Source organism: Acidovorax sp. PRC11 (assembly GCF_031844105.1).
Taxonomy (GTDB): domain Bacteria; phylum Pseudomonadota; class Gammaproteobacteria; order Burkholderiales; family Burkholderiaceae_C; genus Paracidovorax.
Genome location: NZ_JAUZUQ010000027.1, coordinates 1 through 54,728 on the forward strand (window position 1 = coordinate 1; position 54,728 = coordinate 54,728).

At 68.7% G+C, this 54,728-nt stretch carries 50 protein-coding genes and 1 pseudogene; 21 read left to right on the forward strand and 30 right to left on the reverse strand.

The window, feature by feature from the left end; all coding sequences use genetic code 11:
* The 3 genes and pseudogenes from Q9R47_RS21485 to Q9R47_RS21495 all read right to left on the reverse strand — a co-directional run.
* Window positions 1-108, reverse strand: a pseudogene (locus Q9R47_RS21485) (electron transfer flavoprotein subunit beta/FixA family protein); the annotation flags it as partial.
* 167 nt (window positions 109-275) lie between these two features.
* Window positions 276-1,589: a mechanosensitive ion channel domain-containing protein gene (locus tag Q9R47_RS21490; protein ID WP_311235153.1), complete on the reverse strand. Its 1,314-nt coding sequence runs from the start codon at window positions 1,587-1,589 to the stop codon at window positions 276-278.
* Window positions 1,590-1,665: 76 nt separating this feature from the next.
* Window positions 1,666-2,838: an MFS transporter gene (locus Q9R47_RS21495; protein WP_311235196.1), complete on the reverse strand. Its 1,173-nt coding sequence runs from the start codon at window positions 2,836-2,838 to the stop codon at window positions 1,666-1,668.
* A 209-nt stretch (window positions 2,839-3,047) separates the two neighbouring features.
* Between Q9R47_RS21495 and Q9R47_RS21500 the strand changes: the two genes are divergently transcribed.
* Window positions 3,048-3,497, forward strand: coding sequence for a helix-turn-helix domain-containing protein (locus Q9R47_RS21500; RefSeq protein WP_311235154.1), 450 nt, complete (start codon window positions 3,048-3,050; stop codon window positions 3,495-3,497).
* An 88-nt stretch (window positions 3,498-3,585) separates the two neighbouring features.
* Here the strand turns inward: Q9R47_RS21500 and Q9R47_RS21505 are convergent, their stop codons facing one another.
* Together Q9R47_RS21505 and Q9R47_RS21510 are read right to left on the reverse strand one after the other, a co-directional pair.
* Window positions 3,586-4,425, reverse strand: a complete 840-nt coding sequence (locus Q9R47_RS21505) for an enoyl-CoA hydratase (protein WP_311235155.1) — start codon at window positions 4,423-4,425, stop codon at window positions 3,586-3,588.
* A gap of 41 nt (window positions 4,426-4,466) precedes the next feature.
* On the reverse strand, window positions 4,467-5,423 hold the full coding sequence (locus Q9R47_RS21510) for a histone deacetylase family protein (protein WP_311235156.1): 957 nt from the start codon (window positions 5,421-5,423) through the stop codon (window positions 4,467-4,469).
* 42 nt (window positions 5,424-5,465) lie between these two features.
* Between Q9R47_RS21510 and Q9R47_RS21515 the strand changes: the two genes are divergently transcribed.
* The 4 genes from Q9R47_RS21515 to mltB all read left to right on the forward strand — a co-directional run bounded on the left by Q9R47_RS21515 (window position 5,466) and on the right by mltB (window position 10,971).
* Window positions 5,466-6,386, forward strand: coding sequence for a MoxR family ATPase (locus tag Q9R47_RS21515; protein ID WP_311235157.1), 921 nt, complete (start codon window positions 5,466-5,468; stop codon window positions 6,384-6,386).
* Between the two features lie 226 nt (window positions 6,387-6,612).
* A complete protein-coding gene (locus tag Q9R47_RS21520; protein WP_311235158.1) occupies window positions 6,613-7,638 on the forward strand; it encodes a DUF58 domain-containing protein in 1,026 nt (341 codons plus the stop codon).
* 121 nt (window positions 7,639-7,759) lie between these two features.
* Window positions 7,760-9,814, forward strand: a complete 2,055-nt coding sequence (locus Q9R47_RS21525; protein ID WP_311235159.1) for a DUF3488 and transglutaminase-like domain-containing protein — start codon at window positions 7,760-7,762, stop codon at window positions 9,812-9,814.
* A gap of 68 nt (window positions 9,815-9,882) precedes the next feature.
* On the forward strand, window positions 9,883-10,971 hold the full coding sequence (mltB, locus tag Q9R47_RS21530) for a lytic murein transglycosylase B (protein WP_311235160.1): 1,089 nt from the start codon (window positions 9,883-9,885) through the stop codon (window positions 10,969-10,971).
* A gap of 68 nt (window positions 10,972-11,039) precedes the next feature.
* Here mltB and Q9R47_RS21535 read toward each other — a convergent pair whose 3' ends face one another.
* Window positions 11,040-11,864, reverse strand: coding sequence for a hypothetical protein (locus Q9R47_RS21535; protein WP_311235161.1), 825 nt, complete (start codon window positions 11,862-11,864; stop codon window positions 11,040-11,042).
* A 395-nt stretch (window positions 11,865-12,259) separates the two neighbouring features.
* Between Q9R47_RS21535 and Q9R47_RS21540 the strand changes: the two genes are divergently transcribed.
* Window positions 12,260-13,687, forward strand: a complete 1,428-nt coding sequence (locus tag Q9R47_RS21540; RefSeq protein ID WP_311235162.1) for a glycoside hydrolase family 43 protein — start codon at window positions 12,260-12,262, stop codon at window positions 13,685-13,687.
* A 17-nt stretch (window positions 13,688-13,704) separates the two neighbouring features.
* Here the strand turns inward: Q9R47_RS21540 and Q9R47_RS21545 are convergent, their stop codons facing one another.
* Entirely contained in the window at window positions 13,705-14,985 is a 1,281-nt protein-coding gene (locus Q9R47_RS21545) for a branched-chain amino acid ABC transporter substrate-binding protein (RefSeq protein WP_404977199.1), read from the reverse strand.
* 208 nt (window positions 14,986-15,193) lie between these two features.
* Complete coding sequence (locus Q9R47_RS21550; protein WP_404977200.1) at window positions 15,194-16,060, reverse strand: DUF2242 domain-containing protein; 867 nt, start codon at window positions 16,058-16,060, stop codon at window positions 15,194-15,196.
* A gap of 243 nt (window positions 16,061-16,303) precedes the next feature.
* Between Q9R47_RS21550 and Q9R47_RS21555 the strand changes: the two genes are divergently transcribed.
* The gene (locus Q9R47_RS21555; protein ID WP_311235163.1) at window positions 16,304-16,678 is read left to right on the forward strand and encodes an Hsp20/alpha crystallin family protein; all 375 of its coding nucleotides are present in this window, start codon (window positions 16,304-16,306) and stop codon (window positions 16,676-16,678) included.
* 160 nt (window positions 16,679-16,838) lie between these two features.
* Here Q9R47_RS21555 and tsaD read toward each other — a convergent pair whose 3' ends face one another.
* Both tsaD and Q9R47_RS21565 read right to left on the reverse strand, forming a co-directional pair.
* Window positions 16,839-17,885, reverse strand: coding sequence for a tRNA (adenosine(37)-N6)-threonylcarbamoyltransferase complex transferase subunit TsaD (gene tsaD, locus Q9R47_RS21560; protein ID WP_311235164.1), 1,047 nt, complete (start codon window positions 17,883-17,885; stop codon window positions 16,839-16,841).
* Window positions 17,886-17,971: 86 nt separating this feature from the next.
* On the reverse strand, window positions 17,972-19,195 hold the full coding sequence (locus Q9R47_RS21565; RefSeq protein ID WP_404977196.1) for a branched-chain amino acid ABC transporter substrate-binding protein: 1,224 nt from the start codon (window positions 19,193-19,195) through the stop codon (window positions 17,972-17,974).
* A gap of 154 nt (window positions 19,196-19,349) precedes the next feature.
* Between Q9R47_RS21565 and Q9R47_RS21570 the strand changes: the two genes are divergently transcribed.
* From Q9R47_RS21570 to Q9R47_RS21600, 7 genes are all read left to right on the forward strand, one after another.
* Complete coding sequence (locus Q9R47_RS21570; RefSeq protein ID WP_311235166.1) at window positions 19,350-19,976, forward strand: ANTAR domain-containing protein; 627 nt, start codon at window positions 19,350-19,352, stop codon at window positions 19,974-19,976.
* A gap of 380 nt (window positions 19,977-20,356) precedes the next feature.
* Window positions 20,357-21,601: a CmpA/NrtA family ABC transporter substrate-binding protein gene (locus tag Q9R47_RS21575; protein WP_311235167.1), complete on the forward strand. Its 1,245-nt coding sequence runs from the start codon at window positions 20,357-20,359 to the stop codon at window positions 21,599-21,601.
* Window positions 21,602-21,663: 62 nt separating this feature from the next.
* A complete protein-coding gene (gene ntrB, locus Q9R47_RS21580; RefSeq protein ID WP_311235168.1) occupies window positions 21,664-22,617 on the forward strand; it encodes a nitrate ABC transporter permease in 954 nt (317 codons plus the stop codon).
* Window positions 22,618-22,655: 38 nt separating this feature from the next.
* Window positions 22,656-23,468 (forward strand): ABC transporter ATP-binding protein, encoded by an 813-nt coding sequence (locus tag Q9R47_RS21585; protein WP_311235169.1) that lies wholly within the window; start codon window positions 22,656-22,658, stop codon window positions 23,466-23,468.
* Between the two features lie 244 nt (window positions 23,469-23,712).
* A complete protein-coding gene (locus tag Q9R47_RS21590) occupies window positions 23,713-23,952 on the forward strand; it encodes a hypothetical protein (protein WP_311235170.1) in 240 nt (79 codons plus the stop codon).
* 115 nt (window positions 23,953-24,067) lie between these two features.
* Entirely contained in the window at window positions 24,068-24,418 is a 351-nt protein-coding gene (locus tag Q9R47_RS21595; RefSeq protein WP_311235171.1) for an RNA-binding protein, read from the forward strand.
* Between the two features lie 96 nt (window positions 24,419-24,514).
* On the forward strand, window positions 24,515-24,724 hold the full coding sequence (locus Q9R47_RS21600) for a hypothetical protein (protein ID WP_311235172.1): 210 nt from the start codon (window positions 24,515-24,517) through the stop codon (window positions 24,722-24,724).
* Window positions 24,725-24,745: 21 nt separating this feature from the next.
* Here Q9R47_RS21600 and Q9R47_RS21605 read toward each other — a convergent pair whose 3' ends face one another.
* Window positions 24,746-25,282, reverse strand: coding sequence for a class I SAM-dependent methyltransferase (locus tag Q9R47_RS21605; protein WP_311235173.1), 537 nt, complete (start codon window positions 25,280-25,282; stop codon window positions 24,746-24,748).
* Between the two features lie 258 nt (window positions 25,283-25,540).
* On the opposite strand from Q9R47_RS21605, the gene Q9R47_RS21610 reads away from it, so the two are divergent.
* Entirely contained in the window at window positions 25,541-26,692 is a 1,152-nt protein-coding gene (locus tag Q9R47_RS21610; RefSeq protein ID WP_311235174.1) for a PLP-dependent transferase, read from the forward strand.
* Window positions 26,693-26,733: 41 nt separating this feature from the next.
* Here Q9R47_RS21610 and Q9R47_RS21615 read toward each other — a convergent pair whose 3' ends face one another.
* The 9 genes from Q9R47_RS21615 to Q9R47_RS21655 all read right to left on the reverse strand — a co-directional run bounded on the left by Q9R47_RS21615 (window position 26,734) and on the right by Q9R47_RS21655 (window position 35,211).
* Complete coding sequence (locus Q9R47_RS21615) at window positions 26,734-27,549, reverse strand: EamA family transporter (protein WP_311235175.1); 816 nt, start codon at window positions 27,547-27,549, stop codon at window positions 26,734-26,736.
* A 63-nt stretch (window positions 27,550-27,612) separates the two neighbouring features.
* On the reverse strand, window positions 27,613-28,359 hold the full coding sequence (locus Q9R47_RS21620; protein ID WP_311235176.1) for an SDR family oxidoreductase: 747 nt from the start codon (window positions 28,357-28,359) through the stop codon (window positions 27,613-27,615).
* Entirely contained in the window at window positions 28,356-29,177 is an 822-nt protein-coding gene (locus Q9R47_RS21625) for a gamma-glutamyl-gamma-aminobutyrate hydrolase family protein (protein WP_311235177.1), read from the reverse strand. The genes Q9R47_RS21620 and Q9R47_RS21625 overlap by 4 nt, the downstream gene beginning before the upstream one ends.
* The gene (locus tag Q9R47_RS21630) at window positions 29,174-30,205 is read right to left on the reverse strand and encodes a hypothetical protein (RefSeq protein WP_311235178.1); all 1,032 of its coding nucleotides are present in this window, start codon (window positions 30,203-30,205) and stop codon (window positions 29,174-29,176) included. The genes Q9R47_RS21625 and Q9R47_RS21630 overlap by 4 nt, the downstream gene beginning before the upstream one ends.
* Entirely contained in the window at window positions 30,195-31,196 is a 1,002-nt protein-coding gene (locus Q9R47_RS21635) for a nucleoside-diphosphate kinase (RefSeq protein WP_311235179.1), read from the reverse strand. The genes Q9R47_RS21630 and Q9R47_RS21635 overlap by 11 nt, the downstream gene beginning before the upstream one ends.
* A complete protein-coding gene (locus tag Q9R47_RS21640; protein WP_311235180.1) occupies window positions 31,180-31,941 on the reverse strand; it encodes a guanylate kinase in 762 nt (253 codons plus the stop codon). Before Q9R47_RS21640 ends, Q9R47_RS21635 begins: the two co-directional genes overlap by 17 nt.
* On the reverse strand, window positions 31,934-32,908 hold the full coding sequence (locus tag Q9R47_RS21645; RefSeq protein WP_311235181.1) for a transketolase C-terminal domain-containing protein: 975 nt from the start codon (window positions 32,906-32,908) through the stop codon (window positions 31,934-31,936). Before Q9R47_RS21645 ends, Q9R47_RS21640 begins: the two co-directional genes overlap by 8 nt.
* Window positions 32,905-33,774, reverse strand: coding sequence for a transketolase (locus Q9R47_RS21650; RefSeq protein WP_404977197.1), 870 nt, complete (start codon window positions 33,772-33,774; stop codon window positions 32,905-32,907). Before Q9R47_RS21650 ends, Q9R47_RS21645 begins: the two co-directional genes overlap by 4 nt.
* A 462-nt stretch (window positions 33,775-34,236) precedes the next feature.
* Window positions 34,237-35,211: a LysR family transcriptional regulator gene (locus Q9R47_RS21655; RefSeq protein ID WP_404977198.1), complete on the reverse strand. Its 975-nt coding sequence runs from the start codon at window positions 35,209-35,211 to the stop codon at window positions 34,237-34,239.
* Window positions 35,212-35,313: 102 nt separating this feature from the next.
* Between Q9R47_RS21655 and Q9R47_RS21660 the strand changes: the two genes are divergently transcribed.
* Complete coding sequence (locus tag Q9R47_RS21660; RefSeq protein ID WP_311235183.1) at window positions 35,314-35,466, forward strand: hypothetical protein; 153 nt, start codon at window positions 35,314-35,316, stop codon at window positions 35,464-35,466.
* Between the two features lie 62 nt (window positions 35,467-35,528).
* Window positions 35,529-36,428 carry an MBL fold metallo-hydrolase gene (locus Q9R47_RS21665; RefSeq protein WP_311235184.1) on the forward strand — a complete coding sequence of 300 codons (900 nt, stop codon included), beginning with the start codon at window positions 35,529-35,531 and terminating at the stop codon, window positions 36,426-36,428.
* Between the two features lie 189 nt (window positions 36,429-36,617).
* Here the strand turns inward: Q9R47_RS21665 and xth are convergent, their stop codons facing one another.
* The 7 genes from xth to Q9R47_RS21700 form a co-directional block, all read right to left on the reverse strand.
* Window positions 36,618-37,397, reverse strand: a complete 780-nt coding sequence (gene xth, locus Q9R47_RS21670; RefSeq protein ID WP_311235185.1) for an exodeoxyribonuclease III — start codon at window positions 37,395-37,397, stop codon at window positions 36,618-36,620.
* 114 nt (window positions 37,398-37,511) lie between these two features.
* The gene (locus tag Q9R47_RS21675; RefSeq protein ID WP_013595419.1) at window positions 37,512-37,877 is read right to left on the reverse strand and encodes a response regulator; all 366 of its coding nucleotides are present in this window, start codon (window positions 37,875-37,877) and stop codon (window positions 37,512-37,514) included.
* A gap of 63 nt (window positions 37,878-37,940) precedes the next feature.
* Window positions 37,941-38,927, reverse strand: coding sequence for a chemotaxis protein CheX (locus Q9R47_RS21680; protein WP_311235186.1), 987 nt, complete (start codon window positions 38,925-38,927; stop codon window positions 37,941-37,943).
* Between the two features lie 18 nt (window positions 38,928-38,945).
* Entirely contained in the window at window positions 38,946-39,536 is a 591-nt protein-coding gene (locus Q9R47_RS21685) for a hypothetical protein (RefSeq protein WP_311235187.1), read from the reverse strand.
* Entirely contained in the window at window positions 39,533-40,312 is a 780-nt protein-coding gene (locus tag Q9R47_RS21690; protein WP_311235188.1) for a methyl-accepting chemotaxis protein, read from the reverse strand. The genes Q9R47_RS21685 and Q9R47_RS21690 overlap by 4 nt, the downstream gene beginning before the upstream one ends.
* A 20-nt stretch (window positions 40,313-40,332) precedes the next feature.
* Window positions 40,333-42,669: an ATP-binding protein gene (locus tag Q9R47_RS21695; protein WP_311235189.1), complete on the reverse strand. Its 2,337-nt coding sequence runs from the start codon at window positions 42,667-42,669 to the stop codon at window positions 40,333-40,335.
* 125 nt (window positions 42,670-42,794) lie between these two features.
* Window positions 42,795-43,544: an SDR family oxidoreductase gene (locus Q9R47_RS21700; RefSeq protein ID WP_311235190.1), complete on the reverse strand. Its 750-nt coding sequence runs from the start codon at window positions 43,542-43,544 to the stop codon at window positions 42,795-42,797.
* A gap of 164 nt (window positions 43,545-43,708) precedes the next feature.
* Here Q9R47_RS21700 and Q9R47_RS21705 point away from each other — a divergent pair, with 164 nt between their 5' ends.
* Entirely contained in the window at window positions 43,709-44,608 is a 900-nt protein-coding gene (locus Q9R47_RS21705; RefSeq protein WP_311235191.1) for a LysR family transcriptional regulator, read from the forward strand.
* Between the two features lie 27 nt (window positions 44,609-44,635).
* Here the strand turns inward: Q9R47_RS21705 and treF are convergent, their stop codons facing one another.
* The 3 genes from treF to Q9R47_RS21720 all read right to left on the reverse strand — a co-directional run bounded on the left by treF (window position 44,636) and on the right by Q9R47_RS21720 (window position 48,777).
* Complete coding sequence (gene treF, locus Q9R47_RS21710; protein ID WP_311235200.1) at window positions 44,636-46,417, reverse strand: alpha,alpha-trehalase TreF; 1,782 nt, start codon at window positions 46,415-46,417, stop codon at window positions 44,636-44,638.
* Window positions 46,418-46,590: 173 nt separating this feature from the next.
* Window positions 46,591-47,043: a CBS domain-containing protein gene (locus Q9R47_RS21715; RefSeq protein WP_311235192.1), complete on the reverse strand. Its 453-nt coding sequence runs from the start codon at window positions 47,041-47,043 to the stop codon at window positions 46,591-46,593.
* 81 nt (window positions 47,044-47,124) lie between these two features.
* On the reverse strand, window positions 47,125-48,777 hold the full coding sequence (locus tag Q9R47_RS21720; RefSeq protein WP_311235193.1) for a methyl-accepting chemotaxis protein: 1,653 nt from the start codon (window positions 48,775-48,777) through the stop codon (window positions 47,125-47,127).
* A 471-nt stretch (window positions 48,778-49,248) separates the two neighbouring features.
* On the opposite strand from Q9R47_RS21720, the gene Q9R47_RS21725 reads away from it, so the two are divergent.
* From Q9R47_RS21725 to Q9R47_RS21735, 3 genes are all read left to right on the forward strand, one after another.
* A complete protein-coding gene (locus Q9R47_RS21725; RefSeq protein ID WP_311235194.1) occupies window positions 49,249-50,556 on the forward strand; it encodes an efflux RND transporter periplasmic adaptor subunit in 1,308 nt (435 codons plus the stop codon).
* A 9-nt stretch (window positions 50,557-50,565) separates the two neighbouring features.
* Window positions 50,566-53,718: an efflux RND transporter permease subunit gene (locus Q9R47_RS21730; RefSeq protein WP_311235195.1), complete on the forward strand. Its 3,153-nt coding sequence runs from the start codon at window positions 50,566-50,568 to the stop codon at window positions 53,716-53,718.
* An 80-nt stretch (window positions 53,719-53,798) separates the two neighbouring features.
* The coding region (locus tag Q9R47_RS21735; RefSeq protein WP_311235201.1) for a TolC family protein at window positions 53,799-54,728 on the forward strand (930 nt) is incomplete at its 3' end.

Below are 54,728 nucleotides of genomic sequence, written 5' to 3' on the forward strand. Positions count from 1 at the left end.
ATTCATGCTCATCTTCACGTTCGCGATGTCCACACCCGTGTGGTCCGACTTCACGCGGACCTTCACGTTGTAGTCCACCACGCGCTTGACGGGGACCAAGACCTTCATTGCTGCGGCTCCTAAAACGGGTTGATTGATTGACGTAACGTAAACCGGTCCATTCTATGCGCCGGTCCTGGCCGGAACGGCGGGCTTCAGCCGGGAGAACACGCTGGCTGGCTGCCCTGCACAAAAAAGAACGATCGTGCTTTTTACGGAAGTATAGCGGTGTACGGTCACGCCGTGGGCGGCGGTGCGGACGCTTGTGCGACATGCGCGGCCTGCAGGGGCCCGGCGGGTGGCGGGGCATCGGCCTGCAGACGCACCACCCGCTGCGGGTACGGGATGTCGATGCCCTCGGCGCGCAGGCCGTCCAGGATGGCGATGTTGATCGCCGAGCGCAGATTGACCGTGCCGGCCGAAGGGTCGCTCACCCAGAAGTTGAGGCTGAATTCCAGCCCGTCCGGAGCGAAGTTCATCAGGTAGGCCACCGGCGCCGGATCGGCGAGCACACGCGGCTGGGCGGCGGCGGCGCCGCAGAGGATGGCCTGCACCTGCGACACGTCGCTGTCGTAGCCCACGGTGATGTTGGTGGTGATGTTGAACTTGCGGTCGGCGTCCGAGAGGTTCTCCACGCGCTGCGTGATCAGCGTCTCGTTGGGCACGATGGACTCGCGCCCGTTGCCCGCGCGGATCAGGGTGTAGCGGGTCTTGATGTCGGTGATGCGGCCTTCGAAGCCGTCCACGCGCACGTTGTCGCCGATGCGCAGCGAGCGCTCCAGCAGGATCACGAAACCGCTCACGTAGTTGGAGGCCAGCTTCTGCAGGCCGAAACCCAGCCCCACGCCCACGGCGCCGCCCAGCACCGAGAGCGCCGTCAGGTCCACGCCCACGGCCGAGAGCGCGAACAGCAGGCCGACCAGCAGCAGCCCCGCCCGCGTGGCGTTGGCGGCCACCTTGCGCATGGAGAGGTCCACGATCGTGCGGTCCAGCAGGCGCCGCTCCAGCGTGGACGACAGCCACAGCGCCAGCAGCATCACCACGGTGGCCGAAAGCGATCCTTCGATCAGCGTGAGCGCCGTGACCTGCGACTTGCCGAAATGGATCGCGATGCCGGCCAGCTCGGCGCGCACCGCGGGCAGCAGGCCCACGATCCAGAGCACCGCCACGCCCCAGGCCAGCCAGGAGACGATGCGCTCCACCAGCCGCATGGCGGCCGATTTCGGGAAGGCATTGGCCAGGATGCGCGCGAAGAACCGGATCAGCACCAGCGAGCTGAGCACCGGCACCGCCACGCGCAGCAGGAACACCGGCTGCAGCAGCACCGTCTCGACGCCCACGCGGGCGGCATAGGCCAGGGCCAGCGCCAGCAGCGGGAACATCAGCCCATCGACCGTGCGGCGGCCGAACCACACCGAATCGGGCGGCTGCTGGCGGCCGAGGATGCGGCTCGCAACGTAGGCGAGCGCCAGGCAGGCGGCCAGCACGGCCGCTTCGATCCAGGTGTGGGATGGGCTGAAATCGCGGATCAGCGCGTGGAGGGCATCCATGGTGCGGGAACCTCGGGGCATCGGTGGACGGCAGGGCCGGAGCGCAACGCTGGCCCCGGCGGGAGAGCGGCCAAGCTTACCCCGGCGCAGCGGGCGTGCGTGCGAGCGTGGCCCGCCAGAACAGCAGCGCGGCCAAGCTGACGGACGCTCCCAGCGCACACACGCCCTGCCAGCCGGCTTGCGCGTACACCAGCGTCGAGCCGATCGCACCCAGGCCGCTGCCCGCGGCATAGAACAGCATGTAGGCGGCGATCAGCCTGCCGTGCGCCTGCGGGCGGGTACGCAAGATCAGGCTTTGGTTGGTGACGTGCAGGGCCTGCCCGCCCAGGTCGAGCAGCACGATCCCGACCACCAGCGCCCCAAGCGAACGCTCCATCATCGACAGCGGCCACCACGCGATCAGCAGCGCAACCAGGGCGGCGGCGCTGGCCCGCTCTCCGTGGCCGCGGTCCGCCCAGCGCCCCGCTCGCGCGGCGGCGAGCGCGCCCAGGGCACCGACGAGGCCGAATGCGCCGATGGCGGTGTGCGAGAAGCCGAAAGGCGGCGCGCTCAGGGGCAGCACCAGGGCGCTCCAGAAGATGTTGAAGGCCGCGAACATCAGCAGCGCCAGCATGCCGCGCACCTGCAGCACGCGTTCCTCGCGCAGCAGCGTCCCCATCGAGCCGATAAGGCGCAGGTAGGACGGTGCACCGTCCGATGTGGCGACCGCCGGAAGCCGCCGCCACATCGGCAGCGCGAGGGCCGCCAGCAGCGCGGCGGCGCCCAGGTACACGCCCCGCCAGCCCGCCAGATCGGACACACCACCCGCGAACACCCGCGCCAGCAGCAGGCCGATGAAGATGCCCCCCTGCGCCGCCCCGACCACCCGACCCCGTTCGTGCGGCGCCGCGGCGCTGGCGGCATAGGCGACCAGCCCCTGCGCCATGGCGGTGCCCAGCAGGCCGACCAGCAGCATGCCCGCGAACAGCATGGCGGCCGACTGCGCCAGTCCCACCAGCGCGAGCGCACCCGTCAGCGCCAGCCACTGGGCCGCCATGAGCCGCCGCCGGTCCACGCGGTCGCCGAGCGGCACGAGCAGCACCAGGGCCAGCGCGCAGCCTGCCTGGGTCGCGGTGACCACCGCGCCGATCGCTGCCGCACCGATGCCGAAGTCCCGGGCCAGCGCATCGAGCAGCGGATGCGCGTAGTACACGCCGGCTACTCCGAGCCCGCCCGCCGCGGCGAAAAGGCGCACCACACTGGCCGGCATGGCGGCGGGGCGTGAGGAAGCGGTATCGGCGTGCGTGTGCGCATCGGTGTCCGTGTCGATCAAGGGCTGGGGCATTTCGGCAGGGGGCATCGCGATCCATCCAATCTGGTTTTAAATAAAAACCAGATGGATGCTAGGCCAGGCAGTTTTAAAATGCAACCTGATTGCCTCGACTGTTCTCGCCACCCCCTTCATCACCGGAAGCCGCCATGCCATCCAGCGAAGACCTGTCCGAAAGCCCCTGCCCCGTGGCGCGCAGCGTCGCCGTGGTGGGTGACCGCTGGTGCCTGCTCGTCGTGCGCGACGCGTTCGACGGCATCCGCCGCTTCGGGGATTTCCAGCGCAGCCTCGGGCTGGCCCGCAACATCCTGTCCGACCGGCTGCGCCGGCTGGTGGAGGCCGGCATCCTCGCGCTGCAACCGGCGTCGGACGGCTCGGCCTACCGGGAATACGTGCTGACGCCGCGCGGTGAGAGCCTGTTTCCGCTCGTCGTGGCCCTGCGGCAGTGGGGGGAGCGGCAGCTGTTCCAGCCCGGGGAGCGCCACTCGGTGCTGGTCGACCGGCGTACCGGCAAGCCGGTGCCATTCATGGCGCCGGCCGCGAAGGACGGCACCGTGCTGATTCCGGACGCTACCGAAGTGCGCAAGGTCGGGGAGTGATCCGGGCATCAGCCCGTTGTGCATGCGGCGCCGCTTGCGGGCCGGTAGGCGGGTCGGTCCTCCCCGCTGGCGACGGGCGCGGGCCTTGTCAGCGCGTGGCAGGCGGCGGGGTTTCGGCTGCAGCCTTCCAGGCCGGTGCGCGCTTCTCGGCGAACGCGCGTGCGCCCTCCTGCGCCGCTTCGTCCATCATGTTCACGGCCATGGCCTGCCCGGCGAGCTGGTAGGCCGCCTCCACGCCGAGCTCGCGCTGCTGGTAGAAGAGCGCCTTGCCCACCGCCACCGCGGCGCGGGGCTTGCCGAGGATCGAGCGCACGAGCGATTCCACCGCGTCGTCCAGCGCCTCGGCCGGCACGACGCGGTTCACCAGCCCCTCGGTCAGCGCGGTGCGTGCATCGATGAAGTCGCCGGTGAGCAGCATTTCCATGGCGCGTTTCGCCGGCACGTTGCGCACCAGCGGCACGCTGGGCGTCGAGCAGAACAGGCCGTAGTGGATGCCGCTGGTGGCGAAGCGCGCGCCCTCGGCCGCCACGGCGAGGTCGCACTGCGCGACCAGCTGGCAGCCCGCCGCGGTGGCGATGCCCTGCACGCGCGCGATCACCGGCACGGGCAGGCGCTGGATCGACACCATCATGCGACTGCACTGCGCGAAGAGGCGCCTGTACCAGGCGGCCTCAGGGTGAGCGGCCATGTCCTTCAGGTCGTGGCCCGCGCAGAAGGCCTTGCCCTGGGCGGCCAGCACCACCACGCGGGCCTGCGGGTCCTGCGCGACCGCATCGAGCGCCTGCTGCAGCGCGGCGAGCATGCCGTCGCCGAGCGCATTCAGCCGCGCCGGATCGGCCAGCGTGAGGGTCACGACGCCGCGGGCGTCGCGCGTGGTGTGGAGCACCGGAGCGTCGGCGGCGGACAGGGAAGCGGCAGGTTCGGTCATGGCGGCGAAGAAGCTTGGGCTGTATCGGCGGACAGCCCGCCTCAGAGGTCGGCCAGCACGCGCACGTGGGCTTCCACGCTGCGCGCCAGGGCATCCATCACGTAGCCGCCCTCCAGGCAGGAGACGATGCGGCCCTTGGAATACCGGCGGGCGATGTCCTTGATGCGCTGCGTGATCCAGGCGTAGTCCTGCTCGGTGAGGCCGAGCTGGCCCATGTCGTCGTCGCGGTGGCCGTCGAAGCCGGCCGAGACGAAGATCATCTCGGGCTTGAACGCCTCCAGCCGCGGGATCCAGAGCATCTCGATCAGCTCGCGGATGTCCATGCCGCGCGTGTAGGCGGCCACGGGCACGTTGAGCATGTTGGGCGCCGGATCCTGGTCGCCGCTGAACGGGTAGAACGGGTGCTGGAAGATGCCGACCATCAGCGCACGCGGATCGTTCGCGAGGATGTCCTCGGTGCCGTTGCCGTGGTGCACGTCGAAATCCACCACCGCCACGCGCTGCAGCTTGTAGCGCTGCAGCGCGTATTTGGCCGCGATCGCGACGTTGTTGAAGAAGCAGAAGCCCATGGCCTTGCTGCGCGTGGCATGGTGGCCCGGCGGGCGCACGCAGCAGAAAGCGTTCTCCAGCTCGCCCGCCATGACGGCGTCGGTCGCGGCGAGCGCGGCGCCCGCGGCCCGTAGCGCGGCCGGCCAGGTATGGGTGTTGATGGAGGTGTCGGGGTCGACCTGCGCATGGGCGGGGCCGCCGGCCAGCATCTCCTCCGCGAGCCGGTCGGAGAGGCCGCGCAGCGCGGCCACGTGCAGCCGGTCGTGCGCCAGCTCGACATCGGCGAGCGACGCCTCGGGCGCCTCGAAGCGCTCCAGCGCGTCGGCCACGCCCGTGGCCAGCAGCCGGTCCTCTATCGCGTCCAGCCGCCCCGGGCACTCGGGGTGGCCCGCACCCATCTCGTGCTTCCAGCATTCGCGGTGCGTGAAATAGCCTGTGGAGCCCACCATGAATCCCTTGTCTCTGGTTTTTTTCGGATAACGTCGGGTGCCATGAACACACAGCACAAGATCCGGTCGCTTCTGGATCAGCTTAACACGGTGATCGTCGGCAAAAACGCCCAGGTCCAGGACTGCGTGGCCTGCCTGCTGGCCGGGGGACACCTGCTGATCGAGGACGTGCCGGGCGTGGGCAAGACCACGCTGGCCCATGCGCTCGCGCGCACTTTCGGGCTGCAGTTCTCGCGCGTGCAGTTCACGGCCGACCTGATGCCCAGCGACCTCACGGGCGTCTCGGTCTACGAGCGCGGCCGCGAGTCGTTCGTGTTCCATCCCGGCCCGGTGTTCGCCCAGGTGCTGCTGGCCGACGAGATCAACCGCGCCAGTCCCAAGACGCAGAGCGCGCTGCTGGAGGCCATGGAAGAAAAGCAGGTCACGGTGGAAGGCGAGACGCGCGCCCTGCCCCATCCCTTCTTCGTGATCGCCACCCAGAACCCGCACGACCAGCTCGGCACCTTCGCGCTGCCCGAGAGCCAGCTCGACCGGTTCCTGATGCGGATCTCGATCGGGTATCCGGACCGCGCGGCGGAACGGCTGCTGCTGGCCGGCGGCGACCGCCGCGACATGGTCGACGGCATGCCGGCGCTGCTGTCGCCCGGCGAGCTCGAAGCCCTGCAGCAGCAGGTGCTGGCGGTGCACACGGCCGAGCCGCTGCTCGACTACGTACAGGACCTGATCGCCGCGACGCGCTCGGGGCGCTGGTTCCTGCAGGGCCTGTCGCCGCGCGCAGGCATCGCGCTCATCCGCGCGGCCAAGGCGCAGGCGCTGATCGCCGGCCGCGATTACGTGGCGCCCGACGACGTGCAGGCCGTGCTGCCGCAGACGATCGCGCACCGGCTCGTGCCCGTGGGCGACGCGGGGCGCGGTGCGGCCGAACAGGTGGTGGCGATGGCGGAATCCGTGCCTCTGAAATGAGGGAGCACCCCCCTGAGCGGCTGCGCCGCTTCCCCCCGCTCTCGCCGTGCGTAGCACGGCGGGCAGGGGGACGACGCCAGTGGCCCGGCGAAGCCGGTTCCACGGCGTCTGCTGGCCTGGCCTGCTCCGCGGCCATCGGACGGATTGAGGCCACGCGGCTTCCAGGCGCCGTGCGTGTGGCGTGCGGTGCGGATTGCTCGGCTGGGCCCTTGTGGGAGGCTTCGGCATGACATCCGGCCCGCGCGACGCCCTCTCGCCCGCAGCATCGGCGCGGAAGCCGCTCGCCGTACTGAGCGCGCGGCTGCATAGCTGGTGGCAGGCGCGGCTGCCGCGCACGGACACGGTGCTGCTCACGCAGCGCAATGTCTACATCCTGCCCACGGGCGCGGGGTGGATGCTGGCGCTGACGCTGCTGGTGCTGCTGGTGGCGTCGATCAATTTCCAGCTGAATCTGGGCTATCTGCTGACGTTCCTGCTCGCGGGCAGCGCGGTGGCGGGCATGCACGTGTGCCATGCGACGCTGCGCGGGCTGACGCTGCACCTGCTGCCGCCCGAGCCGCGCTTTCTGGGCCAGAGCGTGGTGTTCGACGTGCAATTGACGAGCGAGCGTGCCGCGCCGCGCCACGGCATCGCGGTGGCGGTGCACGGCGCCGGCCGGGCGACGCGCTGGGCGTGGACGGACGTGCCCGCGCAGGGCACGGCCTCGGTGCAGATCGCCTTCCAGCCCGAGCGTCGCGGGCTGCACGGCGTGCCGCTGCTCACGGCCGAGACGCGCTTCCCGCTGGGCACCTTCCGCGTCTGGACGCTCTGGCGCCCGGCCGCGCAGGTGCTGGTGTATCCCCGTCCCGAGGTGCCTCCGCCGCCGCTGCCTGCCGGCGAGCCGAGCGCGGGCGGCGCGGGCAGCGCGCCCACGCAGGGCATCGGGGAGTTCGACGGCGTGCGCGCCTACCGCCGCGGCGATCCGCTCAAGCTCGTCGTCTGGAAGAAGGCCGCGCGGTCGCTCGCCACCGGCACCGACGACCTGGTGAGCCGCGACGACACCCAGCAGTCGCGCCGGCAGGAGCTGTGGTTCGACCTCGCGCTCACCAGCCTGCAGGACCCGGAGGCGCGCGTGTCGCGCGTCACGGCCTGGGTGCTGCAGGCCGAGCGCCTGGGCCTGGACTACGGCCTGCGCCTGCCCTCCGGCGAGGTCGGCCAGGGCAGCGGCCCGGCGCACGAACGCCGCTGCCTGGAGGCCCTGGCATTGTGCTGAACGACCGCCCCCCTCTCCCGGCCGCATGCGCTCCTTCAGCATCGGCATTGGCATCGGCATCGTTGTCGGCAGCGCCCGTGCCCGCGCGCATGTCCGGCTCCGGCAGCGCAGAAGCAGCAACATGACCGCGCTGCGCCACACCCTCGCCCACCTGCCGCGCGAAACGCGCGACCTGCTGTTCCTGCTCGCCACCGTCGTCTGGGTGGTGCTGCCGCTCGCGCCCTACCTGCCCTGGTGGACCACGCTGCTGGCCGCCGCCGTGCTGGCGTGGCGCGGCACGCTGGCGCTGCGCGGCAGGCCGCAGCCGGGGCGCTGGGTGCTCGGCACGCTGCTGGCCGCATCGGTCGCGCTCACCATCGTGACGCACGGCACGATCGTCGGCCGCGACGCGGGCGTCACGCTGATCGTGATGCTGCTCGCGCTCAAGACCATGGAGATGAACGCGCGGCGCGACGCCATGGTGATCTTCTTCCTGAGCTTCTTCACGATGCTCAGCAACTTCTTCTTCTCGCAATCGCTAGCCACGGCCGCGGCGATGCTGATCGCCCTGCTGGGCCTGCTCACGGCGCTGGTCAACGCCCATCTGCCGGTCGGGCGCCCGCCGCTCACCGTGGCGCTGCGGCTCGCGTGCCGCATGGCGCTCTTGGGCGCGCCGGTCATGCTCGCGCTGTTCCTGCTGTTCCCGCGCATGGCGCCGCTGTGGGGCATGCCCAGCGAGAACCCCGCGGGCCGCAGCGGCCTGTCGGGCCGGATGGAGATCGGCAACGTCGCCTCGCTCGCGCTCGACGACGGCATCGCGCTGCGCGCGCGCTTCGACACGCTGGGCGGGGAGCCGCCGCCACAAAATGCGCTCTACTTCCGCGGGCCGGTGTTCTCCGTGTTCGACGGGCGCGAGTGGTTCGCCTTCGGGCAGAACGGCGCCCCCGCGGCAGCATGGCGCCCGCCGGTGCCCGCATCGCTCGAAGTGCAGGGCGAGCCGCTGCGCTACGAGGTCACGCTGGAAGCGCTGCGCGTGCCCTGGCTGCTCACTCTCGATGCCGCGCCCGACGCGCCCACCCTGCCCCAGGGCCTGCGCGCCGCGATGTCGCCCGAACTCTCGTGGCTCGCCAGCCGCCCGATCAACGAGGTGCTGCGCTACCGTGCCGCCAGCTATCCGCAATTCACCCACGGGCCGATGCAGGACACGCCGCGCCTGCGGCCGTACCGGGAGCTGCCGGAAGGGTTCGACCCGCGCACGCGAGCCTTGGCGCGCGAGATGCTGGCCGACCCGGCCATCGCCGCGGGCGGGCCGGCGGCCTTCGTGCAGGCCGCGCTGGAGCGCCTGCGCACGGGCGGCTACAGCTACACGCTGGAGCCCGGCGTGGTGGCCGAACACACCGCCGACGCCTTCTGGTTCGACCAGAAGGCCGGCTTCTGCGAGCACATCGCGTCCGCCTTCGCGGTGCTGCTGCGCGCGGCCGACGTTCCCGTGCGCATCGTCACCGGCTACCAGGGCGGCGAGCTGAACGGCGTGGACGGCTACTGGACCGTGCGGCAGGCCGATGCACATGCCTGGACCGAGGTGTGGCTTGCGGGCCGCGGCTGGGTGCGCGTGGACCCTACCGGCGCCGTATCGCCGGGCCGCATCGGCAACTTCCAGCGCCTGCTGGCGCCGCGCAGCGCCTTCGGCACCGCCGTGGACACGGTCATCGGCCGCGGCATCGCCGCCCGTGCGCGCGCCGTGTGGGAGGCCGTCAACAACCGCTGGAACCAGTGGGTGCTCAACTACACGCAGAGCCAGCAGCTCGATCTGCTGAAGTCGCTCGGCATCCCGTCCCCCGACGCGATGGACCTGGCACGGGTGCTGGGAGCGCTCGCCGCGCTGGCCGCCCTCGGCGGGGTGGGGTGGAGCCTGTGGGAGCGCCGCCGCCAGGACCCCTGGCTGCGGCTGCTGGACCGCGCGCGCCGCGAGATCGCCCGCGCCGGCCTGCCGCTGCCCGGGCACCTGCCGCCGCGCGCCCTGGCCCGCGCGCTGCAGGAACGCTTCGGCGACGCCGCGGCCGCGCCCGCCGCAGGCTGGCTGCTGCGCATGGAGCAGGCGCGCTACGCACCGCATCCCGCCACGGCCCTGGCGGCGCTGCAGCGCGAACTGCGCGGCCTGCGCTGGCCGGCCGACGCCGCGGGCCACCGCCGCTGAGCCCCGCTGCCGGACGGGTTCTAATGCCAGGGCCCGTGATCCGTTTTTTCTTCGACACCGATTCCCGCATGGCCCTGACCCGCTCCGCCGCCCTCCTCGCCCTTGCCTGCGCAGCCGCCCTCGCCATGGCACCGGCCGCCCTGGCCCAGAAGCCCGCGAAAAAGAAGGAAAAATCCGCCCCGGCCCCCGAAGTGCTCTACGCCGGCCGGCCCGACGCGCTGCGCTTCGCCGACGACCTCGCCGCGCGCCGCGGCCTCGACCGCGAATGGGTGCGGCAGGCGATCGGGCAGGCGCGGTTCCTGCCGCAAGTGCCGCGGCTGATGCTGCCGGCGCCCCAGGGTGCGCCCAAGAACTGGGCCGCCTACCGGGCCCGGTTCGTGGAGCCCGTGCGCATCCGCGCGGGCGTGCGCTTCTGGAACGAGCACGCGGCCACGCTGGCGCGGGCAGAACGCGAATACGGCGTGCCCGCGGAGATCATCGCCGGCATCCTTGGCGTCGAGACGCTCTACGGCCAGCACATGGGGAGCTTTCGCGTGATGGATGCGCTCGCCACGCTGGCCTTCGACTTCCCCGCCGCCCATCCGCGGGCGGCGGAGCGCCAGGCATTCTTCCAGGGCGAGCTGGAGCAGTTGCTCAGCCTGGCCGATCGCACCGGCACCGACCCGTTCGCGCTGCGCGGCAGCTACGCGGGCGCGATGGGACTGGGGCAGTTCATGCCCTCCAGCTGGGTGCGCTGGGCGGTGGATTTCGATGGCGACGGCCGCATCGATCTGTTCCAGAGCCCTGCCGACGCGATCGGCTCCGTGGCCAACTACTTCCAGGCCCATGGCTGGGTTCCCGGGCTGCCCACGCACTACGCCCTCGCGTTCGATGAAACCCGGCTGCGCCTGCCCGAGCTGCTGGCGCCCGACATCCTGCCGACCTTCGATGCCGCCGGCATGGAAGCGCGCGGCGCCCGGCCCCTGCCCGCCGAAGGAGCCGCCACCGCACCGGAGGCCGCGGGCCCGCTCGCGCTGATCGAACTGCAGAACGGCGGCGCGCCCGCGACCTACGTGGCCGGCACGCGCAACTTCTACGTGGTCACGCGCTACAACTGGTCGAGCTACTACGCGATGGCGGTGATCGACCTCGGGCGCGAAGTGGCGGCAGCGCGCTAGCACGCGACCGAATGCCCACCGCGCTCCGGCGCAGTGGGCAGCGGAGGCCCGCGCCGTGCACGGTCGGATCAATAGGGCCGGCGAGCGTAGCTCTGCGCATATTGACCGAAATGGCCCGTCGACATAGCGTTGTGCACGGACTCGTCTTCCGAACCGGTCCAGGGCACGACCTCTCCCTCTTCCGTGACCGAGCTTTGCCAGGCCTGCGGAACGTCGAGTCCCGCCTCGTAGAGCACGCCGCGCGACTCTTCGTAATAGCGGTGCGTGTCGCGCACCGAGTTGTACTCGATCCGTTCCGCGCCTTCCGCGAATTCATGGGGCGACATGCGCCTCATGGCGGCCTCACGCTCATGCGCCGAATATGCTTCGGACAGGGAAGCGTTGGTCAGCTCGAAGGCAAGAACGCCCATCGCGTAAGGACGACTGCCCGTGTACGCCTGCCCCAACACCACCTCTCTGCCATGCGGGCGGAAGTACGCGGTGGACACTTCCGGGTCCACGCGGACATTCACGGGCCCTTCCGCATCCACGGTCGCCATCGTCCGCCGGAACGTCTCGGACCCTGCGTACACCAGAGAGAGGTCATGGATCGCCTGGCCCGCCTGCGCGTCCGCCGGGTGGTGCCTCAGCGTGCGGGCGGACAGGTGCGCCCATTCCTGTTCGCGCTGGTGCATCTCGGCCGCGCCCGGGCCATACCAGTGGCCGGAGGGCTCCGGAGACGGCGAGCGGCTCCGAAGGCCCGGGAGTGCCTCGTGCAGAGAATGCATCGAAAAGGATGAGGAGCCTCGCGGCGAACCCGGCGGCGTCTCGCGCCTTCCAGCATGCTCGCTTTGCTGCCAGCCGGCATAGGCCGCAGGATCGTTGAGAACTCGGGGTGTGCGGAAGAAGTCCATGGCGTGTGACGGTGGAAAAGGATGATTCCGCCATCTTGGGCACCCGCGTCCCGCCGCGGCATCGACACCCGAAGAAATCGTCCGCCGCCAGAACTTCAGCGCGCCGCGCCCGCCCCATTGATCGGGGGGTGCAGGCCCATCGGTTATCGCAGACCGTCAAAAAACGATTGGTCCTGGCGCAGCAACTTCCCTAGCATGGCCTTGCCGACTCGACAGTAAAAAGCGAGAAGCACGCAGCCCCGCCAGCCCAGCACCGCCCATCGCGATCGCCATCGCCGGACAGGGGCTCGGGCGCGCGGAACGACTTCACGGCAGGGCCCGACCCGCACCCCGGAATGCATCCGGCACCGGCCGCCTGCCGTGAACCGACAACACATGGAGACAGGAGTTCACTCATGAAAAAAACCCGCAAGGCCCTTCGGGCGCTCTTCGCGGCCGCCACGCTGGCCGTGTCCTTCGGCAGCGCGCAGGCCCAGTCCGGCGGCTACCTGCTGGTCCATTTCACCGGCGAGTCGGAATCGGGCGAGCAGACCTACATGGCGGTGAGCACCGACGGCATGCACTGGACGGACCTGAACAACAGCCAGCCCGTCCTCATTTCCACCGTGGGAGAGAAAGGCGTGCGCGACCACTCCATCGTGCGTTCGCCCGACGGCTCCAAGTACTGGATCCTCGCCACGGATCTGCGCATCGCGAGCGGCAAGGGCTGGGGCACGGCCATGCACAGCGGCAGCACCAAGCTCGTGATCTGGGAATCCTCCGACCTGGTGCACTGGTCCGCGCCGCGCCTGGCCGACGTGGCCGGCGCCATTCCGAACGCGGGCTGCGCCTGGGCGCCCGAGGCCATCTGGGACCCGGAATCCAACGCCTACATCGTGTACTGGACCACCATATCGCCGCTCAACGGCGTCGACAAGCCCCGCATCTACTATGCCAAGACCACCGACTTCGTGACTTTCACGCCGCCGCAGCTCTACATCGACCGGCCGGGCGACCAACCCATCATCGACACGCAGATCATCCACGTGGCGGGCAGCGTGGGCGGGTACCAATACGTGCGCGCTTCCGGCGACGGCCAGATCACGCTGGAAGGCAGCCAGTCGATACTGGGCGCGTGGACGACCATCGGCGATCTGTCGCAGGTGGGCCTCACGGGGCAGATGGTCGAAGGCCCCATCCTCTTCAAGTTCAACGGCGAGCCGAAGTGGGGCCTGTGGGTCGACCAATATGCCTCGGGCAGGGGCTACCTGCCGCTCACCTCGGCCAACATGGGCAGCGCGGACAACTGGAAGATCGCGTCCGAAGGCTCGTACAACCTGGGCGCGAGCCACAAGCGCCACGGCGGCATCCTGCCCCTGAACGATGCGGAGCTGAGCCGCCTGCAGGCGCAGTGGGGCGGCACCACCCCGATCACCCGGCTGCAGTCCAGCAACTTCCCGGATCGGTACGTGCGGCACGCCAATTTCACGTCGGTGCGCATCGACGCCAATGTCTCGCCCGAGGACGATGCGAAGTTCCGCATCGTCAGGGGACTGGCCGACAACGCCGGCTACGTGTCCTTCGCGTCGGTCAACCAGCCCGGCTACTACCTGCGCCAGAAGAACTCCGCGTTCGAACTCGCTCCGTACGACGGATCGCCCGAGTTCGCGGCCGATGCCACCTTCGCGGAGGTGCTCGGCCTGGGCGACACGACGGGCTCTTCCTTCCAGTCCTACAGCCGTCCGAACCACTACATGCGCCACTATGCCTACCAGTTGCGCCTGGACCCCATCGGCGACGACGCGACCTCGCGCAGCGACGCGACCTTCCGCGTCACCGACTGAGGCCGGGGCACGCCGGATCAGCCCGGGCGCCGCATGTCGCAGCGCGGCGGCAGCTCCGCCTGCTGCGCCGCGATGCGGCGCACCACGCGGAACCCGTAGCCCGAGCCTTCGACGTCGAAGGGCACGCCCGGGGTCCCGGCGCGCTCCATGACGCCGACGGCCAGCGGCTGCTGGAACTGGTGGTCGGCCGCGCGCATCGCACCGCCCTGCCCGGCCAGCTGCACGCGCGAGGTTTCCATCGCGCGGGCGACGGCGGTAGTGTCGGTGGTGCCCGCGCGCTCCATCGATTCGGCGAGCGATTCGACCATGAGCTGCATGCGCATGTGCACGTAGTCGTCGGCGGGGCTGGGGAAGCGCTGGCGGAAGGAGCGGTAGAAGGCCTCGCTCTCCTTCGTGGGCACGTTGGGCAGCCAGTCGGCCACCGCCACCACCTTGCCCACGCCCGCATCGCCCAGCGCCGCGGGCGCGCCCAGGGCGTTGCCGTAGAACGTGTAGAAGGTGCCGGCATAGCCCACCTCGCGCGCGGCCTTCACCAGCAGCGTGAGGTCGTTGCCCCAGTTGCCGGTGACGACGGCCTGCGCGCCGCTCGCCTGGATCTTCACCGCGTAGGGCGCGAAGTCCTTCACGCGGCCCACGGGGTGCAGTTCCTCGCCGAGGACCTTCACGTCGGGACGCTGCGCCGCCAGCTGGCGCCGCGCCTCGCGCAGCACGGCCTGGCCGAAGCTGTAGTCCTGCCCGATGAGGTAGACGCCCTGCAGGCCCTTGTCCGCGCGGATCGCCTCCATCAGGGCGGCCATGCGCATGTCGGCATGGGCGTCGAAGCGGAAGTGCCAGAAGCTGCACTTCTCGTTGGTCAGGATGGGGTCGACGGCGGAATAGTTGAGGAACAGCACGCGCCGCGCGGGATCGCGCTCGTTGTGCTTGTTGATCGCTTCGATCAGCACGGCCGCCGTGGCCGACGAATTGCCCTGCAGCACGACGCGCGCGCCGGCATCGATGGCGGCGCGCAGGGCCGAGAGCGCCTCCTCGTTCTGCCCCTTGCTGTCGTAGCGCTCCAGCGCCAGCGGGCGCGCGCCGCCGGCCGCAGCGGGCAGCCGCACGCCGCCGCGCGCGTTCACGCGTTCGGTGGCCCAGAGCACGTTGCGGTACACGGCTTCGCCGGTGTTGGCGAAGGGACCGGAGAGGCTTTCGATGAGGGCGATACGGATGGGCGCTGCGGCCGGTGCGGCGGACGTCGGTGCCGCCGGCGCGGAGGCCGGGCCGGCGCCGGCGGGCAGGGCCATGCCCAGCAGGGCCATGGCGGAAGCGGCCGCGGCGACGCCGGAGCGCATGGCGGCGGGAAGGGAGGCGATGGAACGGAGAGCGGACACGGTAACGTTCATGGAAAGCGGAGAGGGAGAAGCGCGAAACGGCAGGCGCATCGGGCGCGCCGGTACGGGAGCGGCCCGCAGTCCGGCGCCGGCACGGGCCACCACGGACCGGACGGCGAAGCGGAGGGCCGGGCCGTCAGGGAAGGGCCGAGGGCGCAGATGCGGGCACCGCCGGCAGCGAAGGGACCGACGCGGCGGCGGCGGGCGGCGTGGCGGTGGGGAACACCGGATACGGAAGCACCTGCGGCAGCGGGTCGGCGGCCGGTGCGGCCTGCGGCACCACCGGCGAGGTGGTCACCCCGCCCTCGGCCGGGTCCTTCACCTCGCCGGATTCGCGGGCTTCGCGCACCATGGCCTCGGTGTCGGCGGTCTTCGGCACCTTCGGAGACGCCTGGCCGACCTCGGTCGGCGCTTCGCGCGGCGGAATGAACCGGTCGAAGACCTGGAAGAAGCGGTCGTAGAAACGCGCATCCGTCACCGTCTCGCTGCCCACCTTCACCAGCGTGTCGTCGCTGGCCGTGACGGGCAGCGACAGCGAGCCCAGGGCCCCCACGCCAAGCGAGGCGGAGTTGTTGATCTTCTTGATGACGTAGCGGTCCTGCAGCGCGCTCGCGAACACGGCCGTGCGCTGCTTGAGCGGCCCTTCGGACGCGCAGACGACGCGCATCTCCACCTGGTAGTGGATGTCGGTGGAGGGCTGGAAGTACTTGCGGCCGGCCACGACCTCGGCACTGGCCGTGCCCACCAGATAGCCCTGGCTCAGCAGCGCGCGGCGGGCGCCCTCGCACACGCGGGCGGGCGGCGCGTCGATGTGGCGCGTGTAGATGCTGGCGCTGGTATTGAAATCGTCGGGATCGAAGCGGGCACTGCGGTCCAGGCCGGGCATGGAGTTGGGCACGCCCGCGCAGCCGGCGAGCAGGGCGGCGGCAGCCACGGCCATGGTGGCCGCGGGCCGCGGCAGGCGGAACTGCGGGCGCGAGGGAGCGGTGAAGCGAAGGGGCATGGGCATGGCGGCGGATTCCTGAACCCGCATTGTGCTGGTTGCACTTTGGTGCGCCCGCAAATGGGTTGTAACCCCTGGCAACCGCCGGGTTTGGCTTGCCAGCCCGCCCGCGGCGCCCCGCAAAAAATCCTCTTGAAATGCGCCGCGGCATGCGCATCTGCAACCCAAGCGGCGAACCCGGGCGCCGCGCCCCCCCCATGTCAGGCGCATTGCGCGCCACCTCGTTTTCCAAGGAGTTCCACCATGTTCTTCGCCCCCGTCATCCGCCGCTCCCCGTACGTCGCCCGTTCCGCCGCTCCCGCAGATTTCGCGCTCCAGCGCTTCATGCAGAGCACCCTGGCGAACCCCGGCACTTCCGTGAGCCAGGACGACAAGACCGTGACCCTGCAGATCGACGTTCCAGGCCTGTCCCGCGAACAGCTCAACGTGACCATCGAGGGCCAGCAAGTGCGCCTCGCAAGCGTCGAGGGCGCCCCCCGCCAGGTGCAGCGCGCCTGGGAACTGGCCGACGAGATCGATGCCTCGGCCAGCAGCGCCAAGCTCGAGAACGGCGTGCTGACGCTGGTGCTCGCCAAGGTGGTGCCCGAGAGCCGCGCCACGCAGCTCACCATCGGCTGATCGAACGGCATGCGCCGGCCGCGCCGGGGGACTTCCCCGCCGCGCCGGCAGACAGTTGTCGCCCTTGCGCCCGTGCCCTCGATGGCCGGGCGCTTTTTTACGCCCCGGCGCCGGCCAGGCGCAGGCACAGGCACAGGCACAGGCGCACGGGGTTTTCGGTTCAGGCGAGTGCGTCCAGCGGCCAGCGCGGCTTGACGTCGAACGCATAGTCGCGGTTCGGCGCCTCGCGGCCGGCCTGCAGGCGCATGGCGGCGGCCATCGCGATCATGGCGCCGTTGTCGGTGCACAGGTGCAGCTCGGGGTAGTGCACGCGCACGCCCATGCGGGCACAGGCGGCGTCGAGCTGCGCGCGCAGCAGCCGGTTGGCACCCACGCCGCCGGCCACCACCACGCGGCGCAGGCCGGAGCCCTCCAGCGCCGCCAGGGTCTTTTTGACGAGCACGTCGACGATGGCCGCCTGGGTGCTGGCGGCCAGGTCGGCCTTGCGCGCCTCCAGCTGGTCGCCGAGCTTTTTCGCCTGCGTGAGCACGGCGGTTTTCAGGCCCGCGAACGAGAAATCGAGGTTGCCGCTGTGCAGCAGCGGCCGCGGCAGCTTGAAGGCCGCGGCATCGCCCTGCTCCGCCAGCCGCGACAGTGCGGGCCCGCCGGGATACCCGAGGCCCATCAGCTTGGCGGATTTGTCGAAGGCCTCGCCGGCCGCATCGTCGATGGTCTCGCCCAGCAGTTCATAGCGGCCCACCCCGTCCACGCGCATCAGCTGGGTGTGCCCGCCCGAAACGAGCAGTGCGACGAACGGGAACTCGGGCGGATCCGCGCTCAGGAACGGCGAGAGCAGGTGCCCCTCCAGGTGGTGCACGCCGAGCACCGGCCGGTCCAGCGCCGCGCCGAGCGCGCAGGCCACGCCCGCGCCCACCAGCAGCGCTCCGGCCAGGCCCGGGCCGCGGGTGTAGGCCACCACGTCCACGTCCGCCAGGCGGCAATCCGCCTCGGCCAGCACGGCGTCGGTGAGCGGCAGCACGCGCCGGATGTGGTCGCGGCTCGCCAGCTCGGGCACCACGCCGCCATAGGCCTGGTGCATGTCGATCTGGCTGTGCAGGGCGTGGGCGAGCAGCGTGGGCACGCCGCCGCCTTCGGGCGTGCGCACGAGCGCCACGCCGGTTTCGTCGCAGGAGGATTCGATTCCGAGGATGAGCTGACTCTGGGCCATAGGCGCGCAAGTGTAGGCGCCCCGGGGGCCTGGTGCACCGCGCACGGTCTTTGCGGCGACGGTGGCGCCGCGCGCCGCGCGCCGCGTCACCAGCGGTCGGAACGCATGCGCAGCTCCCACTGGCCCGCGCGCATGCCGTACACGCCCACGGCGCCATAGCGCTGCTCGCCCTTCTCGTCCCACTTCATGGTGCCGGTGACCGGCGCATAGCCGTTGATGCCGTGCAGCACCTTGGCGATCGCCTTGGGATCGGCGGATTTGGCCTGCTGCAGGGCGGCCGAAAGCACGTAGGTGGCGTCGTAGCTGTAGTGCCCGCCATAGGCCGGGGCCTTCTTGAAAGCGCGGTCGTAGCGGTCCAGGAACTGGCGCCCGGTGACGAATTCGCGCGCCTCCAGCACCGGCGAGGTGGCGTAGATCGCGGCCACCTTGCGGTCGCCCTTGAGCATGTCGGTGGTCTTGATGGTGTCGCCGCCCAGGATGCTCACGCCGGTGTAGTTCAACTGCGCCAGCGCATCGATGAGGGCGAGCACCTGGAAATCGTTGAGCGTGCTGACGATCACCCCCACCCGCTCCTGCTGCAGGCGCGCGGCCAGCGCCTTGAAATCGGTGGTCTGGTCGTCGAAGGACTGGCGCACGGCCACGCGCCGCTTCTCCGCCTCGATCTGCTGCGCCGCGCCGTCGGCCAGGCCCTTGCCATAGGGCGTGCCGTCGTCGAGCACGGCGTAGGCATTGGCGGCGAGCTGCGTGGCCGCGAAGGACCCCATGGCGCGCGACTGCAGGTTGTCGTTCGCGACGAGGCGGAACGTGCCCGGCAGCCCCAGTTCCGTGAAGCGCGGATGGGTGGAGATCGCCAGTTGCGGAATGCCCTGCGCCGCATAGATCGGCGCCGCCTCGATGCTCACGCCGGAATTGAGGTGCCCGATCACCGCCACCACGCCGGATTCGACGAGCTGCTGCGCCACGGTCTTGCCCGTGGCCGCGTCGGCGCGGTCGTCCTGCGCCACCACCTCCAGGGTGACGCGCTTGCCGTCCACCTTGAAGCCGGACTGGTTCAGCTCGTCCACCGCCAGGCGCACGCCGTTGAGCATGTCCTGCCCGAGCGCCGCGAGCGGCCCCGACAGGGGTTGCGCCACGCCGATCTTGATGGTGTCCGGCACGCGGCTGCAGCCTGTCAGGCCGAGTGCCGCGATGCATGCGCCCGCCAGCAACGCGCGCCGCGCCGGTCCCCGCCCGGCTGCCGCTTCCCGGCCGGACCGTTTTCGCCGCGCCGCAGACCCCTGCCCCACCGTAACCCATCGTCCCGTTGCCATGCGTGTGCTCCCCTTCGGATTGATCGATGCCTCTTGTAACCAGAGGTACGCGAGCGTATCGCGTCGCGCGCCAGGGGGGAAGCCCTTTTCTGTCCGGCCGGCACTCCCCAGAAACCGGCGCAGGCCAGGCGTATTTCTTGCTGCAGTGCGCGCCATGAACGAGTCGATGCGCATCGTGGTGGTGGCCCCGGACCTGGCCCTGGCCGGGGAGGACGACGAGCACGCCCGCGCGCAGGCCGAGCGCTCGCGGGCGCTGCACATCGGCCTGCTGGAAAACGGCTACAACCTCGTCGCCACACTGCCCGCCGACGTGTTCCTCAGCGACCGCATCGCGCAGCTGCAGCCGGACATGGTGATCGTGGACGCCGAAAGCGCCGCCCGCGACGCGCTGGAGCACGTCGTGCTCGCCACGCGCGAGGCGCCCCGGCCGATCGTGCTCTTCACCAACGACGAGGACACCACCCACGTCAAGGACGCGGTGGCCGCGGGCGTCACCGCGTACATCGTGGCGGGCCTCGCGCCCCAGCGCATCCGCCCGATCCTGGACGTGGCCATGGCGCGCTTCCAGCACGAGCAGGCGCTGCGGGCCGAACTGGCCGACGCGCGCGGCGCCCTGCAGGACCGCAAGACCATCGACCGCGCCAAGGGCCTGCTCATGCAGCGCCAGGGCTTGACCGAACAGGCCGCCTACGAGAAGCTGCGCAAGGCCGCGATGGACAAGGGCATGAAGCTGGGGGAAGTCGCCCAGCGCATGCTCGACGCCTTCGACCTGCTGAGCTAGGCGCCGCCCGAACCTTCTTCCTGCCGCGCGATGGTGCAACGCACAACCGCGTGGCACCCGCCGCACGAACCGGGTGCGCGCCCGCACCAATCAGGCACCGCGGCAGGCCCGCGCGGCGCCCGGCGGGACGGGCGGCAGAGGCCTTCCCATCCAGCGCCCCCGCACGCAACCGCTGGCACAGCCCTTGCATTGATCCGGCCAGCACCCATCGCTGGGTCATCGAGGCACCCGTCCAACGGCGGACAGGCGCCCCGAACCAAAGGACAAAGGCGTCCCCATCCTTCGCGGCCCACCCGCCGCGAAGCGGTGCGGACGCCTTTTCGTTTTTTCGCCACCTGCCACCGGGCCCGCGCCCGCAACCGTTCCACAAGGAAGCCCCGATGACCGACCTCTCGAAAACCAGCCTCCACCGCCGCACCGTGCTGCAGGCCGCCGCGGTCGGCGCCGTGGGCGTGAGCCCCGCCCTGCGCGCCCTGGTGCATGCCGCCGGCTCCGACGCGCCCGAGAAGAAGGAAGTGAAGATCGGCTTCATCCCGCTCACCGACTGCGCGAGCGTGGTGATGGCCTCGGTCCTGGGCATCGACGAGAAATACGGCGTGAAGATCATCCCCAGCAAGGAGGCGAGCTGGGCGGGCGTGCGCGACAAGCTCGTGAACGGCGAGCTGGACTTCGCCCACGTGCTCTACGGCCTCGTCTACGGCGTGCACCTGGGCGTGGGCGGTCCGAAGAAGGACATGGCCGTGCTCATGACCCTGAACAACAACGGCCAGGCCATCACGCTCTCCAAGAAGCTCGCCGAGAAGGGCGCGGTGAACGGTGCCTCGCTCGCCAAGCTCATGGCCACGGAAAAGCGCGAATACACCTTCGCCCAGACCTTCCCCACCGGCACGCACGCGATGTGGCTCTACTACTGGCTGGCCGCCAACGGCATCGACCCGATGAAGGGCGCCAAGGTGATCACCGTTCCGCCGCCGCAGATGGTGGCCAACATGCGCGTGGGCAACATGGACGGCTTCTGCGTGGGCGAGCCCTGGAACCACCGCGCCATCATGGACGGCATCGGCATCACCGCCACCACCACCCAGGCGATCTGGAAGGACCATCCCGAGAAGGTGCTCGGCACCACGTCGGAGTTCGTGCAGAAGTATCCCAACACCGCGCGTGCCGTGACGGCCGCCATCCTGGAAGCGGGCCGCTGGATCGACGAGAGCCTCGCCAACAAGACCAGGATGGCCGAGACCATCGCCGGCAAGGCCTACGTGAACACCGGCGTGGACGCGATCAACCAGCGCATCCTGGGCCGCTACCAGGACGGCCTGGGCAAGACCTGGGACGACCCCGACTACATGAAGTTCTACAACGATGGCGCGGTGAACTTCCCCTACCTGTCGGACGGCATGTGGTTCCTCACCCAGCACAAGCGCTGGGGCCTGATCAAGGACCACCCCGACTACCTCGGCGTGGCGAAGTCCATCAACCGCATCGACCTCTACAAGCAGGCTGCCACCGCCGCCAAGGCCCCGCTGCCGAAGAGCGACATGCGCACCAGCAAGCTGGTGGACGGCATCGTCTGGGACGGCAAGGACCCGGCGAAGTACGCGGACGGCTTCAGGATCAAGGCCTGACCGGGCTCCCTGAAGCCCTCCTCCACACGCCCCCACGACGCATCCACGCGAAGGAGTTCTCCATGGTCAGTGCCGTCTTCCATGCCGCCCCGGAGCCCGGCTCCGCCGCCGCCCACCACGCCGCCGCGCCTGCCGGCGCAGCGCCCACCGCCTCCACGACGATGACGACGAACGCATCTCCCCCCCGGGCCCCCGCGCCCGCCGCCACCTCCACGCCCCGCGACACCTCGGCCGCGCTGCGCGGCTTCTGGCTCGCGGTGCTGCCGCCGGCCTGCGGCATCGGCCTGCTGCTCGTGGTGTGGGCGATCGTGTCCTCCACCACCGGCGGGAGCATCCCCAACCCGGCCGACACCTGGAAACAGGCCGTGGAGATCTTCAGCAATCCGTTCTACCGCAACGGCCCCAACGACCAGGGCGTGGGCTGGAACGTGCTCGCCTCGCTCGAACGCGTGGCCGTCGGCTTCGGCCTCGCGGCGGTGGTGGGCATCCCGGCGGGCTTCGTGATCGGGCGCTTCACCTTCCTCTCGCGCATGTTCAACCCGCTCATCAGCCTGCTGCGCCCGGTCTCGCCGCTGGCCTGGCTGCCGATCGGCCTGCTGGTCTTCAAGGGCGCGAACCCCGCGGCCATCTGGACCATCTTCATCTGCTCCATCTGGCCGATGATCATCAACACCGCCGTGGGCGTGCAGCGCGTGCCGCAGGACTACATGAACGTCGCCCGGGTGCTGAACCTCTCCGAATGGAAGATCGCCACCACCATCCTCTTCCCCTCGGTACTGCCGTACATGCTCACCGGCGTGCGCCTGGCCGTCGGCACCGCGTGGCTGGTGATCGTCGCCGCCGAGATGCTGACCGGCGGCGTGGGCATCGGCTTCTGGGTGTGGGACGAGTGGAACAACCTGAACGTGAAGAACATCCTGATCGCGATCTTCGTGATCGGCATCGTCGGCCTGCTGCTCGAATACGCCCTGGTCAAGCTCGCCACGGCCTTCTCGTTCGAAGAGGTCAAGGCCTGATCCGGCCCGGCCCGACCCACCCCACACCGGAGTTCCCCATGCATGCCTCCCTCAACACCAAGTTCATCGAAATACAGGGCGTGGAGCAGACCTTCAAGACCACCAAGGGCCTGTTCCCCGCGCTGCGCGGCATCGACCTGGCGATCGCCAAGGGCGAGTTCGTTTCGCTCATCGGGCACTCGGGATGCGGCAAATCCACCCTGCTGAACCTGATCGCGGGCCTGACCACGCCCACGGCCGGCGCCCTGATCTGCGCCAACAAGGAAATCAGGGGCCCGGGCCCGGACCGCGCCGTCGTCTTCCAGAACCACTCCCTGCTGCCCTGGCTGACCTGCGAAGGCAACGTGCACCTGGCCGTGGAGCGCGTTTTCGGCGCCACCGAATCCAAGGCGCGCCTGAAAGAGCGCACCGCCGCCGCCCTGGCGCTGGTGGGCCTCGCCCACGCCGCGCACAAGCGCCCCGGCGAGATCTCCGGCGGCATGAAGCAGCGCGTGGGCATCGCCCGGGCGCTGTCGATGGAGCCCCAGGTGCTGCTGATGGACGAGCCCTTCGGCGCCCTGGACGCCCTCACCCGCGCCAAGCTGCAGGACGAGCTGCTGGAGATCGTGGCGCGCACGCAGAGCACCGTGGTGATGGTGACCCACGACGTGGACGAGGCGGTGCTGCTGTCCGACAAGATCGTGATGATGACCAACGGGCCGGCGGCGACCATCGGCGAGGTGCTGCAGGTGGACATTCCACGGCCGCGCAGCCGCGTGGAGCTGGCGGAGGACCCGGTGTATCTGCAGTGCCGCAAGGCCGTGATCGATTTTCTGTACACGCGGCAGGGGCATGTGGAGAAGGCGGCCTGACCAGGGCCTGCCGGGCTTTTTTAAAACCAATAGGAATATTGATCGACAATAAAATTCCTGGATGGTATGATGGACGTCATTCTGGGTCTGGCGGCTACTCCACCGTACCGCCACCAGAACGCTCTGCCCGGGTGGACACCGCCTCGCAGAGACATGGCGACTCCGTCGCACGGCGGATCTGCTGAGCTGCAGATCCCCGAATGTCCCCCAGCTCACGCAGGCCGGTTTCGACCTGCGTCATTGAATGCTCCAGATCCCTAATACCGCTATTTCCATGGGCAAGTACGTCGTTTCGCCCGCGACACATCCGACCGGTTGCGGTCGCTTCCGAGCCTCCTTCGCCGTCCACCGCGCCCAGAGCAGCGGCAGCTACTGCCGGGTGTTCCGTTTCGACAGGACATTCGCCTCGCGCGAAGCTGCCCGGCTCTTCGCAGTCACCCAGGGCTGGCTGCAGACATGCATGGCGCACCCTCCCGTCTGTTGACCTCCGCCGTCGCAGACGCCCCTCGCCCTGACGGGCGCGGCATCATCGCCCCGCTCGCCGGGCCGGGCATTCCTCCTGCGGGCTCCTCGCCCGCCCTCTTTCAGAAAGGCTCCTCATGAGCTGCAAAATCTACGTGGGCAACCTGCCCTATTCCGTGACCGACGACAGCCTGCGCAGCAATTTCGCCGAGTTCGGCGGCGTCACTTCGTCCAAGATCATGATGGACCGCGAAACCGGTCGCTCCAAAGGTTTCGGCTTCGTGGAAATGTCCTCCGCCGAAGACGCGCAGTCGGCGATCACCGGCCTGAACGGCCTGTCCGTCGATGGACGCTCCATCGTGGTCAACCTGGCCCGCCCGCGTGAAGCGAACGGCGGCTCCGGCGGCTACAGCCCAGCCGGCTACGCCGTGGACAAGCGCTCCGATGTCGGCTATGGCAATGGCGGCTTCGGCGGCGGCCGGTACTGACCGCGCAGCACCTTCCACAGGAAACCGGCTTCTGGGCCGGTTTTTTTTCGTCCTCGCCACGCGCCCGTTGTAATAGCCACCGTCCGCTCTGGCGATTTGCCGCACGATGAAATCAGCTGGCCTCGGCGCTCAAAAAAAGCATTTCCACATGACTCGCTGCTGCTGGTGGCACTGTCGGGCAACATCCACAGCATTTCAGCGCTGCGGCACGGCAGTCCGTTCGACCACCACTTCACCAAGCCGGCCAACATGGATGGCATTGTCCAAGTGGTGTCGCCCCGTCTCGCGGGACCGGTCGCCGGTTGACGGCACCGCCGGGCGCGCCATTCAACCGTCGAGAACGGATACCGAACCGGTGCGGCGTGCAACGATTTCCCAGACCGCCTTTGGCAGCGCATAGCGCTGTATCGTCTTCTCCTCGACACTGAGAACCTCCCAGCCTTCGCCGCACAGGGAACGGGCTGCCGCTTCATCGAAGAAGCGCTTCAACTGGCCATGGACGAGATACTGGTTCTCTGCCAGCGGGCGATGGCCGCCCGCGCCGAAATGGGTATCCTGCGTCGAATTCACGCGGCAAAGAAAGATGCCGCCAGGAGCGAGACACTCGCGTATGCGGAGCATCACGTCATTCGTCTGGTCCACGGAAAAATAGTGCAGGGACAGGCTCGCGATCACGGCGCCGGCGCCTTGGGCCGCTGGCGGAAACCGGTCGCAGAGATCCTGGCAATACAGGAGCTGCGGAGAAATCTTCTTTCCTGCCTCGGCGATTGCCGTCGGTGAACGATCGAGTCCGATCACGCGTAACCCTTCGGCGGCCAGCATCGCGAGATCCGCTCCATTGCCGCAGCCGAGTTCGACGGTCACCCGGTCACCTACACTCTGGTGAAGCAGGGGAAGCCATCTCCGCAACCAGTCATCGTGCGCTGGCCCCCAACGTCGCCCGCCGAGAAAAGACGCCAGGCCCAGCATGGAGAACTTGAAGGAATCCCTCCACTTGCCGGGGGTCAGCGGGGAATTTCCAGCTATCGTGAATCGCTTCAAGTCTCGTCTCCCTTCAACATAGCTACCAACGTTCGTACCTGGATGCATCACCATACACCCCGGACCCTCCTGTCTCAGCCGATGGCTGCAGAGGAAACGGACGATCCAGTCTCGGCGCTCCCTCCGGTTCACCGCGCGTCCACCATTTTTCTGCCGACGCTTGCACGGCTGAAAAGCGCTGACTGGCGCGACCGCAGCCGGCCGCCGTACGGAAGAGACGGTTCCCGGGCCGCATACGAACTGGAGACCAAACTCGCCCGGATCGAGGGCGCCCGACAGGCGCTTCTGGTGTCCTCCGGACTGGCGGCCTATTCGTTGACCTGCATGGCCCTGCTGGCACCAGGCGATATCGTTGCGATTCCGACGAACGGCTACGGAACTGCACAGCAGATGCTGCGCCATGTGTTCCGACGTTTCGGCATCGGGATCGTGCTCTACGACCCCATGGCGCCGGATACGTGGAACGAGGCCATTCCTTCATCCGCCCGCCTCCTGTGGGTCGAAGCACCAGGTTCGGTCACCATGGAAGTTCCGGATCTGCGGCGCCTGGCCGGGTGGGCAGACGAACGGGGATGCATCGCCGCGATCGACAACACCTACAGCGCAGGAATGCATCTGCGCGCGTTCGAACTCGGCTTTCATGTGTCCGTCCAGGCGCTGACGAAGCTCCAGTCCGGCGGTGCGGATGTGGTGATGGGAAGCGTGGCAAGCGTGCGCGAGGATATCTCGCGCAGCCTGTCCGAGACACGTCATTTTCTTGGAATGCACGTTTCGCCGGACGATATCTATCTGGTGCTGAGGGGCCTGCCCACGCTCAGCCTCCGCTACACGGCCAGCACGGAAGCGTCCTTGCGTCTCGCACAATGGTTTTCGGAAAGAAAAGAGGTTGCGGCCGTCATGCATCCGGCATTCGCCGGGAGCAAGGGCCATGAAAACTGGAAACAATATTTCACGGCGTCGACGGGCCTGTTCAGTATCGCATTCGGCGCATTCGTCCCCACCACGAAAATAGAAGCATTCCTCGGAGCGCTGACACTCTTTCACTTCGGCTTCTCATGGGGAGGCCCCACCAGCCTGGTGATGTTCTACGGCAAGGACAGCGCTTGCGCACAGCAGTTGGAGAACTCCCGACCTGGTGCGGGCTGCATCGCACGGTTCTGGCTCGGCCTGGAAGACAGCGCGGATTTGGCCGCCGATGTATTCAACGCCTGGTCATCAGCCTTCGAAGCGTAGCGGCCTGGGGGCCGAGTCGCCATGCTGCCCCCTTCGCGACCTCAGCCCAGTACGCTCACCACAAGGCCGACGGTCACGAACAGCGTGCAGGTCAGCCGCACGCCCGTCACTTTTTCCTTCAGGAAAATGGCCCCGAAGAGTGCTCCGAACACGACACTTGTCTCACGCAGTGCCGAAACCAGCGCAGGCTGGCTGCGGGACAGCGCAATAATCACGAGCCCGTGGGCTGCCGACATGACAAAGCCGTTGACCAGGCAGTTGCGCCCGTTTCTCGCGACATAAGACTGCAGCCTGCTGAATCCGGTCGCAGCCGCGATCAGAAGCATCAGCAGTCCTTCCAGTACGAACAGCCAAAGCACGTACGTGAACGCCTGCCCGCTGACGCGTGCACCCTGGCTGTCCAGCAAGGTAAACACCGCGATGAATGCCGCGGTAGCCAATGCGAAAGCGATGGCACGGCCCTCGTGCCTTTTCGGCACCCCCCGGGAAAAGGACAAGCCCATGATGCCCACGCCGATGACGGCTATGCCTACATATTTCCACGGCGCCAGCACCGTACCCAGCAACAGGACCGAGATCGCGGTCACCATCAGCGGTGTCGCACCACGGGCGATGGGATACACCTGGCTCATGTCTCCGTGCTTGTAGCCCGCGCTGAGACAGATCCGGTAACCGGCATGCAATGGCGCGGAGACCGCCAGCCACTTCCATGCCCCCGGCTCCATAGCGGGGAAAAATGGCAGCATTGCCAGGCAAATGCCTCCGGAGGTAGCAGCCATCACGGTCAGCGAGAGAAACTTGTCGTCATCCTTCTTGACGACGAGATTCCATGCCGCATGCATCACCGCAGAGAGCATGACGAGGCCTAGTGATACGGTGTCCAAAATGAAGTTCTTCGGTCAGAAATTGGGGAAATTCCGTCAGATCGGATGATCCTGGGGAAGCACGATGAGCTGAGGAACGTTGATGTGAGGAGGCTGCAGCATGAGCCAGACAATCCTCTCGGCAACGTCGCCCGGCTGGAGCGGCCGGGCAATGTTCCGGGCGACGGCCGGCCGCACCGCCGCGCCGCGGTGCAGCTCCGTTTCCACGAGGCCCGGTGCAACGCACGACACCTTGATCCGGCTTCGGGCAAGCTCCATGCGCAGCGCTTCGCACAGCGCCTCGATGGCATGTTTGGTCCCTGCATAGGCCCCCGCGGTCTCCCGCACCTTGTGGCCCATGATGCTGGTGGTGTGTATCAGGTGGCCATATTCCTGGCTGCGGAAGTGTTTCAGCAAGGTGTATGTGAATCGATAGGCTGCTTCGACATTGATGCGCGACATGGCGCAGACTTGGTCGACATCGATCTGCTCAATGGTCCCGGTATGGTTGACGCCTGCATTGTTGATGGCGAAATCGACGTGCCCGAAACAGCTCACCGCTCGCTCGAGCAATAACGCGCATGCGTCGCCCTCCACCAGATCACCTGCGATCCATTCGATGCCGGTGTACCTGGATGCCAGCGACTTCAAACGGCTCTCGCGGCGACCATGCACGACCAGTTGCATTCCCATCTGCGCCAGCTTGCCCGCCAGCGCCATACCGATGCCGCTGGACGCTCCCGTAATGATCGCCACCTTGCCGGTCAGGCCCCGGTCTTGAGCGCCAATGGACCCGCCGCTCATGGCACCGCCTTGCGACCTGTGCGCCGGGCCCGCCGGACACACGCTGCACGAAAAGCGCTTGAAATGACCTTGTCCAGGTCGCACGCGCTAGCACCCCATTCAATGTGCCATTGGACGCCCAACGCGAATTCACGCGCACGGGTCAGGACGATCGCTTCGGTCACGCCGTCCTCGCTCGTGGCTTGAACGGAGACCCCATCCCCAAGGTCCGACACTGCCTGCGAATGCAGGGAGTTGACTTTCAGCTCCAGGCCCATGCTGCCCGAACGTTCGATCAAGTCGCTCAAATAACTTCCTCTGTGGATGCGAATCGAATGGCGCGCCTTGTATCGTTCCTGGTAGGGGAGCGACTTGTCCGACCGGTGATCCTCGAAACAGCCAAGCTCGTGGACCTGTTCATGCAATTCCCCGCCACAAGCCACGTTCATCTCCTGCATTCCACGGCAAATTCCCAACATGGGTACTCCTTGCGACAGGCAATGCCGGATCAACCAATGCGTTGTCTCATCGCGCGCTCTATCCGGCTGGCCGACAGGTTCGATCTCGACCAGTTCATCGTCCCGGCGCCGAAGACCGACGTTGCTCGGCGAACCCGTGAACAACACTCCATCCAGGCGTTCGGCGAGCAATGACAGCGCGCCGGTGGGCCCGCCAAGCGACGGGGTAGCGGGAATCAGGACCGGTACGGCCTGCAGTTCATCGAGAACGTAGTCCACGTACTTGTGGAACACGGTGTGATGTGGCGTAGGGGGATAGTCACCAAAAGCGATGCCGCGCAGACAGCATGAAACGCCCACGAGAGGTCGCAGATCGCTCATGCGAACCATGCCCGCGTGGCTTTGCCGGTGGGTTCGTACACCCTCAGGCGATATTGCATTTCCATGTCTGAATACTCTTCCGTCTCATGCCGGAAGAACGTGGAAATGCGCTCCTTTGCCTGAGCGCCGGAGGGAAAGATCGGTTCGGCCTCAAGCAACAGGCGGCTGGCTTCGAAAAGCTCATCGATGAAATCGATGGTGGCGAGTATGTACGCCTTCGTCTCCCCGGCTTCACGGCCGCAGCTGGCCAGCAGCAGATGCAGGTAGCGCTCGTAGAGACGCGCATCCACACCCGCCCTCGCCCCATACCGGACGATCCACTTCCTGTGATAGTTGGTATTACCGCACAGATGCGTGTAGGCGTGGAACTGGGTGACCATGTTCTCGCGTGCAAGGTCGGCGCAACGAGCCCATTCGCCCTCATTCCACGCGCCGACAATGTCGAGCAGCACCGAGAAATCGGAAGCTTTCCACCGGTACATCAGGTACAGGAAGATCTTGAGACCCGTTCGGTCGCGCAGATCGTCGAGATAGGCCTTTCCGGCGAGCCCATGCGAATTGAAGAGCCGATGCACGAAGGCCATGTCGCGAGCGCTCATGTACTTCGTAAGCAACACCAGCGACTGGGTGGCGTAATCGAAGGTACCGCGAACCTGGGACACCAGTGCGTCCATCTCGGCCTTCGAGCGGTATTCGATGTCCACCTTGATGTGCGTCGACGGCACGACGGTGTGTATCAGGAAAACCTCCGCCATCGGCGCCGTCCCCGTCAGGATGGACCGGTCCTTGCTGAGCGTCCTGTAGTGCATATCCAGCGCAATGTCCCGCTCCCGCCGAAGATCGTCGGTTACCACGTGGACATCCACGTCGGACATGGCATTTCCGATGCCCTCGATCAATGAGCCGCCGACGAAGGCAGCATCACCGTCACGGAGATAGGCATTGTCCAGAATGAAGTCACTGGACAGGCTCACGGTGCCGTTGAGCAGGCTGTACACCTGCCCGCGTTCCTCATCTTTAGAAGGCATGAATTGATTCATCGAGTGCGTTTTTCAGAACCGCGCCGTGTTCGGCCCAGCGCGAGGTGACTTCGCCGACCGCACGGGCATCGATCAGGGGCTTGACGCCGGGCCTGTCGTGCTGGATCAATTCAGAAGCGACGGTAAGAACGTCCCAGAACTGCGCCTGCCCGCCACCAGTTGCATCAAGGACCACGTCGAGCGGTATCTTGGTATGGCTTTGCATGGCATCCGCCAGCACGCGCATTCCGGGGGATCTCTCGCACAAGGCATCCTCCAGCCGCGCCATGGAGCCAACGGGATCGATTTCGTTCTTCAGCGACGCAGCCTCGATGCGCCGCACTTCGGCGCACAAGCTGGCGGAAAGATCAACGACTGGCCTCGTCGGAGCGGCGGCGCAGTCGCGCATCAGCGCAACCAGTGCCGGACCACCGAGCAGAATCGAGAGGTCACGAACAAGATCCGCCGGCTCGTCGGGCGTGTGGACGAAACCCAGCATCCGGTTGTGCATGCGGAGCAAGGTGCGTAGATGCTGTTCATTGCGCCGATCCGCATGGGCCGACCCCTTCATACCCCAAAGCTTGACCGACGCCGGAATCACTCCCGGGTCGGAATCACGCACCAGGACCAGGATGGAACTGCTTTGCGCATTGACCATGTTCGTCAACCGCACCCGATCCACCGTCGCTGCATTCCACTGGAAACGCCATATGAGATGCGCGGCATTCCGGTCAACGGATACCTGCGTCATCGCAACAGGTACTAGCCGCTTTTTGTGCAGGAATGAAAGCACCGACTGGCTGCAACGCCTGGCCAGGGCCTCAGGCTTGATCAGTACGAATGAATGGCCGTAGAGGAATTCGCCGACTCGATCGCCCCAGACCCGGCGCAGGATTTCCCAAGCCTCCTCCGAAACGAAATCGTTTCGATACGCCTGGATCTTCGCCTCCTGTACGGTTAGCAGCGAGAGCAATTCACCGTATTCAAGCTGCATCGGCATTTTGCGGCTGCAGTTGTGCGATGCCATTGACGCGCTCGAACAATGGATCGTAGTAGAACATCATCGACCGCGGCGACAGCTTCTTGCAGTTCGGCCCCACATTTCTCAGTCGAGTGAGCCTGTGTCTTTCGGCGGTTCGTATGGCCTTGAGAACCTCGAGGCTGCAATCCAGATCCTTGTTTACGAGGTGGTATTCATGTTCATCGACGTAGCTGAGGTCCTGCAATGCCATCTGCTGCTTGATGTACAGCTCCTCGCCTCGCTCCGTTCCCCGCCTCTCGAGGCGCGAAAGCAGCTCCTCGAATGTCGGAGGAATGACGAATATACCGACGACCTGCTCCCTGAACTGGCGGCGGAGGTTGATGTACAGCTGCGGCGTGTAGTCGAAAACCAGGTCCTTACCCGCCACGATCGCCTCCTGCAAGGGTTTGATCGGCGTGCCGTAGTACTTCCCTTCCGAAGGATTCACCCATTGCGCAAAAGCCTCCGCCTTGACCATTTCCTGGAATTCCTGTCTCGACACGAATTCGTAGAACCCGGACTCATCGACGGCAGAGGACGCACGCGGCGCGCGCGTCGTGACATTGGGAACATAGCCCAGGTCGGGAGAGTCGCGGAGCCAACGTTTGATCAAGGTGGTCTTTCCCGTACCACCGGGCCCGGATACCACGAAGAAAGTGCTGGTGGGTCTTTCTTCGAAACTGACGTTGGGCGCAGCCCCCGGTAATAGTGGTTGCTTATGCACTGGCCATTTCCTTTTTTTCTCGATTCATCGCAGCCAGCCAATGCCGCACACGCGAGGCCATCTGCGCAGGCTCCAGTCCGAAATGCCTGAGCAGATCACCGCTGTCGCCTACTGGCGCGAATACACCCGGCACGCCGAGCGCCAGCATCGGTGCCGGCGCTCGGCTGACGACCACCTCCGCGACGGCACCGAACAGCCCTCCCCCGACTTGGTGCTCCTCGGCGCAGACGATGCCCCTCGTATCCCGGCATGCCTGGACAATGGCCGCCGTGTCGATCGGGGCGATGCTGGAGAAATTCAGGACCCTGCACGTGATGCCGTCATCTTCCAGAAGTTGCGCGGCCTGGACCAGGTTGTGCACCATCGAACCGGTACCCAGCAGCGCGACATCGCGTCCGTCGCGGAGTGTCTCGGCACGACCAAACTGGTACTCGTCGCGGCTGGTGATGTTGCGCCTGCCACCTCGCGCCAGCCGAACGAACGCCGGCCCCTCATGCGCATGCAGGGCCCTGGCGACGGCCCTCGCTTCGCGGGCGTCGCATGGCGCGGCAAAGCGGACATTCGGGAGCACTCTGATCCATGCGATGTCCTCGATCGCATGGTGCGTCGCCCCGAGCGAGCCGTAGGTGAAACCGCTGCTGAACCCGCACAGCTTCACGTTGGCCTTCGACATGGCAATGTCCACCTTGATCTGCTCCAGTGCTCTCCCAGAAAGAAAGCATGACGCAGCGCAGACGAACGGGATCATCCCGCCGCTTGCCAGACCGGCCGCCACTCCCACCATGTTCTGCTCGGCAATGCCGACGTCAAAGACGCGATCCGGAAACTCTTCCAAAAAGAACCTGGCATTCGTCGAAGACAGGCAATCGTTGATGACCAGGCACACCCTGGGATCGTGCCGGGCGAGGTTCAACACTTCCGCGGCGAAGGCATCTTTCGGATCTTCCAACCCCTCGTCGACGTTCATCGGCTCAGCTCTTCCAGTGCCTGAGCGGCCTCCGACAGAGAAGGCAATTTGTGATGCCATGCTGCATTCCCCTCCATGAAAGAAACACCCCTGCCTTTTTTTGTCATCGCGATCAGGCACCGCGGCCGCGTTGAACGCTCGGCCCGAGCAAGAGCCTCGAAAATCGCAATGTGATCATGGCCGTCGATTTCCTCGACGTCCCATCCGAAAGCACGCCATTTGTCTGCCAAAGGACCCAAGGGATTGACCTGTTCCGTTTCTCGTCCTTGCTGCAGTCCGTTGCGATCTATGATGGCCGTCAAATTACCGAGGCAGCGTGCACTCGCAAACATCGCCGCCTCCCAATTACTGCCTTCTTGCAACTCGCCGTCTCCGAGAAGCACGAACGTCTTTTGTTTGCCACTGCTCGCTGCTGCAGCGGCAGCCGCCCCCACGGCGAAAGGCAATCCATGACCCAGCGCACCGGTACAGGTTTCGATCCCGCTGACTGAGGACGAGGGATGGCCGCCGAGCAATCCTCCCGAACGGCCGTAATTCAGCAACATGTCTTCGTTCCAAAACCCCAATTCGATCAATACCGAATAGAGGGCCAAGGCGGCATGCCCTTTGCTGAGGACAAAACGGTCTCGCAATGGGTCGCTGAAGGCACGGGATGCCATGACCGATCCGTACAGGACAGTCAGGATATCTATGGCAGAGAAATCGGGGCCGAGATGGCCGAAATGGCTTTGAGACGTTACCGTCAAGCATCGGATCCGAGCACGTTGAGCGATTCTTTTGGAGCGATGCACATCCAACCGATGGCATCCGCCGCGTATCCCCTCGGCCACCGGCACACTCGCTGCCCCATCTGCATGGGTTCGCATGGTATTTCCCCTCCCTGAAATTTTTGCTCGATCCACTGTCGGGATCGATGCAGGACTGTAGCCTGCCGCGCGTCTTTACTAAGGACTGCTTTTTATGAAAGTATAACGACAGAGAATAAGAAAATTCCAAATCTTTGTATCAAAAAGTGCGCCCGCGTGCGATCGTTCCGGCATGCCGCAGCAGGCCGGCACATTCAAACCGGGCACTGCGCCTGGGATTCGCCAGTCGAGGGAGGCCGTGCTCCGAAGGCAGCGATGGATTCCCATGACGAAACCTGAGGTACCACTGCCGGCCTGGCCTGACCCACATCGGCGCACGCACAGTCCTCGCCTCTATGTCACCCCATCCTCCACCGAAGCGCCGAGCATGAGGTAGATCGCACGACAGACTCGCCCAGGCACCTCCGTTCGAAGCCGAACGCAATGTGCCCGATCTGCATACGCAACTGCATCGGCGCCGCCCTACGGCCGGGCCGGTGCGCCAGGGAGCGTCCGCCCCGCATGCGCGCCCGTCGACGCGGTCTCCTGCAACAGGTCCACGAATGCCCGCACCTTCGCCGGCCGGAAGCGCGCCGGAGGAAACACCGCGTGGATGCCCCCGGACGGCAGCGCCCATTGCGGCAGCACGTGGACCAGCCGGCCCGCCGCCAGGTCCTCGGCCACCGCATAGTCCGGCAGCACGGACAGCCCGGCGCCGAGGCGCACCGCCTCGCGCACTGCCAGCGTCGCGTCCAGGGACACCACGGCATGCACGGAGACGCCCTCGCGCTCCAGTTCGCCGCGCGAAAAACTCCAGCGCGTGGGCTCGCGCAAGGCGGTGTTGGCGACGAACGGGATGCGGGCAATGCCCTGCGGATCCTGCAGGGCGCTCACCTCGTGCTGCCACGCGGGCGCCGCGACCAGCAACTGGCGGAATGCGCCGATCTGCCGGGCCTGCACGCCCGGGTCTGTCAGCCACCCTACGCGGATCGCCAGCTCCACCTGGCCGGACATCACGTCGATCGACTGGTCGCTGAGGATCGCGTCCACCTTGCATTGCGGATACCGGCGCGTGAACTCGGTGACGGCCGGCACGATGGTCGTGATGCCGTAATCCAGCGCGGCCGTCAGGCGCAGCGTGCCCGAAGGTTCGGTCGCCCCCTCGCCGAGTTCATCGAACGCGTCGTGCGCTTCCTTCAGGACCAGCGCGCATCGCGCATGGAAGGCCTTGCCCGCATCCGTGGGCGCCACCCTGCGGGTGGTGCGGGTGAGCAGCGTCGTGCGGAATTCCCGCTCCAGCCGTGCCACCTGCTGGCTGACCACCGCCTTGGTGATGCCCAGCCGCAGGGCGGCCGCCGTGAAGCTGCCCGTCTCGACCACCGCCGCGAAATACGCCATGCGCTTGAGGTTGGCGAGGTGGCTGGCGCCGGGTTCGAAATCATTGTCTGCCATTGGCATACAGATTATCAGCCTTGGCGTGATTTATTTGTCAATGAGGGCTACCTACCATCCGTGCATCGACCACATCGGGGCTTTTCCCAGCCCCTCCGAAGCGCCCCCATGACCAAGACACTGCACTGCCTTTTCGATCCGCTCTGCGGCTGGTGCGACGGCGCCGGCGGCACGGTGGCGGAAGTGGCGGCCCTGCCCGGCGTCGTCCTGCGGCGGGTGCCCGGCGGCCTGTTCTCCGGTAAAGGCGCTCGCCCGATCTGATCCCTCTCCGCCTCGTCCCACGCTTATCTCGATCTCCACCTCTCACTCCCCAAGGACCACCCATGATGACCCGCCGAGACTTCGTTCAGACCGCCGCATCCGCCGGCGCCGCCACCGCCCTCTCGGGCTGCGCCGCCCCGGCAGTAACGCCCACGCCGCTGCAGTGGAAGCACTTCCCGGCCGGCGAGAAGGGTTTCTTCCGCGCCCCAGTGCTGCTCTCGGGCGCGAAGGAGGCGATCCTCATCGACGCAGGCTTCTCGCTGCCCGACGGCCGCGCCGTGGCCGACGCCATCCAGGCCTCGGGCAAGACGCTGACCACCATCTACATCAGCCAGAGCGACCCCGACTACTACTTCAGCCTGGGCGCGATCAAGGCCGCCTTCCCCGCCGCCCGGGTGCTGGCCGCGTCCGACACGATCGCCGCGATCCGCGCCAACGTGCAGAAGAAGATCGATACCTGGTCTCCGCAGCTCAAGGAAAATGGACCGCAGAAGCTGGTGGACGTCGTCTTCCCCGAGCCCTTCGACGGCCCTTCGCTGAGCCTGGAAGGCAACGTGATCGAGATCGTGAAGGCGCAGGGCCTGGACAACCGCCGCTACCTCTGGGCGCCGTCGCTGAACGCTGTGTTCGGCGGCGTGCTGGTCTTCTCGGGTCTGCACGTGTGGACGGCGGACACCCCGACGCCCGCCGCGCGTGCGGCCTGGGTGAAGAACCTCGAAGCCATCGCCGCCCGCAAGCCGGCCGTGGTGGTGGCCGGCCATCTGTCGGCCGGCGGCGCGCTGGACGTCTCGGCCGTGAACTACACCCGCGATTACCTGCTGGCCTTCGAGCAGGAAGTCGCCAAGGCGGCCAACAGCGAAGCCGTGATCGCTGCGATGACCAAGCGCTACCCCGACGCGGGCTTGCCCGTCGCGCTGCAGTTGGGTGCGAAGGTCGCCAAGGGCGAGATGAAGTGGGGCTGATGGCATCGCCCGGGCCAGGGTGACCAGCGCCCGGGCGGCAACGGGCACGGCGGCTTAAGCTACCGCAGGGCATCTCCTGACCGTCATGGGTTCCAACAGCCAGCCCCTGGTCGCGCTGCGCCCCGGCCGCCGGACTGCCTGGGGTGCCCCGCTATTGCGGCGAGCCACGAGACGGCCCGGGAAGGCGATTCATCGTTCCGAGCCCAGCACCGCCCAGGCCGGCGCATGGTCGCTGGGCTGCGGCCTGCCCCGCACGTCCTTGTCCACGCCGGCGTCCTTCAAACGCTTTGCCGCTGCCGGGTTGAGCAGCAGATGGTCGATGCGCAGGCCGGAGTTGCGCTGCCAGCGCTGGCGCAGGTAGTCCCAGAAGGTGTAGATGGTCTCGTCGGGGTGCAGGGCACGCAGCGCGTCGGTCCAGCCGCTGTCCACCAGGGCGCGGAAGGCTTCGCGCACTTCCGGGCGGAACAGGGCGTCATCCACCCAGGCGTCAGGCTTGTAGACGTCGCGCTCGGTGGGGATGATGTTGAAGTCGCCCGCGATCACGACCGGCTCGGGGCGGGTGCGCAGCATCGCGGCGCGCCGGGCGAGGCGCTCCAGCCAGGCGAGCTTGTAGTCGAATTTCGGGCCCGGGGCCGGGTTGCCGTTGGGCAGGTAGAGGCAGGCGACGAGCACGCCGTCCACGGCGGCCTCCAGGTAGCGGCTCTGGGTGTCGGCCTCGTCGCCGGGCAGGCCGCGCTGTACCTCGATCGGATCGGTGCCGCGCGCGAGGATGGCCACGCCGTTCCAGGCCTTCTGGCCGTGCCAGAGCGCGCCGTAGCCGGCCTCGCGGATGGCCTCCGCCGGAAAGGCGTCGTCCATGCACTTGAGCTCCTGCAGGCAGGCGACGTCGGGGCGTGTTTCCTGCAGCCACTGGAGCAGCGCGGGCAGCCGCGCGCGGACGCTGTTGACGTTGAAGGTGGCGATTTTCATGGCGGGCGGGCGGGGCTCTTTCGGGGCCCCTAGCCTACGCCGTGCCTGCGCGATGGCGGTAGGCGAGCGCCCTGTTCTTTCGCCAGCCCTGCACGAAGCGGTGGAAAGGCGCTCTCAGGCCGCGAGCTTCTGGAACGACCCCAGCACCGCCGGCCCGTTGAACGGCTTCACGATCCAGCCCTTCACGCCCGCGGCCTTGCCGCGTTCCTTCATGGCGGGGGAGCTTTCGGTGGTGAGCATGACGATGTTCACGCGCTGGTTGCCGAGTTCGCTGCGCACGCGCTCGGCCATGGTGAGGCCGTCCATGTTGGGCATGTTGACGTCGCACACGATGAGTTTGATGCCGCTGTGCTGCTTGAGCTTGGCGAGCCCGTCGCGGCCGTCGACGGCCAGCGCGACCTGGAAGCCGTTGCTGCCCAGGAAGTTGCCCACTTCGCTGCGCACGGTGCTCGAATCATCGACGACAAGAACGTTGGCCATGGTGGAATGCTCCTCGAGAAAAACAGGGAAAGACAAAGGAAAGAGAAAGGGAAACGGCGCCGCTCAAAACAGCTCCAGCTCGCCCGATTCGACGAAGCCGCTCAGCAGCGTCTCGCTCTCGCGGTAGAGCTCGGGTGCCCAGCTCAGGCTGAAGGCGAAGCGCTGGTAGATCGTGACGGTGGTGCCTTCCGGGTCGTCCGGCGACCAGGCCTGGCACTTGAAGCAGAGCTGGGGGCTCTCGGTGCCGAAGCTGATGTAGCGGTGCAGGTGATTGACGATGATCGGCACCTGCACGCCGAAGGTGCCGCCCGCGCCTTCGGTGCCGTAGCGGTTGCGGAAGCCGCCCCAGATAAGGTTGGTGAGTTCGCCCAGCAGGGCGTTCAGGTTGCGGAAGTCCGCGCCGTCTTCCGCGGAGAACACCGTGTGCCCCGCGGAGACGACGCGGCGCAGCGATTCGGCATCGGTCTGCAGCGTCATGAAGCCGCGGCACCAGGGCGTTTCCATCGGGATCAGGGTGAACATCTCGCCATGGATGAGGCGGTCGCGCACCACGTAGGGCGGGTCCATGCGCACTTCCATGCCCTTGAACTGGCTGGCGAGGGCCGACTGCGTCATCTCGCCGAGTGCGCGCACCAGCGAGGTCGGGTAGACGCGGTCGAAAATCTTGCGGTCGAGTTCGCCGCGCAGCGCGCCGATGTCCGCCAGGGTGTAGGGCACGATGGAGGGCAGCGCGCCGGGATCGGGCAGCTCCACGCCGTCGGTGCGCAGGAAGAGCGGCAGTTCGGGACGCAGGCGGGCGATCTCGCGGGCGAGTTCGACGCCATCGCTGACGGCGCCCTGCAGCCGGCCGCCGACGAAGACCGCGCCGAGGTCGATGCGCGAGCGCAGCACGCCGGCCACGTTGAGGGGATGCACGCGGTGGCCCTGCAGGGCGTTGTCGCCGCAGAAGGCGCGGATGGCGTCGAGCACGGCGGCGTCGGTCTCTATGACCAGCACCTTGCTTTCCAGGGCGGCCGGCGCGGTGGCTTCGGAAGGGTCGCGGGTGTTCATGGGAGGGTCTTTCGTCGCTTAGAACATTTCGAGTTCGCCGGACTCCACCGCTTCCGGCTCGGGGCCGGCCCAGTGGAAGTCCAGGGGCGCATAGGCGCGCGCGCAGAGCGAGGCGTGCAGGGACAGGTCCGGCCGCACGTCCATGCGGAAATGCCGCACGTGCTCGAAGCCGGCGCGCGTGAAGTACGGCGCGCAGCGCGCGTCCAGGATCTGCGGGGTGGAGAGGCCCAGGAACGCCTGGAAGCCGCCCAGGTCGCGGTTGATGGCGCCGCTGCAGAGGTTGCCCATCTCGCAGACGCGGTCGAGGAACGCCTGGTCGCTGAAAGGACCGGCCCCCTGCCCGCTCATCTCCGCGACCCAGCCGCGCCATGCCGGGCCGTGGTCGAAGTGCAGCGCGGCGACGACGCGGAACGAGAACGAGGCGATGGAGAGCACCGCCATGTGCGTGGCGCCGTTGGCGGGCAGCGCATCCACGGGCTGCACGGCGACGGCGTCGCTGCGCACCACGCTCTGGCGCAGGGCGGAGACCATCATGCGGTCGAGGCTGCCCTGGGCCCGCGCGCTGATGAAGCCGGTCGCGAGGGTGGTGGAAGGGACCGGCGCCTTCATGCGGTCTCCAGCAGGCCGCCCTGCCCGCCGTCGCTGCCGCCGCCGCCGTCGAGGGTGGCCTGGATGCGGCGGTTCGCCAGTTCCAGGCCCATCGCGGCGTTGATGACCATCTTGCCGCCGGCCTGCATGTCCTGGAAGGTGGTGGTGGCGATCAGGTCGTTCTCGTAGAGGCTGGTGCGGTAGTCGCGCGAGAGCCGCTCGGCGCTGGCCGAGAGTTCGCGCATTTCCGTGGCGACCACGTCGAAGCCGCGCCCCGCGACGCCCGCGCGCGCCGCCTCGATCGAGGCGTTGAGCGCCACGATCACCATCTTGCGCACGATCTGCGAGAACGCGTCGTTCTTGTCGTGCAGGCTGCGGTTGTGCGCCACGAGGGTGCTCATGTCCGCATGCCAGCGCTCGAAGGTCTTGCCGATGCCCTGCAGCTCGCGCAGCGCCTCGGCCTGGGTGCGCGCGTGGTGCAGCGTGTTCTCGCCGAGCTGGAGGGCGCGCTGCTCGGAGTCCTGGCCGGTTTCTTCGAGCCGGCGCTGCCATTCGGCGGCGGCATCATCGAACTGCCGTTGCGCCTGGGCCAGTTCGGCCTCCAGCTGCGCGCAGCGTTCCTGCAGCGCCGTGGCGGCCTCGCGCGCGGCATCGCCGGCCTGCCGCACGGCCAGGGCCTGCGAGCGGGCGTGTTCCTCGCCGGCCCGGCGGCGCGCCGCGCGCCAGGCGGCGATCGCCAGGGCCGATCCGCCGCCCAGCAGGCAACCCGCCGCCAGCCACATCCATTCCTGCGACATCGCTTGCTCCCTGCCGCAGGTCAGGCCGCGACCGCGACGGCCCAGCGGGCCGGCACGCGCAACACGGTCTCGAACGGGGTGGCCGACGGCGGGGAGCCTTCGGCCAGCACCAGGGCGATGTCCCCGCCCAGCGACTCCACGAAGGCCCGGACGGCGTCCATGCCCACGCCGCGGCCGGACACGTCGGTCACCTGGCCGGCCGTGGAGAAGCCGGGAGCGAAGATCAGCTGCGCGGTCTCTGCGGGCGACAGCGCGGCGCCTTCGGCCAGCAGGCCCTGCGCACGCGCCTTGTCGCGGATGCGGTCCAGGTTCAGGCCGCGCCCGTCGTCGGCCAGGCGGATCTCCAGCCCGGATGCGCGGAGTGCGGTCGCGATGCGGATGCGGCCGGCCGGCGCCTTGCCCCGGGCCGTGCGGTCCGCCGCCGGCTCGATGCCGTGGTCGAGCGCGTTGCGCAGCAGGTGGACGAAGGCATTGCGCAGGGCTTCGGCGGCTTCGGGGCGCACGGCCACGGGGGTGTCTTCGTGCACCGCGACGTCGGGCGCTTCCTTGCCCAGGTCGTGGGCGAGTGCCGGTAGCGAGGCGGCGACACCGCCGATCACGTCGGCCAGCCCGGGCGCGTCGGCGTTCGCGAGTGCCTCGGCGACGCGCTCCAGTGCGGCGCGGTGGTCCGGCGTGCAGCCGGCGTCACCGGACAGCGCCGCGAGGCGCATGCGCAGGGCGTCGATGCGGGCGCGCGGGATGCGCACGGCCTCGGCTTCGCCAGCCGCGGGTGCCGCACCGCGGCCCAGCGTCTCGGTGTTCACACGGACATAGGCCGCCAGTGCCGCGGCCACCGCGCCGTGTTCGGACTGCAGCGCAGCGTCGTCCCAGGCCGACGGGTCGTCGCGCAGGTTGGCGTAGCGCTGCTCGGCCACGTGGGCGGCGTCGGCGATGCGCAGCAGGCCATAGGTGCGGGCATTGCCCTTGATCGTGTGCATGTGGCGGAACATCGCCGCGATCGCATCGGCGCGCGCATCGGGCCGGGCCGCGGCGGTGTCGAGCAGGGCACGGATGTCGCGCAGCAGGTGGTCCGCGCTGTCTGCGAACGCCTGGAACTTGTCGGGGTCGACGGCCAGCAGCTCGCCGACCATGTCCAGCTCTTCCTTGCGGGCCTGGGCATCGCGGGCCAGCGCACGCAGCTCGGTCACGTCGCGTAGGCTCAGCAGCAGGCGCTCCACGGTGCCGTCGGCGGCGGTGATGGGCGACCAGCCCAGCTCGACCACCTTCACGCGGTCGCCGTCGAAACGGACCTGCAGTTCCTGGGGCAGCAGGTGGGCGTTGAAGGAGAAGTTGAGTTCATCTTCGCCGATGCAGGCGTCGATCGCGGCCAGGGTCTGGGCCCGGGCGTCCGCGCTCAGGTCGGAGCGGTCGAACAGCAGCGCATCGAGCGCGCGGCCGGCGATGTGGTCCTCTTCCAGGATGCGCGTGAGGTGGTCGGAGTATTCCGGGTGGATGGTGCGGCCGGCCTGCAAGGTCAGGATGCCTTGCGGGATGGTGTGCAGCATGGCCTGGATGTCGGCCGTCTTGCGGCGCACCAGTTCGGAGCTTTCCTCGATCTTCGCCACCATCGCGTTGAACGCGGTGAGCGAGCGGCCGATCTCGTCCATGCGGGCGACGGGCACCCGGTGCGAGAAGTCCTGGCTGGTGGCGATCTCGGTCATCTTGAGCTCCATCTCGCGGATCGGGCGCACGATCTGGCGGTAGAGCATGGTGCCGGCGGCGGCCAAGCCGAGGATGGCGACGGCGGCCACGGCCAGCAGCGTGGTCGTGGTGTGTTCCAGCTGCGCGTTGAGGGAGCCGATGGCCTCGTCCTTGCTGCGGCGCTTCTCGACCTGGATCGCCTCGATCATCTGGCCCTGCTCGCGCAGGTACTGGTCGACCGTGGCGGCCATGAAGGCCTCGGCCGCTTCCTGCTGGCCCGCGAGCTTGAAGCGCGCGGTGTCGTCGATGGCCGCGAAGTAGTTCTCGAGGCTCATCGAGGCTTCCTTCACGAGGCCGCGCTGCGCGTCGCTGTCGGCCTCCTGCAGCTGCTTTTCGAGCGCCTTCTGCAGCACCGCCTTGCGCTCCACCAGCTGCTCGTGCAGCTTCTGGGCGGCGTCCTTGTCGCTGGCGGTCACCATGCCGAGCGCGGCCATCTGCACATCCTTGAGCTGGCCCATCAGCTCGACGGAATGGATGGCACTGGGCACCACGCCCTCCGTCACCCGCTTGACCTGGCGGGCGCCGTCGGCGGACTGGTAGAGCGCGAAGCCCCCGACGGAGCACAGGGCGAGGAAGGCGAGAACGATCAGCAGGGTGATGCGCAAACGGACGGTCATTGCAGTGGCGGTGCACGCGTGTAACAAGATGATTCAAGTATGGAATCACCATGTGGCGGGCAGATGACAAAGCCCGTGGGGCGCAACACCCGACACGGCACCGCGGGCTGCGCCGCCCCTCCCGCTCAGTGCGGGCTGGCCGTGGGGCGGATGACGATCTCGCTGGTGTCCACGTCGTCCGGCTGCGAGATGGCGAAGCGGATCGCGCGCGCGATGGCGTCGGCGCCGATGGCCACGCTGCGGAAGGCCTTCATCTCTTCGCGCCCCTGCGCGTCCGAGATGGTTTCCGCCAGTTCCGACTCGGTGACGCCCGGGCTGATCGTGGTGACGCGCAGGTCCGAATGTTCCTGGCGCAGCCCCTCGGAGATCGCCCAGACGGCGTACTTGGTGGCGCAGTAGACGGCGGCCGTGGGCGAGACCGCGTGCGCGCCGATCGAGGCCACGTTCACCACGTGGCCCGAGCGCTGCGCCTGCATGGTGGGCAGCACCGCGGCGATGCCGTGCAGCACGCCCCGGATGTTGACGTCGATCATGCGGTCCCATTCGTCCACCCGCAGCGAGGCGATCGGCGACAGCGGCATCACGCCCGCGTTGTTGACGATCACGTCGATGCGGCCGAAGCGCGCGACCGCATGGGCGGCGAAGGCTTCGGCGTCGGCGCGGCGGGTCACGTCGAGCGCGCGGGCCTCGGCGATGCCGCCGCGCGCGGTGGTGTCGGCCACGATGCGTTCGAGCCGGTCGGTGCGGCGCGCGCCGAGGAGCACCGTCGCACCGCTGGCGGCGAGCAGCCGCGCCGTGGCTTCGCCGATGCCGCTGCTGGCGCCGGTGATGAGAACGACTTTGGAAAGGTGGTTGCCTTGGTGGCTGTCTTGCATGGGAAGTCCCTTTTCGAGCGGTGAAAGATGGCGGACGAAGCCGCTTGCGGGGGCCACGGGCTCCGCGTGGAAGCACCGTTCGCGGCCCTGCAGGGAATCTAGGAACACGGCCTGGCCGGCGGTACTCCCCGATCGCTGACCGGGGTGTTTAGAATTTTTTGCCAATGCCCGCCGATCTCAACCTGCTGCGCTTCTTCCTGGCCGTCGCGAAAGAACAGAACTTCCGCGCGGCGGCCGACCACCTGGGCGTGACGCGCTCGGCCGTGAGCCAGGGCATCCGGCGGCTGGAGGACGGCCTGGGAATCGCGCTGGTGCAGCGCTCGACGCGCCACGTGCGCCTGACGGAAGCCGGCGAACGGCTGCACCGGCAGATCGCCGGCCCGCTGTCGACCGTGGGCGCGGCGCTGGAGGAAGTCGCGGAGGATGGCCCGGCGCGCGGCCTGCTGCGGGTGGCCGCCACCTCGATCGCCGAGCGGTTCCTGTCGGGCCCGCTGATCGCTTCGTTCGTGCAGGCGCACCCGGGCGTGACGCTGGACGTCACGGTCACGGACGAGGAATCGGACATCGTCGCGGCCGGCTTCGATGCCGGCGTGCGGCTGGGCGAGGTCATCGAGCAGGACATGGTGGCCGTGCCGCTCACCGGGCCGCAGCGCCAGATGGTGGTCGCCACGCCGGAGTACCTGGCGGCGCACGGCCGGCCGCAGCACCCGCGCGACCTGCTCGCGCATGCCTGCATCGGCTGGCGCCCCGCTCCCGGCGTGGCCCCCTACCGCTGGGAGTTCCGCGACGACGGCCGCGACTTCGATCTGGCGGTGGAGCCGCGCATCACCACCAACGACATGCTGCTGATGATCCGCACCGCGCTGGCGGGCGCCGGCATCACCATCGGCATGGAGGAAACCTTCGCGCCCTACGTCGCGCGCGGCGAACTGGCGCCGGTGCTGGAGGATTTCCTGCCGCGATTTCCCGGCTTCTTCCTGTACTTCCCGAGCCGCCGGAACCCGCCGCGCAAGCTGCGGGCCCTGGTGGAGCACGTGCGGGCCTGGCAGGACCGGGCCGGCTGATCCGCACGGCCGGTCACCCCGCGGGCATCAGCCCTTCCACGCCGGATCGTCCAGCCAGCCGCGCACCACGCCGTTGGTCCAGCCGAAGCCGTCCTGCAGCGGGTATTCGCCGCCGTCGCCCCCCGCGGACGCCTCGCCGTCGCCCTCACCGAGCGCGTACTTCTCCACGAGCCGGCCCTCCTGGTCGTACACGTGGCGCACCGTGGCGAGCCAGCGCTCGCGGATGTCCTGCGCGAGTCGGCGGCAGATCTCGTCCTGGTCGCCGTAGCGCGCGAAGCCTTCCGCGCCCATCCACTGCAGGGGCGCCCAGCCGTTGGGCCGGTCCCACTGTTCGCCGCTCGCGATCTCGGTGGTGGCGAGGCCGCCGCGCACCAGCAGGCGCCGCCGGACCGTGGCGGCGAGCGCGCGCGCCTGCGCCAGGGTGGCGGTGCCGGTGAAGAGCGGCGCCACCGTCGCGCCGTTGAGGGCCGGCCGGGGCACGCGGTTCCCCCAGTCGTAGTCGAGGAAGGCGCCGGCCTCGTCGTTCCAGAGGAAGCGGGTGATCGCCTCGGCGCGGCGCGCGGCGCGGCCGTCGAACTCCCCGGCGGTGGCGGTATCGCCCGATTCGCGGCTGAGGCGCGCGATCATCGTCTCGCTCGCATGCAGCAGCGCGTTCAAATCCACCGGCAGGATGCGCGTGGTGCAGATGCCCGCGAGGCAGGCGGTGCGGGTGGCCGCAGCGTTCAGGTCGTCGAGCCAGCGCGAGCTGAAATCCCAGCCCGACTCAGCGGCGGCCCGCAGATTGCGGAACACTTCCGAAGCTGGGCGGGTGCAGGCGGCGGCGGTCTCCATGTCTTCGCGCCACGATTCTTCCCGCGGGGTGTCGCGGTCGTCCCAGTAGCGGTTGAGCACGTGGCCCCCCGGCAGTCCCACAACGCGGCGGTGGACGCCGCCATCGGCCAAGCCATCGGCGCCGTCCATCCAGAACGCGTATTCGCGCAGCATCTGCGGGAGGTAGCGGAGCGCGCCCTGCCCGCGGGTGGATTCGCACAGGTCCGCCATCAGCGCGAACACCGGCGGCTGCGACCGGCTCAGGTAGTAGGTGCGGGTGCCGTTGGGCACGTGGCCGTAGGTGTCGATCAGGTAGGCGAAGTTGTCCGTCATCGCATGCAGCAGCCGCGGGCGGTCGCTCGGCACCAGGCCCAGCATGGTGAAGTAGGAATCCCAGTAGTACATCTCCACGAACCGCCCTCCGGGCACCACATAGGCATGCGGCAATTCCAGCAGCGATCCGCGGTGCGGATGGTGGGCGGGGTGGCGCGCCAATTCGTCCCACAGCGCATCGATGTGCGCGGCCAGCGGCAGGCCCGGGGGCGCGGTGGCGCGCTCGCAGGCGCTGCGCGGCGGCGCGAAGTGCCGGTGCACGAAGGCGGCGAGGTCGAACCCGGGCCGGCCCTGCTCGGCGCGGTAGGCGCCGAGGATCTCCTCGGGCGGCATGAGCGGCGCGCAGTCCACGAAGGTCTTCGAATCCTCGAAGACGCGCTGGCGCTGCACTTCCACGAACAGTTCCTGGTACCGGTCGGCGGGCGAGCGCGTGTCCGGCTGGGGGACGCTGCGGGCCGCCGCCTCGCGCGCCGAGGGCGATGCATCGATCGGGCCGGCGCCCTCGATGGGCGGCTTGGTTCCGTCCGCCGCGCCGGCCGTGCGGAGCGCGTGCGGCAAAGGGGCGGGCCCGGGCTGGGGAGGGCTGTCGAGGGAAGATGGCTGGGCGGACATGCGTGCGTGGCGGCAGGGGGAGGATGGCCGGCCATGGCACGCTCGCCGGAGCATCGGCCATGGGGCGGTCATGGGAACCGGCCGTCCAGCAGGTACGGCCGAGCATGTCCCATTGGACACCACCGCGCATGGCCGGGCGCGTCGCCAACGCCCCGCCGCCGCGTCGGACACGCCCTACCCGGCCGTACCGGCCCGACCCGAGCGCCCGTCTCCCGCGCGGGGGGCGATCAGGCCGGCCGCGTACCACCGCCGATGATGTACTGCTCCATCTGCTCGATGAGGAACTGCTGCTCCGAGATCACGTCCTTCACCAGATCGCCGATCGAGATCAGGCCGGCGAGCGTGCCGTCCTCCTGCACCACGGGCAGGTGGCGCAGCCGGTTCTCGCTCATGAGCGCGAGGCACTGGCCGCTCGTCTGGGCGGGCCGCACGAATCGCACGGCGCTGGTCATCACCTCCGACACGCGCGTCTCGCCCGAGGTGCGGCCCAGCAGCGCCACCTTGCGCGCGTAGTCGCGTTCAGTGACGATGCCGGCGATGCGGCCCTCTTCCAGCACGAGCAGCGCGCCGATGCCCTTGTCGGCCATCAGGCGCAGGGCGTCGAGCATCGAGTCCGAGGGCGCGACGGAGTAGACGCCCTGGTGGGCCTTGGATTTGAGGATGTCTGCAACTGCGGTCATGGAAACCTCCCGGTGCTGAGGGGCGAACGGCCCTCGGCCCCAGTGTGCAGCCTCGCCGGGTGAACTGCAACGGGGCCGTTCTCAGCGCGGCGCGGGCAGCGCGGCCGCGCCGCCCCGGCCGGCCCTGGCCGCCTTGCGCAGGGCCACCGCGTCGGGTGCCGAGGTGCGGGCGCCCCGTTCCAGGCGGAACACCTGCACCGACTCCGACACGGTCTGGGCCTGGCGCTCCAGTTCCATGGCGAGGGCGGCGCTCTCCTCGACCAGCGCGGCGTTCTGCTGGGTGATGGTGTCCAGCTGGGCGACCGCGGCGTTCACCTGCGAGATGCCCGACAGCTGCTCGGTCGAGGCGCCGTGGATCTCGGCGATGAACACGCCCACGCGGCGCACGAGGTCGAGCGATTCCTGCATGGTCCGCCGCGCACCGTCCGTGCGGTCGTGGCCTTCGCGCACCCGTGCGGCGGACTCTTCGATGAGCTGGCGGATCTCCCGCGCGGCGGCCTGGGTGCGCTGCGACAGGCTGCGCACCTCGGCGGCCACCACGGCGAAGCCCCGGCCGTGCTCGCCCGCGCGCGCCGCCTCCACGGCCGCGTTCAGCGCGAGGATGTTGGTCTGGAAGGCGATGGAGTCGATCAGCCCGGTGATCTCGCCGATGCGGCCGGACGAGGTCTGGATCTCCCGCATGGTCACGGCCACCTCGTCCACGGCGCCGCTGGTGCGCTCGGCCACGCCGGTCGCCTGCTGCGCGAGTTCGCTCGCCTGGCGCGCGGAGTCGGCCGTCTGCTTCACCGTGCCGGTGATCTCCTCCATCGAGGCGGCCGTCTGCTGCAGGTTGCTCGCCTGGCTCTCGGTACGCGAGGACAGGTCCTGGTTGCCCTGGGCGATCTCGCGGCTCGACAGGCGCATCTTGTCGCTCTCCTGCCGGGCGTCGCGCACGATCGACAGCAGGTTCACGTTGAGCTGCGCCAGCGCCCGCTGCAATTCCCCGGTCAGGCCCGTCCGCGTCACCGCCATGCTCTGCGTGAGATCGCCGGCGGCCATGCGGTTGGCGGCGCCCACCATCTGGGCGAGCGGCAGCACCGCGGCGCGGCGCACGTAGGCGAAGCCGCCGACGGCCACCGCCGTGACGGCCAGCCAGGCCAGCGCGGCGGGCATGCCCTCTTGCGGGCCCACCCAGGCCGCGAGCGCGGCGGCCACCCACAGGGCGGCGAACGCCAGCGCCACGCGGCCGGACAGGCCGATGTCCAGCGCCTGCGCGATGCGCCCCGAGAGCGTCCGGCGCACCAGCCGGCCGCGCTGCAGCGCATGCACCGTGCGGCCGGCCTGCTTCTCGGCGCGCATGCGGGCATAGAGCGCTTCCGCCGCCGCGATCTGTTCGCGCGACGCCTCGGTGCGCACCGACATGTAGCCCACCGGCCGGCCCTCTTCCATGAGCGGCGTCACGTTCGCCATGACCCAGTAGTAATCGCCGTTCTTGCGGCGGTTCTTGACGGCGGCGGACCACGGCCAGCCGGACGCGATGGTTTCCCACATGTCGCGGAACGCCTCTTCCGGCATCTCCGGATGGCGGATCATGTTGTGCGGCTGGCCCAGCAGTTCCACGCGTTCGTAGCCGCTGACTTCGACGAACATCGGGTTGCAGTAGAGGATGCGTCCCTGCAGATCGGTGGTGGACACCAGGGTCTCGCCGCGCGGGAAGGGGTATTCCTGGTTGGTGACGGGAAGGTTGACGCGCATGGGATCTCCTCGCTGTGGGGTGTCTTGTCGGAATGTGCGGCCCTGGGCGATTCCAGCCGGTCACCCTGCAAATATGACCGAAATGCGACAAAATTGATGCAGTTGGATACAACCGGTCCATAGCACGAACCGAGGCGTGGGACGCAAAAGGTAATTTCCCCATCCGATGTCGCGCCGGTGTCCTACACCGCAAGTCATTGTTGCATCGGAATTTTTTCACGGAAAGGTGAAGAGGTTGCCGCACGGCGGAACGCACGGTCACGTGACGACGGAATTCGGAATTCAACGACGTCGCAGCCACTGTCGCGCCGCCTCCGCTGCGCAAGTCTGGTGCAGGCGTTCCGCGCTGTGCGCGTGAAGACGTGCGCGTGCCACCGGCGCCGAAATGGAACGTGGCGGCGACGAGGCCCGTACTTCACAAGCCGTTTTCATTCGGCGGCGAGAATGGCCGGCTCCCCCGCAGCGCCCGCCATGAATTCCACGCCCCACCGCACCGCCCGCCCCGCTCCCGCGTCTGCCGCTCCCGACGTCCTTCACCCGCCCGCGCTGCCGCACGCCGCTCCCGCCGCCCGAGGCGCGCGCGCCCTGTGGCTCGCGCTGGGCCTGGCCCTGGCCGGCTGCTCGGACAAGGCCCCGCCGCCGGCGCCGCGCGGCCCGGTGGAGGTGGGCGTGGTCACGGTGCAGCCGGAACGCCAGTCGGTGACCACCGAGCTGCCCGGCCGCACCAGCGCGCACCTCGTGGCCGAGATCCGGCCGCAGGTGGGGGGCATCGTGCAGAAGCGGCTGTTCACCGAAGGGGCGGACGTGAAGGCCGGCCAGGTGCTCTACCAGCTCGACCCGGCCCCGTTCGAAGCCGCGCTCGCCAGTGCCGAGGCGTCGCTCGCCCGCGCCCAGGCCACGGCCGGCTCCGCGGAATCGAACGCACGGCGCAATGCCGAGCTGGCGAAGATCGAGGCGGTGAGCCGGCAGGTGTCCGACGACAGCCAGGCCGCGGCCCAGCAGGCGCGGTCGGACGTGGCCGTGGCGCGCGCCTCGGTCGAGACCGCCCGCATCAACCTGGGCTATGCGCGCATCCGCGCACCGATCTCGGGCCGCACGGCGATCTCCACCGTCACGCCCGGCGCGCTGGTCACCGCCAACCAGACCACCGCGCTCACGACCATCTCGCAGCTCGATCCGCTCTACGTGGACGTCACCCAGTCGAGCACGGAGGTGCTGCGCTGGAAGACCGACCTCGCGCAGGGCCGGTTGCAGCGCGCGGGCGAAGGCCAGGCGCGCATGCGGCTCAAGCTGGAGGACGGCAGCACCTACGCCCACCCGGGCCGGCTGCAGTTCAGCGGCGTCACCGTGAACCCGACCACCGGCGCCGTGACGCTGCGCGGCGTGGTGCCCAACCCGGACGGGCTGCTGCTGCCCGGCATGTACGTGCGCGCGGCGCTGGAGACCGGCATGAACGAGCAGGCCCTGCTCGTGCCCCAGCAGGGGGTGACGCGCGACGCGGCCGGCAATGCCAGCGTGCTGGTCGCCAACGCGCAGGACAAGGTGGAGCGCCGCAACATCGAAGTGGGCGCGGCCGTGGGCAACCGCTGGGTGGCGATGGCGGGCGTGACCGCGGGCGACCGCGTCATCGTGGACGGCCTGCAGCGCATCCAGCCGGGCGACACGGTGAAGGCGGTCGAGGTGAAGAGCCCGCCGCAAGGGGCCACGCCCGCGCAGGGCGCTTCGGCACCGGCATCGGCTCCCGGTGCGGCGGGCAGCGCTCCCGCGGCCTCGCGCTGAGGACGCGCCATGGCCCAGTTCTTCATCAACCGGCCCATCTTCGCGTGGGTCATCGCCATCGTCATCATGCTCGCGGGCGCGATGTCGATCCGCAGCCTGCCGCTGGAGCAGTACCCCGACATCGCGCCGCCGCGCGTCTCCATCAGCGCCACCTACACGGGCGCATCGGCCAAGACGGTGGAGGAATCGGTCACGCAGGTGATCGAGCAGCAGCTCAAGGGCCTGGACAACCTCATCTACATGGGCTCGACCAGCGACGCCTCGGGCAGCTCGCGCACCACCCTCACCTTCAATGCCGGCACCAACATCGACGTGGCGCAGGTGCAGGTGCAGAACAAGCTGCAGCAGGCCATGTCGCGCCTGCCGCCCGCCGTGCAGAGCCGCGGCGTGACGGTGACGAAGGGTGGCAACGACTACCTGATGATCGTCACCTTCACCTCGCCCGATCCGTCGGTCACGCAAGTGGACATCGGCGACTACATCTCCAGCAACCTGGTGGACGTGATCAGCCGCATCGACGGCGTGGGCGACGTGGCGACCCTGGGCACGCCCTACGCGATGCGCGTCTGGATGGACCCGGCCAAGCTCGAAAAGTACGCGCTCATGCCCTCCGACGTGGGCGGCGCGATCAACGCGCAGAACGCGCAGGTCTCGGCCGGGCAGCTCGGCGCCCTGCCCGCCGTGGGCGGCCAGCAGCTCAATGCCACCATCACCGCGCGCAGCAAGCTGCAGAGCCGGGAAGAGTTCGAGAACATCGTGCTCAAGGTGGCCACCGACGGCTCGGTGGTGCGCCTGAAGGACGTGGCGCGCATCGAGCTGGGCGCGGAGAACCTCACCATCACCTCGCGCCTCAACGGCCGGCCCGGCGCGGGCATGGGCGTGGTGCTGGCCGACGGCGCCAACGCCATGGCGGTGGCCGAGGCGGTGAACGCCAAGATCGCCGAGCTGCAGCCGTTCTTCCCCTACCAGCTCAAGCCGTTCACGAGCTACGACACCACGCCCTTCGTCGAGGCCTCCATCGACGAAGTGGTGAAGGCGCTGGCCGAGGCCATGGTGCTGGTGGTGCTGGTGATGTACCTCTTCCTGCAGAACTTCCGCGCCACGCTGATCCCGGCGATCGCCGTGCCGGTGGTGCTGCTGGGCACCTTCGCGGTGCTCTCGGCCGCGGGGTATTCGATCAATACGCTCACCATGTTCGGCATGGTGCTGGCGATCGGGCTGCTGGTGGACGATGCGATCGTGGTGGTGGAGAACGTCGAGCGCGTGATGAGCGAGGAAGGGCTGCCGCCGAAGGAGGCCACCCGCAAGTCGATGGCGGAGATCACGCCGGCCCTGGTGGGCATCGCGCTCACGCTGTCGGCGGTGTTCATCCCGATGGCGTTCTTCGGCGGTTCCACCGGCGTGATCTACCGGCAGTTCTCGATCACCGTGGTCTCGGCGATGGTGCTGTCGGTGCTGGTGGCGCTCACGCTCACGCCGGCGCTCTGCGCCACGCTGCTCAAACCCATTCCGAAGGGCGCGCACAGCCCGCACGGCGGCGCGCCGCGGCGCGGCCCGCTGGGCTGGATGGACCGCTTCTTCACGGGCTTCAACCACCGCTTCGACCGCACGGCCGACGGCTACCAGCGCGGCGTGGGCCGCATCGTGCGCCGCGGCGGCCGCATGATGGTGATCTACCTGCTGATCGTGGGCGGCATGGCGGTGCTGTTCATGCGCCTGCCCACCTCCTTCCTGCCCAACGAGGACCAGGGGGCCGTACAGGTGCAGATCACCCTGCCCGCGGGCTCGTCCAACACGCGGCTGCAGGCGGTGATGGCCGAAGTGCAGAAATACTTCGCCGAGCAGCCCGACGTGGTGAGCTTCAACTCCATCACCGGGGCCAACGGCGACCAGAGTTCCGCGCGCGGCTTCGTGCGCCTCAAGGACTGGAGCGAACGCACGGGCGCCGGGCAGAGCGCCGACGCGATCGCGCGCAAGGCCACGCGGGATCTGCGCAGGATCCGCGACGCACGCATCTTCGTGGTGCTGCCGCCGGCCGTGCGCGGCCTGGGCGCCAACGCGGGCTTCAACTTCCAGCTCAAGGACCTGAACGGGCTGGGCCACGCGGCGCTGGTAGCCGCGCGGGACAAGGTGCTGAAGCTCGCCGCCGGGCGGCCCGAACTCTCGAACGTGCGCAGCAACAACCCCGACGACACCGCGCAGTTGGGCGTAGCCATCGACGACGCCAAGGCCGGCGCGCTGGGCCTGGCCACGGCCGACATCAACAGCACGCTCTCGAGCGCGATCGGCGGCACCTACGTGAACGACTTCCTCAACAAGGGCCGCGTCAAGCGCGTGTACATGCAGGGCGACGCGCCCTTCCGCATGCTGCCGCAGGACATCGGCCCCTGGACGGTGCGCAACAACCAGGGCCAGATGGTGCCGTTCACCGCGTTCTCCTCCACCAGCTGGACGTACGGATCGCCCCAGCTGCAGCGCTACAACGGCAGCCCCAGCTACGAGTTCGTGGGCGACGCGGCCACCGGCGTGAGCTCCGGCGCGGCCATGGCGGCGGTGGACGAGATCATGAAGGAGATGCCGCCCGGCATCGGCTACGAGTGGACGGGCGCCTCCTACCAGGAGCGGCTCTCGGGCTCGCAGGCGCCGCTGCTCTATGCGATCTCCATCCTGTTCGTGTTCCTGTGCCTGGCCGCGCTCTACGAGAGCTGGTCGGTGCCGTTCTCGGTGATCCTGGTGGTGCCGCTGGGCATCGTGGGCGCGCTGCTGGGCATCGGCATCCGGGGGCTGTCGAACGACGTGTACTTCCAGGTGGGACTGCTCACCACCGTGGGGCTGGCCTCGAAGAACGCGATCCTGATCGTGGAATTCGCGACCCAGCTGCAGGCGGCCGGGCGCAGCGTGATCGACGCCACGCTCGAAGCCGTGCGGCTGCGGCTGCGGCCCATCCTGATGACCTCGCTGGCCTTCGGCTTCGGCGTGCTGCCGCTCGCGATCGGCACGGGCGCCGGCGCGGGCGGGCGCCAGGCGATCGGCACCGCCGTGCTGGGCGGCATGGTGTCGGCCACGGTGCTGGGCATCTTCTTCGTGCCGGTGTTCTTCGTGCTGATCCGCGGCTTCTTCGCGGGCCGTGCGTCCCGTACTGCCTCAGGAGCCTCCGCATGATGCGCCGCGACCTTTTTTCGCCGACCCGTTCCGCCGGCACGCCTGCGCCGTACGTGCGCCCCGCCGCCACCGCCCTCGCCATGGCGGCCGCCCTGCTCGCCGCGGGCTGCGCCAGCCTGGCGCCGCCCTACCAGGCCCCCGCGCTGCCGGTGCCCGCCACGCTGGACGGCACGGCGGCGGTATCGGACGCGGCAACGGCGCAATCCGCGGATGCGCACGCGCCCGGCTCCGGCATCGGTATCGGCGACGAGCCCTGGGAATCGTTCATCACCGAACCCCGGCTGCGCGGCGTGATCGCCCAGTCCCTCGAGGCCAACCGCGACCTGCGCGTGGCGGCGCTCGCCATCGAGCGTGCCCGGGCCCAGTACGGCGTGAGCCGCGCCGACCTGTTCCCCACCGTGGCCGCCACGGGGGCGGGCAGCCGCAGCCGCACGGCCGACGACCTCACCGCCGCGGGCCGCGCCAACACGGGCGGCCAGTACAACGCGCAGATCGGCTTCGCGAGCTACGAGATCGACTTCTTCGGCCGGGTGCGCAATCTGAACGACGCCGCGCTGCAGGAGTTCCTGCGCGTGGGCGAGAACGCGCGCAGCGTGCGCCTGTCCCTGATCGCCGACGTGGCCGGCGCCTGGCTCACGCTCGATGCCGACGCGCGCCGCCTGCTGCTCGCGCGCGAAACCCTGCGCACGCGGGAGCAGTCGCTGTCCCTGGCCCGGCAGAGCTATGAGCGCGGGGCGACCTCGGGCCTCGCCTTCGCCCAGACGCAGACCACCGTGGACACCGCCCGCGCCGACGCCGCCGCGGCCGCCGCCCAGCTCGCGCGGGACCGCAATGCGCTGCAGCTGCTCGCCGGCGGCCCCGTGGCCGACGCGCTGCTGCCGCCAAGCGCGGTGGAAGCCTTCGCGCTGCCGCCGCAGAACGCGGCGGCGAATGGCACGGGCGGCGTGCCGGCCCAGACGGCCCCCGGCGCAGGCCCGGCTTCGGCCCCGGGACCGGTTTCTGCATCGGCA

Coding starts and splice junctions, on each gene's coding strand:
- Q9R47_RS21490 (WP_311235153.1), bottom strand. CDS start 1,589: ATGGATGCCCTCCACGCGCTGATCCGCGATTTCAGCCCATCCCACACC.
- Q9R47_RS21495 (WP_311235196.1), bottom strand. CDS start 2,838: ATGCCGGCCAGTGTGGTGCGCCTTTTCGCCGCGGCGGGCGGGCTCGGA.
- Q9R47_RS21500 (WP_311235154.1), top strand. CDS start 3,048: ATGCCATCCAGCGAAGACCTGTCCGAAAGCCCCTGCCCCGTGGCGCGC.
- Q9R47_RS21505 (WP_311235155.1), bottom strand. CDS start 4,425: ATGACCGAACCTGCCGCTTCCCTGTCCGCCGCCGACGCTCCGGTGCTC.
- Q9R47_RS21510 (WP_311235156.1), bottom strand. CDS start 5,423: ATGGTGGGCTCCACAGGCTATTTCACGCACCGCGAATGCTGGAAGCAC.
- Q9R47_RS21515 (WP_311235157.1), top strand. CDS start 5,466: ATGAACACACAGCACAAGATCCGGTCGCTTCTGGATCAGCTTAACACG.
- Q9R47_RS21520 (WP_311235158.1), top strand. CDS start 6,613: ATGACATCCGGCCCGCGCGACGCCCTCTCGCCCGCAGCATCGGCGCGG.
- Q9R47_RS21525 (WP_311235159.1), top strand. CDS start 7,760: ATGACCGCGCTGCGCCACACCCTCGCCCACCTGCCGCGCGAAACGCGC.
- mltB (WP_311235160.1), top strand. CDS start 9,883: ATGGCCCTGACCCGCTCCGCCGCCCTCCTCGCCCTTGCCTGCGCAGCC.
- Q9R47_RS21535 (WP_311235161.1), bottom strand. CDS start 11,864: ATGGACTTCTTCCGCACACCCCGAGTTCTCAACGATCCTGCGGCCTAT.
- Q9R47_RS21540 (WP_311235162.1), top strand. CDS start 12,260: ATGAAAAAAACCCGCAAGGCCCTTCGGGCGCTCTTCGCGGCCGCCACG.
- Q9R47_RS21545 (WP_404977199.1), bottom strand. CDS start 14,985: ATGGCCCTGCTGGGCATGGCCCTGCCCGCCGGCGCCGGCCCGGCCTCC.
- Q9R47_RS21550 (WP_404977200.1), bottom strand. CDS start 16,060: ATGCCCCTTCGCTTCACCGCTCCCTCGCGCCCGCAGTTCCGCCTGCCG.
- Q9R47_RS21555 (WP_311235163.1), top strand. CDS start 16,304: ATGTTCTTCGCCCCCGTCATCCGCCGCTCCCCGTACGTCGCCCGTTCC.
- tsaD (WP_311235164.1), bottom strand. CDS start 17,885: ATGGCCCAGAGTCAGCTCATCCTCGGAATCGAATCCTCCTGCGACGAA.
- Q9R47_RS21565 (WP_404977196.1), bottom strand. CDS start 19,195: ATGGCAACGGGACGATGGGTTACGGTGGGGCAGGGGTCTGCGGCGCGG.
- Q9R47_RS21570 (WP_311235166.1), top strand. CDS start 19,350: ATGAACGAGTCGATGCGCATCGTGGTGGTGGCCCCGGACCTGGCCCTG.
- Q9R47_RS21575 (WP_311235167.1), top strand. CDS start 20,357: ATGACCGACCTCTCGAAAACCAGCCTCCACCGCCGCACCGTGCTGCAG.
- ntrB (WP_311235168.1), top strand. CDS start 21,664: ATGGTCAGTGCCGTCTTCCATGCCGCCCCGGAGCCCGGCTCCGCCGCC.
- Q9R47_RS21585 (WP_311235169.1), top strand. CDS start 22,656: ATGCATGCCTCCCTCAACACCAAGTTCATCGAAATACAGGGCGTGGAG.
- Q9R47_RS21590 (WP_311235170.1), top strand. CDS start 23,713: ATGCTCCAGATCCCTAATACCGCTATTTCCATGGGCAAGTACGTCGTT.
- Q9R47_RS21595 (WP_311235171.1), top strand. CDS start 24,068: ATGAGCTGCAAAATCTACGTGGGCAACCTGCCCTATTCCGTGACCGAC.
- Q9R47_RS21610 (WP_311235174.1), top strand. CDS start 25,541: ATGGCTGCAGAGGAAACGGACGATCCAGTCTCGGCGCTCCCTCCGGTT.
- Q9R47_RS21615 (WP_311235175.1), bottom strand. CDS start 27,549: ATGCTCTCTGCGGTGATGCATGCGGCATGGAATCTCGTCGTCAAGAAG.
- Q9R47_RS21620 (WP_311235176.1), bottom strand. CDS start 28,359: ATGAGCGGCGGGTCCATTGGCGCTCAAGACCGGGGCCTGACCGGCAAG.
- Q9R47_RS21625 (WP_311235177.1), bottom strand. CDS start 29,177: ATGAGCGATCTGCGACCTCTCGTGGGCGTTTCATGCTGTCTGCGCGGC.
- Q9R47_RS21630 (WP_311235178.1), bottom strand. CDS start 30,205: ATGCCTTCTAAAGATGAGGAACGCGGGCAGGTGTACAGCCTGCTCAAC.
- Q9R47_RS21635 (WP_311235179.1), bottom strand. CDS start 31,196: ATGCCGATGCAGCTTGAATACGGTGAATTGCTCTCGCTGCTAACCGTA.
- Q9R47_RS21645 (WP_311235181.1), bottom strand. CDS start 32,908: ATGAACGTCGACGAGGGGTTGGAAGATCCGAAAGATGCCTTCGCCGCG.
- Q9R47_RS21650 (WP_404977197.1), bottom strand. CDS start 33,774: ATGCGAACCCATGCAGATGGGGCAGCGAGTGTGCCGGTGGCCGAGGGG.
- Q9R47_RS21655 (WP_404977198.1), bottom strand. CDS start 35,211: ATGCCAATGGCAGACAATGATTTCGAACCCGGCGCCAGCCACCTCGCC.
- Q9R47_RS21660 (WP_311235183.1), top strand. CDS start 35,314: ATGACCAAGACACTGCACTGCCTTTTCGATCCGCTCTGCGGCTGGTGC.
- Q9R47_RS21665 (WP_311235184.1), top strand. CDS start 35,529: ATGATGACCCGCCGAGACTTCGTTCAGACCGCCGCATCCGCCGGCGCC.
- xth (WP_311235185.1), bottom strand. CDS start 37,397: ATGAAAATCGCCACCTTCAACGTCAACAGCGTCCGCGCGCGGCTGCCC.
- Q9R47_RS21675 (WP_013595419.1), bottom strand. CDS start 37,877: ATGGCCAACGTTCTTGTCGTCGATGATTCGAGCACCGTGCGCAGCGAA.
- Q9R47_RS21680 (WP_311235186.1), bottom strand. CDS start 38,927: ATGAACACCCGCGACCCTTCCGAAGCCACCGCGCCGGCCGCCCTGGAA.
- Q9R47_RS21685 (WP_311235187.1), bottom strand. CDS start 39,536: ATGAAGGCGCCGGTCCCTTCCACCACCCTCGCGACCGGCTTCATCAGC.
- Q9R47_RS21690 (WP_311235188.1), bottom strand. CDS start 40,312: ATGTCGCAGGAATGGATGTGGCTGGCGGCGGGTTGCCTGCTGGGCGGC.
- Q9R47_RS21695 (WP_311235189.1), bottom strand. CDS start 42,669: ATGACCGTCCGTTTGCGCATCACCCTGCTGATCGTTCTCGCCTTCCTC.
- Q9R47_RS21700 (WP_311235190.1), bottom strand. CDS start 43,544: ATGCAAGACAGCCACCAAGGCAACCACCTTTCCAAAGTCGTTCTCATC.
- Q9R47_RS21705 (WP_311235191.1), top strand. CDS start 43,709: ATGCCCGCCGATCTCAACCTGCTGCGCTTCTTCCTGGCCGTCGCGAAA.
- treF (WP_311235200.1), bottom strand. CDS start 46,417: ATGCTCCGGCGAGCGTGCCATGGCCGGCCATCCTCCCCCTGCCGCCAC.
- Q9R47_RS21715 (WP_311235192.1), bottom strand. CDS start 47,043: ATGACCGCAGTTGCAGACATCCTCAAATCCAAGGCCCACCAGGGCGTC.
- Q9R47_RS21720 (WP_311235193.1), bottom strand. CDS start 48,777: ATGCGCGTCAACCTTCCCGTCACCAACCAGGAATACCCCTTCCCGCGC.
- Q9R47_RS21725 (WP_311235194.1), top strand. CDS start 49,249: ATGAATTCCACGCCCCACCGCACCGCCCGCCCCGCTCCCGCGTCTGCC.
- Q9R47_RS21730 (WP_311235195.1), top strand. CDS start 50,566: ATGGCCCAGTTCTTCATCAACCGGCCCATCTTCGCGTGGGTCATCGCC.